This is a genomic window from Sulfuracidifex metallicus DSM 6482 = JCM 9184, assembly GCA_032834875.1.
GTDB lineage: Archaea > Thermoproteota > Thermoprotei_A > Sulfolobales > Sulfolobaceae > Sulfuracidifex > Sulfuracidifex metallicus.
Genome location: CP135238.1, coordinates 513,627 through 569,652, shown reverse-complemented (window position 1 = coordinate 569,652; position 56,026 = coordinate 513,627). Strand labels below are relative to the sequence as shown.

The window sequence follows — 56,026 nt, the reverse complement described above, 5'->3', positions numbered from 1 at the left end:
TTCTCTAGCTGAGAATATGCCAAGGAAAGAAAGGATAAATGAGATAATACAAGGTGAGAACGACTTCGGAAATATAGGATATGGCGGACCTTGTCCACCCAAATCACACCCGGCTCATAGATATTTTATACGAGTTTATGCCCTAGACGCAGAGGTGACAAGAAAGATGAGCCTAGAAGAACTACGAGAGTTCATCTCTTCTCACAAGCTAGATAGCGGGGAGATAATGGGACTATATAAGAGAAAGAGATGAATATTCCTAAAGGTAGAGGACTGTATTGAAACTTAAATTGAGCAAAAATATAAATTGAGTTTGATTAACTGATTTCTTTCTTAGTAATTTGGCTATTAAAAAGCAGATAAATGAGGGCAAGATACATTAATATTTGTTTCGATTAAAACTAATCTCATGAGTGTTCTGGAAGAGGCTTTGTGGACTGAGAAGTATAGACCGAGGACGTTAAATGATGTGGTAAATCAAAAGGAAATTGTTGAAAGATTAAAGAAGTTCATTTCTGAGAAAAATATGCCACATCTGCTTTTCGCTGGTTCACCGGGAACTGGAAAGACTACCATTGCTTTAGCCTTGGTTCATGACCTTTTTGGGGAAAACTTCAGGGACTACTTCCTTGAACTTAATGCTAGCGATGAGAGAGGAATAGACGTAATAAGGAATAAAGTAAAGGATTTCGCTCGAGCTCTGCCTGGCAAGGGCGTTCCTTTTAAAGTTATACTTCTAGATGAGGCAGACAACATGACGTCCGATGCTCAACAAGCTTTGAGAAGGACCATGGAATTATTCACTTCAACAACCAGGTTCATATTAGCCTGTAACTATCTCAGCAAGGTAATAGAGCCAATTCAATCTAGGACAGCCTTATTTAGGTTTTACCCTTTAAAGAAGGAAGACGTCGTAGCTAGACTCGAGTTCATTGCGAAACAAGAGAAGGTTTCTTACGATCAAGATGGTCTTGACGCTATATACGATGTTACAATGGGAGATATGAGGAAGTCAATTAACTTACTTCAGGCATCCTCAGCATACGGTAAAGTGAGCGTAGAATCTGTTTATAAAGTTCTAGGTTTAGCAAAACCAAAGGAAATTCTAGAGATGCTAAATGCTTCCTTACAAGGCGACTTTAACACTGCTAGAAGCAAGTTGAGGGAGTTACTTGTTACCTACGGTCTATCAGGAGAAGATATAATAAAACAAATGCATAAAGAATTAGTAGGAAATAACTTATTAAAAATACCTGAAGAGTTACGTGTTATTATAGCTGATTATTTAGGAGAGGCAGAATTCAGGCTAGTAGAAGGTGCTGACGACGATATACAATTAAGTGCAGTTATAGCTAAACTCGCCATTTTAGGTAATAAATATGATATTGGTGCCACAAAGTGAGCCATCTTCAATGGTCCATTAAGTATAGACCAAGATCGTTATCTGAAGTTGAGAATCAGGAAGAAGTAAAAGAGGAACTTAAATCCTGGTTGGAAAGTTGGATGAATGGAAAACCTAACTATAAGGCAGTTTTGCTTAATGGACCGCCTGGAGTTGGGAAGACCACCATCGCGGAGGCAATGGCTCATGATTATAACATGGAACTTCTGGAGATGAATGCCAGCGATTCAAGAAGGCTTAACGACGTAAAGAGCATAGCTGAGAAAGCATCAACCTCAAGTAGTCTCTTCGGAGAAAAGGGCAGAATAATTCTTCTAGACGAAGTAGATGGCATAAACAGCAGACAAGACGCGGGAGCCATACCTGCAATTATAGACTTAATAGAAGAGACAAAGTTCCCCATTATATTGACGGCAAATAACGTATGGGATCCGTCTTTGCGTGAGTTGAGGAATGTCGCTAAGTTGATAGATCTTAAAAGGCTAGGCAAGATTCCTATGAAGAAACTGCTGGAAAGAATATGCAAGGCGGAAAAAGTAATTTGTGATCCAAAAGGCATAGGGGCTATAGCCGATGTAAGTGAAGGCGATGCTAGATACGCTATAAACATATTGCAGAGTATAGCTGAAGTATATAGGAGAGTTACTGAGGACTTAGTGAAGGAACTTGTTAGAAAAAAGGAAAGGACGTTGGATCCTTTCGAGACATTGAGAGACATCTTTTGGGCTAAATTCTTTTGGCAAGCTAGGGCAGCAGCTACTACTTCTGAAGTGGATTATGAACTTCTAATCAGATGGATTTCAGAAAACATTCCCCTTCAATTTCAAGACATGGAAGACGTTTTCAGAGGTTTTGACGTCTTAGGTAAGGCTTCGATCTTTCTGAGAAGGGCTAAACTGGGGGATTGGGATCTGTTAAGTTACGTCTTCGATTTGATGGGTCCAGGTGTGGCATTTGCAGAATCTAGTAAGTTAAATGGAAGCTGGAAGGCTAAATGGGTTAAATATCAGTTCCCATCTTACGTACACCTCATGTCAAAGACCAAGGAAAGTAGAGATGCATTAAGGTCTGCATCTGAGAAAATAGCCAAGGCCTGCCATTGTTCCACAGACAAAGCAATAAACGAGTATTTTCCCTTTATGAGGGTTTTGCCTTTAGATGAGTTTTCCCCTCAGGAACTAAAGGTGATAAAGGGAATAGAGAGAGAAAGTGAGACTAAGAATGGAGAAAGACAACAACAAAGGAAGAACATTAGATCTAGGAAGAGGACTTAATTTTCTTAATTACTTTTATTTCCTCTATGCAAGTCTCAGGATACTGACCTTCTTGGTCCTTTTCATATTTTTTTATCATATCCCATACGTTAAGAAGTCCCACTGAAACCCCAGTTAAAGCCTCCATTTCCACCCCAGTTTTATAATGTGCTGAAACTTTACACACAACTTCAACGAAATCCTCTCCAAGGTTAACTTCCACGTCTACATGCTCTATCGGTATAGGATGACACATAGGTATCAGCTCTGGAGTCTTTTTAGTCGCAAGTATTGCCGCAGTTTTAGTTACTGCAATTACATCTCCTTTTTCAACTTCTTTCCTTTTAATCAGCTCCACAGTACTTTTTTTCAGCTTTATTCTACCTTTCGCTATAGCCTCCCTTTTTATCTCACTCTTTTCTGAGATATCTACCATTTTAGTTTCTGCCATAATTTGACATTTAGCTTTAGTATTTTTTAAAACTTTTCTAACTCAAAAATGTCTCTATTCCAGAATATCCTTGACCTCCTCTATGAGGTCCTTTAATAGTATTACCTTAGGATTGGAATAATTGATTCTTATTATCTTAGCTCTGACTCCATCTCCTGATATAACTTCCACTATTCCCCTTCTTTCAAGGAAATCCACTTCATGCTTCAGCACGTCATATCTGACGGAACATTTTTTTGCTAGCTTTGTAATATTTATATCGCCTTCTTCTAGTAACGTAACCAGTATTTTCCATCTGGTAGAATTCATCGTGATGTCATTCTACCCCTTATTTTACTATCGACGAAGTCCTCAAATTTCTGATCTAACGGTAAAGTAAACGAGATCAGCGTAGTTCTTCCTCGCATTCCCTTTCCGCTTTGCCTTGTATTAAGCACACCGTACTGTCTAAGCCTTCTTATATGTTCATATACTTGAGTGTGTTTTCTTGGCTCTTCTCCAAACTCAGAACAGAGTTTCTGATATTCGCTTTCCAAGACGCCCATCTGAACTTCTTCGCTTTTACCCCTTTTCACCAACTGTATCAATGCTTTGATCAAAAGTAGCTGATGTAAGTCTGCATCCATTAGGTTATCCAAAATTTGAGGTATCTCTGGATTTATGCTAGAGTTAGCCTCCTTAGCATGTTCCAAAGTCACCATCAAAGCTCCTTGTTTTTCAGCAATCTCTCCAGCAACAACTAACGTTTCAATTGCAGCTCTTGCATTTCCACTTCCTCCCCTTTCGTTTCCGTATATATCTGAAATGAATTTTAAAGTCTCATCCAACACTGCACCCTTCACGAAGGCCTCTTCTGCTCTAGCCTTTAATATATCAAAAAGTTCGTGAGAGCTATAAGGAGGAAATTCTATTATTCTCTGAACTATATGATCTTTTATTGATTTATCTAGTCTATAAAGGGAATACGTATCATTAACTATGAAAATGTAACTTATTCTTTTAGTAGTAGCTGAGATTTCGTCGTAGATTCTTGCAAGGAAATATAATTCATCTTGGGGAGCACTATCGATAAATTGGTTGAATTCATCCAAGGTAAGTATCAAATGTATATTTCTTTTGTCTAAGTAATCATGAATAATTTTGAATATTTCTTGAGAAGATAGTCCTCTAGTAGGTACGGGCAATTTCAGTCTATTTGCTATTTCTAGACTGATCAAATATAGCGTCCTTTGTTTATGGCAGTTGATATGAACCATTGTTACCTTAGATCCTCTTTCTTCAGCTATTTTCCTAAATTCCCTTTCAAAGGCAGACGTTGTAGCCGTCTTTCCAGTACCAGTCTTTCCTAAGGCTAAAGCCCTTATCGATCTTACGTATCCCTCCGTCAGTATATCCTTAAAAATTATTCCTAGTTCTTTTATTTTATCTTCTCTATGGGGTAGAAAACTAGGCACATAATCTAGCTCTAACTTTCTCTTATCTGAGAATATTGAGGAAGGAGAGTTTACTACGTCGTCTAATATATCCTTGGTCGATTTATTAGCGTCCTCAACCAAAAGTTTCACCCCTTCGTTAAGAGGTTACTATTTCCTCATATTTAACTTAAGAGTGGAGACTGAAAGTTTTTCTTGACCATTTTTAAATAACGAGAATCCCAAGAAACTTTTCATGATGTTGGCAAATAAGACGTAATCTGGTTCATTATAATTTACCTCAGCTTTTCCTCTCATGGAAATTCCTATGCCAATTTCCACCTCGCGACAATTTACTTCCTTCGTCCTTTGAATGCATTCTACGTAAAATTTCTTTACCTTCTTAGATAACAGTAGATCTACTCCCTTTTTAATTATAGTTTCTATTTGTAGCTCTGCCACGTCCATAAATGGGAATATCTTAAATGCAGACGAAGGAGGAGCAGAGGCTATAAGTCCGTAGATCTCCATTGGACTTAATTTTGAGTAGATAGAAAGAACGTTCTTTATTTCCTCTTTTATCTCGACGTCATTATCATAAGGTAAAAGCCTATTTATTAATTCAATTGTGGTCTTTTTTCCCTTATTGTTCCCTGTTGTTACTATCGCCTTCGGATAAGCGTTCATGGTTAATAGGTCTAAAATACAGCTTAATATTATGCTACTTACCAGGATTAATGCCATAAGGAACTCCTCTCTCAGTAACATAAGGAAGGTAATGGTGTTAGACGAGTGGAACAGGGAAACTATCCATGGCGAGGTACATCTAGCAAAAGGAAGCGAAGCAGAGTTACCTAGATGGTTAGCAGAGGAACTTCAAAAGGAAGGCATTGTAAAGATAATAGACTCATTTACCATTGATGATCTAGGTAGAATTCTTTTCCAAGAGAAGCAAAGGCCTAATGTTCCAGCTTCTATAACCAAAACTGATGATAGCCTTTATCAGAAAATGAAGGAGCTAATAATAGACTTGAGGAATAGCAACAACATTTCCTCTTTGGAACAGATGAGGAAAGCTATCTCTATAGCAGCAGAGATCTCTTCTCTTAGAATAAGAAAAGTAGTTCAGTTAAGTTTACTAGATATAAAGGATGAGAAAATTATGGATAAGATGACACAGGAGGAACGCTTAATATTTTATTCCATAAGAGAAATATTAGAATCTATTAACGGTGAGTCTTATGGAGAAACAGCTTGATGTTGAGGACCTCTTTATTGACTTTCTGTCGTCCTTTATGGACAGGAGAGGTGTTAGAAAATATAGTGAACGTATAAATAAAATGATAGGATATAGGCACAAGAGCCTAGAGGTCGACTTTAACGATTTGCTTTCATTTAACGAGGAATTAGCCAATAAGATAGTCGTAGATGCAAAAAATGTCATTCCTTTAATAGAAAGAAAACTAATGGATTACATAGTAGAAAGGGACCCAGATTACCAGTTAGAAGTCAACAGAGTTCACGTTAGAATAACTAGTGTACCTCGTATAATTCAGCTCAGGAAGATACGAAGTGACGATATTAATAAACTAATTAGCGTTGAGGGGATCCTGGTAAGGTCAACCTCAATAAAAGAGAGAATAACTAAGATATGGCTTCAACATGTGCCTCCAGGCTGTGGAGATGAATTTGAGTGGCCGGGCGAAGGAGAAGAAATTCAGGAATCCGTAGAAATGCCTGCCGTATGTCCACGTTGCGGTAAGCCAGGTCAATTTAAGTGGATAAAGGAAAAATCGGAAATAGTAGACTGGCAAAAGGTTGTAGTCCAGGAGAAACCTGAGGAGATTCCCGCAGGTCAACTGCCAAGGCAGTTGGAGGCTATCCTAGAGGACGATTTAGTTGATTCGGCAAGGCCAGGGGATAGGATAAAAATGGTTGGTATACTCGAAATAAAGGAGGACGTTCCCATAAAGAGGGGCATGAGGTCAGTCTTTGATTTCCATATGAAGGTAAACAGTGTAGAAATTTCACAGAAGGTATTAGATGAGGTTATGATATCAAAGGAAGATGAAGAAAAGATAAAAGAGCTGGCTAGGGACCCCTGGATTAAGGAGAAAATCATTTCCTCTATTTCACCTTCCATTTATGGGCATTACGAAATTAAGGAAGCAATAGCCTTAGCGTTGTTTGGTGGCGTCCCTAAGGTAATGCCTGACGGAACGAGGATAAGGGGAGACATTCATCTACTTATAATAGGCGATCCAGGTACTGCGAAGTCACAGACGTTACAGTTTGCAGCTAGAGTAGCACCTAGATCCGTCTATACAACTGGAAAGGGATCCACGGCTGCAGGTTTAACTGCCGCAGTTGTTAGGGAAAAGAATACTGGAGATTATTACCTTGAGGCTGGAGCTCTGGTCCTTGCAGATGGTGGAATAGCTGTTATAGACGAGATAGACAAAATGAGGGACGAGGATAGGGTAGCAATACATGAGGCAATGGAACAACAGACAGTGTCAATTGCTAAGGCGGGGATTGTGGCTAAGCTCAATGCGAGAGCCACTGTTATAGCCGCGGGTAACCCTAAACTTGGCCGTTATATCTCTGAAAGGAGTATCTCGGACAACATAAATTTGCAACCTACTATACTCTCTAGGTTTGATCTAATCTTCATATTGGTGGATAAACCCGGAGAGAATGATAAATTACTAGCAGAGTATATCTTAAACGTTCATAGAGGTCATGAAGTGGGAGACTTCATCGATATAGAGACACTGAAGAAGTATATAGCATATGCTAGAAAATACGTTACTCCAGTGTTAACTGATGAAGCTAAAGAACTAATACAAAACTTCTTCGTTGAAATGAGGAGGAAGAGCAGCGAAAGTCCAGACTCTCCCATATTGATTACACCTAGGCAGCTTGAAGCCCTTATAAGGATGAGCGAGGCTTACGCTAAAATATCGTTAAGAAATGAGGTGACAAGGGACGATGCTGAGAGGGCAATCAACATAATGAGAATATTCTTAGAGAACGTAGGACTTGACGTAGAGTCTGGTAAAATGGATATAGATACTATCATGACTGGCAAACCTAAGAGTGCCAGAGACAAAATGACCACGATTTTAGAAATAATAGATGACATTTCGTCCATGGAGGAGTGTGCAAAAGTGGGCAAGATAATAAAGGAGGCTGAGAAACGTTCTTTAGACAAGGATACTGTTCAAAAGGTCATACAAGATATGAGAAAAAGTGGCTTAATTTATGAAAGTAAGCCAGATTGCTATAAGAAGGTATAAAAATTGAGCAAGTATATAGCAACTATCGGCTTTATAGTTTTAAAAATAAAAAGAGTATATTAGAAGTATATTCTATTATATATTAATTAAATTTATGAAGTCAAGACTGAACGTTGTATTTGATCCATGCAAACGTTGACCTAATAATAGGAAACAATTATAATTATTTTAGAAATTAAATAATGCTAGATTATTTGAAGTTCAGAATTTCCTTAAAGATTTAAATGTGAAAAGTAAGATAGATGAATGTAAGAGGTGTGATATAATGAAAATCTGTAATGCGTGCCTTGGTGATTTAAATTTTTTATGAAAACGGGAAAGTTACAGTAGACCATTATGCATGTGATTACTATTTAGGATTATATGAGGGTATTTTAATAGCATTAAACGAGATTATGCAAAATGATGAGAAGTGGAGAAGGTTTAAGGAGACGTTAATAAAAGTACGTGAAGCGATTGAAGTTGTCTGAAACCGGCTGGAGGAGTATATTATTTACAATATCTATAATTAATTCCTTATATTTTAATATTACTTTAATTAACACATTGGAGTTATGGATTATTTCAAAAATTTCTGGTTCTAGTTTGATCACTGGAATTCTATTTTCCCTTATTTCAATACCCTTCTTTTTTAGTTACTTCACTGGAACAATAGTAGACACCATAAAAAATAAGAAGATAATATTATTAGCTTTTTCATTCTTACTTCTTGTTATCTTGTTTCTATCCCAATTAGAACTATTAGTAAATAATCTCTTTGCGCTCATTTTATTATTCTACATAATGACGTTACTGACAGGTTTTATTTTTGATATTTCAGGTGCTATTATGTCCATCTGGATTAAAGAAAATATAAATGAAGAAATTTACAAAAAAGTCTCGTCTATTAATCAAATTATCGCTAGATCGTTGGGACTTTTTGCGGGAGTCTTAGCAGGGATCTTTCTTACAGTAAATCTGAAATATTCATTGTTTGGGCCGTTATTTTTATTGGGAATAACTATCTTTCTACTTCTGCCTATAAAGATATCTAGTACTAAAGGCATTAAAAAAAGTGGTTTAAAAGAGGGGTTTATAGAGGGGTTTAACTACATAAGAAAGAATAAAGTGCTAACTCAGTTTGTTATTCTCACGATAGGGAATTTCTTCTTTAATATGCAAGGATTATTACTGTTGTTTTACGTTGAAGATTTTTTGCATAAAGGGCCAATTTTCTTTAGCATGTTGGGCGCTGTTAGTGAGATAGGAATAATCCTAGGTTCTGCTTATGCTCCTAAAATTAAAAAGGGTAAATTAGGTTTCTACCACGTACTATTCGGTACATTTATTTCAGCGTCTTTAATGTCATATATACTAATTCATAATGTCTTTCTTGCAGTAATACCTACATTTGCCGTATCCTTCTTTTCTGGAATTAATTCCGTTTTAACTTCCTCTGTGCTCTTGAGAGTTATAGACAAGGAGTACATGGGGAGAGTTAGGGGTACTATATCAGCAATATCTGAAGGCTTGGTAACGTTTTCTGGTCCTTTAGGAGGCGTTTTAATAGCTGCTATGGGAATAGGACAAACTTATCTTTTAGTGGGGCTAGTGATGCTAATATTCTTTTATCTTGAACTGGCATTTAAAGAATTTTACAACCTTAGAATTTAATTTTTATCCGCCTACTATATGTAGCTAAGCTAGTATTTCCTAATATAGATTTTATTAGCTCTAGAGAGTAAAGAGTAATACTCCTAGGGTACTCAATATTGCCATCAGAAAATAGAACATTCTATAGAGTGTGCTATAGCTAATTATCGGCTGTGAGTGAAGAGTGCTTAGAATAATAGAAATGATATATATAAGATAATATACAATTATATTTTCACCAATTCCTGCCAGGGAATTAAGGGAAATATTCAGAATATTCTGAATAATAGAACGTATCTTAGATATGTCGAACTCATCTATGTCCGTATCTAATCCACCCCTAACTCCCTTAATATCGAAACCTTCAACGAATATTTCCTATATTTCTTACCTCCTATATGGAGCCAGCCTCTAGAGATCTTCCCTTCAGATGCTAACTCTGATAGGTTCTTCAAAAGTGAATTTCTTGCTATGCTAATTGCTAACATACTGTACTAAGCTCAACATCTACGATTCTATTTGAATATAAATTGTTAAAATTTCTAATGGAATTCTAATCACTAGAATCACTATTTTTTAATTTTTTCTCTAATTCACTTAAAGTTTCTGAATCTGATACCTCTATGACAACAATTTTATAAGGAAAAGAGCATTTTATATATATCACAATAGATCTTTCCAGTTTCTTAGTAGCGAAGAAAGCTAGACCTAAGCTAGTAGTGAATCCGCCATATAGAATTTCTCCAATAGATAGTCCGCCTAGCCTCATCTTCGGATATATCTGTTCTTTCTCGGTATCATCTAAATCTTTAACGTAAGCTACTCTTCCTACGCAATTAAATGGAATCTTTAGACTTCCCTTTAGTGCTACAACTTTCTCAAAGCCTTTAAGCTTTATGATCAAATTATCTCCTTTAATACATATTTGCACCATATAACATTACCATAAGAGTGTTTCGTCTTTTAATACACGAGGTAGAAGTATTAATAAAATTAGCGCTAAAATTGCTGAAAATATTGAAGTATAGGAAGCTAACTCTATAGGATCTATCTGGGGCTCGATATTTAATACTATAAATGGTATTAGTACTGGAAGAAGTGAAATTGTTGATAATAAGTTCTGGCCTGGAGCAAGTCCAGTCCTAACGCGACCCAGAGAAGGGGATATAACTATGAGTAATAAGCTAATAAGGACTGCTGGAAAAGTAAGTGAAGGTATAAGTATTGTAACGAGCTCCAAATAGTAAATGCCAAAGCTATTAAGGTATCCCATAAGATATAGTGATAATAGTGATATTCCAGATGTGATTATTATAACTAATCCCTCAACAATTAAGGATGCTAATAATGTGTAAATTAAAAGTGAAATAATAATATCTCTATGTGACACTGGCGATGAGAGTAAAACTTCAAATACTCCCTCATTACGACCCTCACTAAATGTACCAGATATAGTGCCCGAGGCTACAAAGGCAGCTATAATAGCGGCTAAAAAAGGCGTAAAAATAGCTGCAGCTATAACTCCTAAAGCATCCTTAGGGAGGATATGGTTATGGATATTAAGCATTCTAATAGCTAAAGCTTCGAGAGCTTGACGTGTCGTAGGAGTATAGATTTCTGGAAACAAAACACCTACTATGACTGTTGACGATATTATTCCGATTCCGTATGCTAGAGATAATATGATCATATTTCTTATATTTATCTTAAGCCTAGTTACATAAGCTCTAACAATACCGCTCGTCATAATTTATCACTTAACTGCTCTAGTATATCTTCAAGTGGATTACCAATTTCCTTAACCACAAGTATAATAATATTATGTTTTGTAAGTTCTTTAACAATATTTCCAATTTCGTCTTCTGACTTGACTTCAACTATCCATAATCCGCCATCTTGATAAGTATCATAACCCATAGAGTTTAAGATAGTGACGGGATTTCCACGTACCTTTAAACCAACTTTTATTCTTCCGATAAAATGTCTTAAATCCTCAAGAGAGCCTTTAAATACTACTCTACCATGGTTTATGACAATTACGTTTTCAGCTAGTTCTAATGCCTCATAGAGATTATGCGTAGAATAAGTTACTCCTATATTTCTGCTATGGATAAGGTCTTTTATGAGACTTCGAAAATTCTTAGCCGCTAATGGATCTAAGCCATTTGAGGGTTCGTCAAGAAAAAGGAATTGAGGATCGTGAAGAAGAACTCTCATAAGTGCTACTCTTCTCCTTTGTCCATGGCTCAAGGATGCCACTGGAGAATCAAGGAGGTTCTCCATTCCGAACTCCCTGGCTAATTTCACGATCTTCGTAGCTACATCATTATTTAGGTTATAAACCATTGCATAGAACATTAAGTTCTCTCTCACTGTTAGTTCGCTCATCAGTCCATCTCTATGGGGTAAATAACCTATCATTCTCTTTATCTTAACATTTTTATATATGTCAATTCCATTAATTAATACTTCACCTTTATAAGGCTTTAATGCTCCACTACACACCCTAAATAATGTAGTTTTACCCGCACCATTAGGACCAAGGACAACATTCATACCACTGTTAAGAACTAAATTAATATCATGCAATATCACCTTACCTATGTAACCAAGTGTGACATCTCGTAATTCCATAATTATCATCTATTGACTAGTTGAATTATATCTTTTCCTTAGTTTATCCATCAACCCAATGGATCTAATTACATTTTCTAATCTTATTATATTATCGCTTAGTATTATATCATTTATAAATATCTCAAATTTATGCTTTTCTATGTATTCGTATATTCTATTTTGATATTCTTTATTTTTAGCAATGACATTACATGCATGATAAATACTTGTAAATCCACTTTCCTTAGCGCCTATTTTTTCCAGAATTTTTTTAGGACCTAAAAAATGAATCCACCAATATAATAATACACTTTGAGCTTTTTTCACCATACTTACTAGATCTTCACGCATTATATTTCCAATTAAATATAAATCATTCGGATCATCTACATATTGAAATATTGGATGCCCACAGCAAATCTTTACATCACCATTAGGCATTAATGCAAGTGTCCTTCCTATATTAGTACATCCTACGTTAAGTTTTTCGCTATTCAATTCAAATTTTTCTTTATTTTCACTATATAGTAATGTAGCTTCACCGACAGGTGTAGGTTGGTCCTCTATAAAGAAAACCTTCTTCTCTAACGTATCTACACTTAAATTAAGCTTTTTGCTTAAAACTTCCTTTACCTTTTCTAAGATGTAAAAAGATCCTTTTATTGAATTTATGCCTATAGCAACTCTTAGACCTTCATCTAAAGATGCTTTTACTAAATTAACAATATCTTTCCTTGCTAGCTATAACGATAGGCATAGCACTTTACTTTTCGATCATAAAAGGTAAGCTTATAATTTCTGGTATTTCAAGTATTTCACAAATTTACGGTTACATTATAGGAGGAATTTTAATCTTAGGCTGGGTCGAGTTTATTTACGTCAATCTTTACCATAATCTCACATTCAATTATTAAATGGTGAAAGTGTTGCAAAAATATCCTTCGCTGTTGCAAATCCCTTATCTATCTAGAGAACGTAACTCTCTTTCAATTCAAGGAAAAATTAGTGCCGCGGCCGGGATTTGAACCCGGGTCACGGGCTCGAAAGGCCCGCATACTCTCGGCGCAGGCCGTACAATGCTTGACCGGTCTATACTACCGCGGCTCCGAAGGGATTTATATTCCCAGATAGCCTTTTCTGCGATCTAATATAAAAAGTCATTTTTAGTTAGTTCATGACTTTTCTTGTACAGCCTTAGTTAGCCTCATTGATTCATGTCGACAATTGAAGAACACAATTACCTTTTCATAAACGCTCATGAAATGATTTGATAGCTTTATTTGAATGAACATAACCTCAGTTTATCAATAAAAGGAAATGCGGGGGGTGGGATTTGGACCCACGCAGGACTCCTCCAACAGGGCCTAAGCCTGTCCCCTTTGGCCTAACTCGGGCACCCCCGCTCTCCAAAAATATTTTCCCTCTCTCTATTTAAAGCTTAGTCCCTTATGGTCTCAAGGACAGACACTACGTTCCATATTGAGATCCTAGCATGCATGGGCATGTTAGGATCTTGACTTATGTCCTCCAAGATTCCAATAGCGTTTGCCGCTCTTACAGCGTGACTTATTCCATTGTCCTGTAGGTTCCTTATAGCGTCGGTTGCAGCTCTTCTTATGTTCCGTGGAACGCTCGTATCGTTCACGATTTTCTGCAGCAGTATAACTGCTTGCTTTAGCTTTGCTTCGTTATCGTAGGGGGATGCCATGTTTTCACCATACTATTTTTTATCTGCTGAGTTTTAGGTTTATTTATGTCTAGTACAGAACAAGGTGTAAAGAAAGCAGCAGATTTGTTAAGGCAAGGCGCTACAATGCTTAGCGACGCATGTCCTCAATGCGGTCTGCCTCTTTTCAGACTCAAGAACGGCAATGTGGTATGTCCTAATCACGGGAAGATATACTTAGTTAAAAGCGATGAGGAAGAAAACAAGGTAAGGAAGAATATTACCATGGATCAGGTCGAAGATATATTAATAAATAACTTGTATTATTTTTCGTCAAAGGTGAAAGAGGATCCAAACGACGTCGACTCAGTAATGCAAATTATAAGGTATCTCGACGCTATAGAGAGAATACGGAAGGTCAAGTGATCTGATCGAGAAGGTAAAACATGATTGAATTTATTACTTCCTCAAACGGCTTATCTGCATTAACAATTAGAAAATGTTCCATAGCGGCAAGCTCCAAATATTTATTTCTAACTTTTTCTAGAGTTTTCCTCTTTTCGGGGAAGTCGAATATATCTCCCTTCTTTATCCTTGAAGATGCAATCGTTGGGTCCAAGTCTAAAAGTATCACAAGATCTGGATAAGGGAACTTAGAGTTGACATTTCTGATCCACTTCTCGTCTATTCCCATAACGCTTTGATATGCTATTGTTGAATGAATGTATCTATCAGTTATTATCGCATCAACGTTCTGCTCTTCCATCCACCTAACGTGAATTCTCCTATCAGCTGCAAAGAGAAGAGTTAAAGCTATTGGGTCGTTCCAACCAACTCTCTGTATAATCCCAGTTATATCCTCCGTGAATGGCTCCTTAGTATAGGTTGCATTCTTTCCCTTTTCCTTAAGTCTTCTTACGATCTCCTTAGCGACTGTGGTCTTCCCAGATCCGTCTATTCCCTCTATAGAGATTAGAAGCAATCTAAATAGATTAAGTTAAAGGAGGCTAAAATCTTATCTATGATGTTGAACGTGCTCAGATTTAACCTCACAGACGATCGTTCAATAGGGCGTTTCATCTTTTTGTCTTGAGTTTCCTTTAGCTGCTCTTATTGCAATTACAAATGCTGCCCTAACGTCGGAGTCCTTTACTTGAATGAGGTGTGTCCTTGAGCTGGATCTATATTCATTTACTTTCCTGACATCTGGAAAACGCTCTTTAGTTAGCCTGAGCACATCATATCCAAACAAGTTTCCTATACCTATTCCTATTATGTATCTTCTGTGTGGATACATAGATATTATCCTAGAAAACAAGTCACATAGGTCATCCTTTTTTACCCTTACATAGTAATCAATTAGCTCCCCGTCAGCTACAACTGCAACAGTTAAGTTTGGGGGATTAGTATCTACGCCTATCAGTAGCTCGTTGAACTCTTCCTTGCCTCTGGTCAAGGCAGATATTTCCCCTACTATCTTATGGACCTCTTTCTCATCTCTTATCAAGAGAGTTCTTTCCTTACCCTCATCATTTCCGTCCGTTATTACAAATTTTCCGTCATGAACTAGCTTGCATCCCCTGTTCCTCAGTTCGGTTACAATCAAATGATATAGCTTAGGGTTCATCACGCTAATAGTTACTCCTTCAACCACAACTAAAATGAGGCAGTCATATTTTAAATATTTTCAGCAAGAATAATGTGAATGGTATATATTGCGGATATCGGAGTTCCTATTCTCCCATGGATCCTTAGTATCAATTTATGGAGTTGCGGGTTCTGGAAAAACCTCAATAGCAATGCAAGTTTCAAACGAGCTATCCCCATCAATTCTAATTGCAGATGAAGGAGACTTTGAAAAAAGGTCTTTCAAAAGCAGTCAGGTTTACTTTGCAGAGGTCTCCTCTACTTTTGAGATTTTTAAGGCATGTCTCAGTCTACCTCCTGGACTAAGGCTAATCTCTGTTGATCCAGTTAACGGTCATTACAGAATGGAAAGAAGTTCCTTAGACTTTCTGAAACTAATGACGTTACTGCGTTCAATTTCACAATCTGGAATTAAGGTTCTCTTGACTTGGAATATAACATGGAACGACAAAGTAAGCGGAGAAAAGTTCATGAGAAGGTTTTCAGATGACATATTTATGGTTAATGGAAAGACCTTAATAGGAAATTTAAGGGAATGTGATTTTAGGATAACTAAGGATAAAGTGATAGGATGCTTATAGAGCTTCTAGTCGGTCTGGCAATGTATCTTCCAGCTTTTGCAGCAAACGGCGGAGCTACATTCATAAGGAACGGAACTCCAATAGACTTTAGACGTAACTTCAAGGACGGCCGTCGTATTTTAGGCGATGGTAAATCATTTGAGGGATTGCTTCTCTCCTTGACTTTTGGAGTCGACGTAGGCATAATCATTTCTAGATTCTTAGGAATTGACTGGATCCTAGTAGGTCTAGTGGAGTCTCTCTTTGCAATGCTGGGAGACATGGCAGGTGCATTCATAAAACGAAGGCTTAACATTCCTAGAGGAGGAAGAGCGTGGGGCCTTGACCAACTTGACTTCATTTTAGGTTCTACCCTAGGTATATTGATTATGGGGATTAGGCCAAGTCTGTATCAATTCTTGTTCGTAGCATTGATAGCATTTTTAATGCACATGTTCACTAACTATGGAGCATATCGATTAAAAATTAAAACTGTCCCGTGGTAGATACTTTATGCCAAAACCAAGTAGGGAACAGAGCAAATATTACAGCCAAGTGTTGTCTAGTTATACTACAATAGTACTAGTATTGATCCTATTGGTAGGAATCATGGGAGTGATAGCTTTTCCCTATTATATTTCTCCTCTCTCTGGTAGCGGTGCGTTTTCCTCAGCTCAATATCTAACCGTAGGTGTTATAGTAGTTCTTACTTTTCTGACCGGAATCTTCCTCATGGAAAGGAAACAGAACGATTTGGCCTCCTTCGCAATAATAGTAGCTTTGATAATATTGACCATAATGGTATGGAACTTATACGGCGTTTCAACGGTTAATTCTATATTCCACATCTGAAAACGTTATGGTGATAGGCATGGAAAATTTCAAGGTAAAACTCTCATCTGGAAGGGAGGTCGAGGTAAACGAAGAGACTGTGACAATTTTAAATGAATATGTAAGGACACAAATAACTCTGGAAGACTTGACTAGGAAGTTAGGTTTGGCTAGTTGGGAGGAAGCCTATGAGCTCGTGAAGCAAGTTCCAGCGTGGGTAATGTGGACTCCCATTCCAATTTATAAAAGGACTTCTTAACGTAGTCGTACACTCTTACTTCTTTTACAAGATTTTTATATTTTGATTGTATTTGATTTTGTATATTTCTTCTCTTTTATACATGATTGAAAATAATGCTGATAAATTATCTCGGAAAACCTTAGTTAAGAACTTATTTTTGTCGTTCATGATCAACTTACTATTTCCTCCTAATTTAGTATTATCATTAACTATATGGACTTTTTTATAGAAAATTTATTAAGTGGTATTTCATAGTATTTTTAGGAATAGAAATGTCAACAGAAGAGATTGTGAAAGTATCTAGGAACTACCAAATAACAATCCCCGCCAGGATAAGGCAGAGGGTAGAGGTAAGAGAAGGGGATTTAGTTAAAATAGTATACGATGAGAAGAGCAACGAACTGAAATTAAATATATTAAAGATATCATAATATAATTTTTATAGGGTTAAAATCTAAGTTTTTTTTAAAAAAAGTATTTGACTCCTACCCTATATCTATAACTCTTGAACATAAGGGAGTGATATCAAAGTCGTTAGTTGTCATTATTACGGATTTACCTTTTTCTAAAAGCATCATCATGATCTCTCTTAGTTCCAGAATCGATTTACCATCTAGGCCGGAAGCTGGTTCATCCAGAGCTATTACCTTCGAATTGGAGGCTATGGCTGAGCCTATCAAAACCTTCATTTTTTCACCATGGCTTAATGTGAAAGGGCTCCTTTCTGCCTTATCCTGTAGGTCGAGCATCTTCAAGACATATTTATCCTTGACTTCCTCTTGAACAGTTTGATTGAAAAATTGTAGATCAGGATTCTGGAATATTATGTAAACTCCTTTCTTTCCAACTAAACTCTTAAGCGTTGTTGTCTTCCCTGCGCCATTTCTCCCCTTTATGCACATAACCTCTCCCTTATGAAGATGAAATGTAGAACCCTTCACCTTTATGGACAGCACTTCTTCGTTACTAGATATGGGAAACTGAATCGGCTCTAGTGGGAAACCTCTAAGGCCGTTTTCCATGAGAAAACTGTCATCCTTCAATACATCCTTGTCTATCTCAATGATCTCTCCGTTTTTTATCAAGTATTCTCTGTCAGTTACTTCAATTGCCTCTTTTACCCTATGTTCTGAGAGAAGCGTACCATTCTGTATTGCGGGTTTGAGCGTCTCTATTCCATCACGGTCTAGGTTTGCAAATGGCTCGTCCATGAGAATGTATTCAGGTCCAACAGAAAGGGTAGTAGACAGGACAAATCTCTTCTTGTATCCATCGGACAATTTGTTAAAGGGAACCTCAAAGTAACTTCCCATTAGTTTCTTTGGAACCTCATCATCAACATCATAAAACTTAGATAAAATTTCTATCTCATCCTTGCAAGTGTAGCCTATCACTTGCGTCTGCGGATTTTGAGACACCAATCCAATTTTTCTGTAATCTGGCCCAACACAGAAGTCATTACCGTCAATTGAAACTTCACCTTTGTTCATGCATAGAGCCGTCATTATGAGTGTAGTCTTTCCCGCTCCGTTCCTGCCGAAGATTCCAACTATTTCATCTTTTTCTAGTTCAATCTTTCCTCTTAGAAGTGAAGGCTCAACGACAAGCAAAGTATCACCACTCCATAAGCAATGATGATAATATCGTTTCTTCTTGGCATTATATCAAAGTTTCCTCTATATTTACCGCTAAGTTTCAGTGTCACCGTAGTATAAAGGTCCTCTGCTGTCTTCACTATTAAGACAACTATTGGCAATAGTAGTTTATCAACCCTATACAATTTTATTCCTCTGGCTCTAGCGTAAGTTGTTATTTCCAGCGTAGTTTCATAGAAGAAAGGATAATAAGCCATTGCAACTATAACTGGTGTAGCTTTTCCTTTGGTTATATCTATTATTGACTTTAAATCTGTGAGTTGGGATGACATAAAGTACAGATTTATTAGAGAAATAGCCCTTAACGTGAACGAAAAGAATGTCTCTCTATGGAAAAAAGAGAGAACCAAAAATGAGATAAATGAAACTAAAACTTCTATGATTCCAGTTCTTTTTCTTGTGAAGGGAAGGGTAGCTATAAAGGAAATTAATGGGTCATAAAGCGAAGACAAATATATCAAAACAGAGAGAAAAAAAAACATAAATAAAAGAGCCCTTCAATGGTGGGTCACTTTGCCCTCTTGTGGAGTTCTCTCCTCTTTAACTATTCCTGTCTTTACTAAATAGCTACCTACTTTGTAAGATATTATTCCCATTAAGATACTCTCTACGACCATAATAATGGAGAATACCACCCAGTCAAATAGCGGAGGCATCGGCACTGGTACCTTAACCATGAAGTACGCTAGATACGTACTTAGAATTCCTTCTCCTGTACCAGCTATTGTAGTATAAAGCGTTACAGATGAAATGCTTCTGTATCCAGTCTTTCTAGTCACCAGTTCTACTATCGCGCCTACTACGAGTAGGGAAACTGTCAGAAAGGGCAAATAAAATATAGTGTAAAGTAAAGCGCTAATTACTGCAATCAAAGCTGGACCATACTTGTCGTTGATAACTTGTATTCCAACGGAGAGTATTATCAGAGGTAAAGTAAGGTTAGCTATGGGATCGGCAAAGGCGTTTATGGCATACCCGTTAAAAGTAGACGCTATAGCTGCGGCTGCTGCAAAAGACGCTACCGAGAAAACAGCTGAATATAGAACCTTTCTCTTGGTGTTCATAATAGAGCATATTATTTCTCTCGGCTTAAAAATTATCTTTAATTTTTGTTGGGGAATGTTACTTCCTTGTAATTAACATTATTAAGCCTATATACCCAAGATATCCAAAAATACCTAAGATTATAAGGAAATTTAAAATCTTAATGAAAAATTTTCCTATATCAGTGCTCCCCACTACAATGTGGAAGTTAAGGAATATGATCGAGAAAGATAAACCTATGATAAATATTGACAATAAGAGGAGGGATATACCAAAAACCTTAATCCTTACGCTTCCTATATCCATACAGTAAATCCCTCGCGGCTAATCTTACAGTTTCCTTTGATGTAAACTTGGGTCTCCATCCCAACGATATGATTTTCATGCAATCCAAGAGCATAAATCTAACATCACCCATCCATCCCCTTCCTTCTAATTCGTCCTTGTATACATGAATAGGTTTAATTCCCATTTCTTTCTCTATAATTTCAGCTATCTCATTAACAGTTATCCAGTCCTCATTACCCACGTTGAACTCCTCATAGTTTCCGTTATAATAATCAGCCAGAAAGGTTAAAGATTTAACCGCATCCTCAATGTATATATAACTTTTTCTCTGCCTACCATTACCTAAAATTTCTAATTTTGAACTATCTCTTTTAAGCTTTTCAATGAAATCTTTCACCACTCCATGGGAAACCCTTCCCCCTGTCACGTTGGCGAACCTTACAGAGATTCCTTTTATACTATAGTTTCTAGAATAATACTTTAACATGTCCTCCCCTAAAACTTTAAATAAGCCATAGTTGGAGATAGGCTTTATTTCAGACCATTCAGGCGTAGGAATTCTTCCTTCACCGTAAACCGTGGAGGATGAAGCGAAGATTACCTTCTTTGCGTCGGTTTTCCTGGCTATTTCCAACAAGTTGAAGGTAACCTTTACGTCTCTTTCAAAATGATCTATTGAATCTATCATGGACGTTCTAACGTCAGGGTTGGCTGCCAAATGGAAAATAACGTCTACGTCGTCCACCTTCAGTTGACTTCCATCCCTTAAGTCGAACTTGATCAGCTTGGCTTTTTCGTTGATGTAATTTCCCGAAGATAAATCATCTATGACAGTTACGTCATATCCGTCCTCTATCAAGGCATCAGTTAAGTGACTTCCTATGTATCCAGCACCCCCTGTGATTAGAATCATAAGTGATTAAAGCGCAGATGTTTTTAAATTATTATCGAAATCGCAATATGTTTAGGGCTTTTTTACATTTTTTAAAACGAAAAACGAGAATGCGTTCTCCTCGCCATACCAAGTTTGGTCAAAATTATGAGACGAAAATTCTCTTTTCATTTTGCCTCTAAAAATGAAATTATCTACCACTATTAACTTACCCTCTTGTTTCAAAACTCGTTTGATCTCCTGCAGCAGAAAATCCCTTTTCTCTTTAGGCATATTGAAAAGAAACATAACCGAGTAAGCCGTGTCAAAGGTGTTATCTGGATAAGGTAGTTTATCTTCCTCGTTTATTTTCCCAAGTTCTAAGCCAGCCTTGTCAATTTCCATGTTCTCAATAGCCCTTTCCATTGACATTTCTTTCCATTGATCTACAACGATAATTTTCTTAGATGTTATTTTATTTATTAGTGTAGCTATTAGACAATTTCCACACCCTAGATCTAAGATCTTTTCGGAATCCTGTAATAACGGAGATATTCTTCTAGCAAGGTATATCATGTCATCGTGCGAGATTCCCATTCTCATCAAAGTAGGATACCTCTTTTCCAGTTCTGGTATCTCTATGCCAAGCCTTTTGAGCTCTGGATGGGTATCCTTAAAGAATTCAGTGGACATAAACTTTACTTATAAAATATAATTTTTAAAATTTTTGTTAAAACAGATAAATGAACAGGGAATAATCTGAGCTCGTCTAGCTTAGTAATTTTTGCCTTTTATAATTTTTATTATGCATATAGAACCTGAGCGGGCCCAGGGGGATTTGAACCCCCGACCTGAGGCTCCGAAGGCCCCCGCTCTGTCCTGGCTGAGCCATGGGCCCACTGAAAGCTTATAGAGTATTTCTTATAAAGATATATATTGTTGCAGATGAGCAAACAGCTTACTCTATTTGACTTAATACCTAACAATTCAAACGCTGAGAAGAAGAGTGAGGAAAAAAGGGCAGATAGCCTAGAAGCTAAAACTAGGAAGGAACTCAGAAAGGAGGAGCAAAGTAACTTGCCTAAGAGGAAGACAAAGGTATGGATGTCGGAAGCTCAGGAGGGTAAAATATACTTTCTACTACAAGTTGATTACGACGGCGACAAAGGAAAGGCAGTGTGTAGACTTTATGATAAGGACACTCAAAAGATATATTATCTCTATGACAATACGCACCACAAGTCCTATTTTCTAGTCGATTTAGACGTGGACAAGGTAAATAAAATTAACAAAATTACCAAGGACCCTTCGTTTGATCATGTAGAAACAGTTGTCAAGATCGATCCTTATACACATAAGAAAATTACACTAACTAAAATTGTAGTAAAGGATCCTCTTGCAGTTAGGAGAATGAGGGAACATGTGCCGAAAGCATATGAAGCGCACATCAAGTATTTTAACAATTACATTTATGATTTAGGCTTAATACCAGGAATGCCTTACTTAGTTAAGGGGAAGGTATTAAAAGAAGCCAAGCCTACCTTGTCTGAGGATGAAGTAAAGGAAGTAGATAAAGCGTTCTCAGATTCCGATCAGATGACCAAAGAAACCTCGAAGGAATGGATGCCAATTTTCGAGTCCGAAGCCCCAGACCTCAAGAGGGTTGCGGTAGATATAGAAGTATTCACCCCTATTGAGGGCAGAATTCCTGACCCAGTTAAGGCTGAGTTTCCTATAATAAGCATAGCCCTAGCTGGCAATGATAGTAAGAAGCTAGTTTTGGTGCTAAAGCGAGACGATGTGAATTTAGGCAGTACAAAGTTACCTGATGGTCTGGAAGTGAAGACTTTCAATACAGAAGTAGATCTTTTAACGGAATTCTTTAACATTTTGCCAGATTATCCAGTTCTTCTAACGTTCAATGGAGACGACTTCGACGTTCCATACATCTTCTTCAGGGCACTAAAGCTTGGTTTCTTTCCTGAAGAGATTCCGTTTCAGATAAATACGGATGATACAAAATACTTGGCAGGAATTCACATAGACCTTTATCGCTTTTACTTTAACAAGGCAGTCAAGACTTATGCATTTGACGGTAAATACAACGAGTATAGCCTTGATGCAGTAGCTTCAGCTATGCTAGGTTTAAGTAAAGTTAAGTTAGATAAATCCATATCAGATTTAGATATGACCAAGCTTATTGAATATAACTATAGGGATTCTGAAATAACGCTAAAACTTACAACATTCAATAATAACATTGCTATGAAACTAATTATTTTGCTTGCCAGGATGTCAAGAATGGGAATAGAGGAGCTAACGAGGACCGAAGTTTCGACGTGGATTAAGAACTTGTATTACTGGGAGCATAGGAGAAGAAATTGGCTCATTCCTCTAAAGGAAGAAATATTAGAAAGATCATCCTCAATAAAGACAGCATCTGTAATAAAAGGTAAAGGATACAAGGGCGCAGTCGTAATCGATCCACCCGCTGGAGTCTTCTTCAACGTCGTTGTGTTGGACTTCGCCTCCCTGTATCCATCCATAATTAGAACGTGGAATATAAGTTACGAGACGGTGGACTTGAATGACTGCAAAAACATAAGAGAAGTGAAGGACGAGACAGGGAATGTCCTTCATAACATATGCTTTGATAGACCCGGGATAACTGCAGTTATAACTGGATTGCTGAGAGACTTTAGGGTAAAGATATACAAAAAGAAGGCAAAGCAAGCTAAGGATGCCGAGCAGAAAACTTTCTATGATGTAGTACAACGTGCAATGAAAGTGTTCATAAATGCTACTTATGGTGTATTCGGAGCAGAAAGCTTTCCACTTTATGCACCAGCAGTCGCAGAAAGTGTGACAGCACTTGGAAGATACGTAATTACCAGCACTGTTTCACACGCTCGTTCCTTAGGAGTTAAGGTCCTTTATGGAGATACGGACTCCCTCTTCTTGTATAACCCAACCCAGGAAATAGTGGAGGGCATGATAAAGTGGGTCAAGGACCAGTTCGGTCTTGATATAGAGGTAGATAAATCATATAAGTTCGTTGCCTTCTCGGGTTTAAAGAAGAATTACTTCGGGGTTTATCCTGATGGTAAGGTAGACATAAAGGGAATGTTAGTTAAAAAGAGGAATACGCCAGAATTTCTTAAGAAATCTTTCGCTGAAGTAAAAGATATCTTGGTAAAGGTAAATTCTCCTGACGAAATGAGGAATGTGAAGAAGGAAGTAACAGACAAGGTAAGATCAATTTACACGGGTTTAAAGAACAAGGACTATAACTTGGACGAACTGGCATTCAAGATTATGCTCTCTAGAGGGGTTGAGCATTACAAGAAGACTACTCCACAACACGTTAAGGCAGCAGAACAACTAAAGGAAGCTGGTGTTCAAGTCTTACCTAGGGATATAATTATGTTTGTGAAAGTTAAAACTAAGGATGGAGTGAAACCAGTTCAGCTGGCGAAGTTAAACGAAATAGATGCTGATAAGTATCTGGACGCTGTAAGATCTACCTTCGAGCAAATTTTGAAAGCTTTAGGAGTAAGCTGGGACGAAATAGCCTCAGGCTTATCCATAGATAACTTCTTCAGTAGTTTCTAATTATGGCTATTTTTTATTAAAATATCTTCTTTCTCTTATTGTGATTATTTTTGTCTACATCGAAAACCAGTAACTACTCTCAAAAAGAATGTGAAATTATGAGCAAATTAAAATTTCATATTTTTCATTCTTCTTCCTCTTCGATTTCCCCTATGTCTTCATTGTCTTGACTTTCCCTTTCAGGAGAGGTTAACTTCATAGCGTCTTCCATTAGCTCCTGTTTAGTTTTATCATCTAAGAAATACGACACTACGTAAACTTTTCTGTCTATGGAGTCGTTCTCCATCCAAACATTATCGAAACTTATCACGTATGAGGGTATTCTGATCACTGCGGTCTTCTCTTCTTTGCTCATAGGGAACTTCTTAAGGGTCTCGTACAATTTAGGATTTAACGGAAGAGGAATTCTTACTTCGTGGAAATCCTTTATAATGATGAAGTCGGAGGAATCTTCGTTCCATTCTCCCAAAGCTTTGCTTGCAGTATCCTTAACTACCTTTCCTATTTCGCCTTCCACTGTTTCATCCGAAGTTATCTTGCCGTCTTCGCTCTTAAGTACTATAATCTTCATTTAACCACCGTTACCCTTTGTTTTCCCCAATAATATAAAGATAAATGGTATGGTTCATGTTTCCGTCTTCAACCTTTACTACTTCCTTGGGTATCCACTCTCTCATCTCAAATTCATGTGATACTATCCTGGTTCCAGGTCTGAGCTCCCTTTCCAGTTTAGGTTTCAACATTTCATTCACGTTAGGTAAAAGGAACATTGTGAGGACTGAAGCTTCTGAAAGTGGGGCTTCAAAGAAGCTTCCCTTTACAATTGATACTCTTCCAGTCACTCCATTCTTATCTATGTTTGAAGTCGTTTCCTTTATTCTCTCGTCGTTGATTTCTACGCAAACTGCCTTCTTTGCATTGAATTCCTTAACTGCAGTTATCACTATCCTACCGTCTCCACAACCCATATCATAAACTACATCATCTTCTTTGGTTTTAGCTAACTCAAGCATAGCCTTAACGACTTTCTCTGGTGTTGGTACATATGGGACCGTGCTCAACACTTATCACTTATCATAGTTATCTTTACGCGTTTTTAACTTTATTAAGAGCCTCATTTTTAGCTTTTTCTTTGTCTGGCTTCAGCGAGTCGTTAAACGGGATGGAAGTTAGTATGGGTTTAATATTTCCGTCATCTTGCAAGAAAAGTTGCGGTAACCAGGGCATTCCGAAGTCGTCCTTTTCTCCGTAGTCAGTAACGAAAGCATAATCCTCTACCTTAACTTCCTTTTCTATGCCAGTTTCTTTTGATATCTCTTCAGTTATTTCTAAAAATACTTTATGCATCGGGTGTGACTCAGTTGTTACTAAAATCAACTTTTTAGTCATTTATGGAGGAGTTGATGAAGTAACTTAAATCAGTAGTGGTTAAGTTGATTACTAGGCTTAGGAAACAATCTAAAAAGTTACTCACCCCAATTGCAAAAGCCCTATCCAGAAGCGGGGTCTCACCTAACGTTATTACATCAATAGGTCTCATACTTTCTATGATTTATGCGTTAGTAATTTACTTGACGAGGAACCCGCTTGTTGGCGTTTTAATAATAGCAATTTCGTCCTTCATGGATGCATTAGATGGTGAGGTGGCAAGAGTTTTGGGCAAAGCTTCTCCATTAGGAGCTTTTTTAGACTCAAGTTTCGACAGACTTGAGGATACGTTCTTCATTACCCCCTTAGTTTTTTTCGATTTCAGTCCATTCCTAGTGTCAATCCTGATAGGGCTATCTCTAACCATTTCTTATCTGAGAGCAAAGGCTGAGCTTGTGGGGTATAAGATGGAAGGTAGGGGAATCATAGAAAGAGGAGAAAGGATAATAGCAATTGTGATAATATTAATTGCTCTATACTTAAATAAGGAAATAAGCATAATATTATTTTACGTCCTTATTATTCTTTCTATTGTCACTGTAATTCAGAGATTTCTCGCCGTTATTCAGTCTCTTAAAGACAAGTTGTAAAGGGTTTTTAACTCCGCAATCGGAAACGCAAAGACCTTTTTCTTTCATCATACTGCACGAATAAATGATGACGTTTTCTCCATTAGTTGTTTCGCCAACGTTAGTGAGATAGACGTTGAGTACACGTTCTTCCTCCTCAGAAAGTTTGCCTTTCCCTTTGATGTTTGCTATGCAAGGAGGGTCTCGTCTTGCCTTTCCCTCCTTTATCATATCTTCTAACGTCTTAGGCAACGAGATCTTCAGCGGCTTTATCATCTCCTTAAACTTGGTCTGAAGTCTTCTTTTAAGTATTATTGATAATGAACGTTTGTTAAAGAACACCTTTCCATCTATCAAAATTTGTCTTGACAGTTTTGCCTCAGTTCCCTTTGACATCTTAATGTAATCTATAAGATCGGAACAAAGTTCTAAGTAGATAATGGTTTTGGTCTGTGTAAATGATATCTTGTCGCATTTGTTAACCTTTAATCCTAGTATTTTTGCTAGTTGAATTAGATCATCCTCATTTTCCTTTTCCATTAACTTATGGAACATATCAACCTCAGCCTTAATGTATTTTAACGTGGTATCTTCGTCGTTTAACGCAGCCAAGGTCAAAAGCGCGGTATAAAATAGAAGAACAGGCTTCTTCAGGTTTATATATGGCTTAGCCTTTCCAACCTTAAGTGTCTCGCTAATCCTTGCCTTGGCTTGATCTAACAAGTCGCTGTCAGTGGAAATCACATCGGATAGCTTAGCCGAAGGTCCGTATACGTAAGCTAGCTCATTCTCAGGCGTCTTAATGAAAGGATATTTATATTCGTCAAGCATTCTGTTGCTTTCATTTATTTTTTAATCTTTTAAAATAGTTAGCTTCCAATGAAAGTCTTTGTAGCTTCTGCATGGCCATACGTGAACGCAGTACCTCATTTAGGTAACCTTATAGGTTCCGTTCTCTCAGCAGATGTTTTTGCTAGGTATGCCAGGATGAAGTATGGCAATGAAAATGTAGTTCTCGTAAGTGGTAGTGATGAACACGGAACTCCTATAGAGGTTGAAGCTATAAAAAGGAAAGTGAGACCAAAGGAATTAACTGATCAAGCTCATGAGTACGATAAGAGACTCTTTATGGACGTTTGGGAAATAAGCTATGATAATTACACGAGAACAGAATCGGACGTTCACAAGGACTTCGTGAAGAAATTCCTTCTTTCAATTCAGAGTTACATCATCACACAAAAGGAGGTTCTTCCTTACTGCGAAAATGATAAGATATTCTTGCCAGACAGATTCGTAAAAGGTAAATGTCCTTATTGCGGATTTGAAGACGCTAGAGGAGATCAGTGTGATAACTGCGGCAGGCTTCTTACCCCTGATTTATTGATTGAGCCTAAGTGTTCAATATGCGGTAGTAAGCCGGTCATGAAGGAAACCATGCATTGGTTCTTTAACCTAGGAGAGTTTAACGATAAGTTATCCAAGTGGATAAGTGAGTCTAAGACGATGCCTGAAAACGTTAGAGCAGTAGCTATGAGCTGGATTAACGAGGGTTTGAAACCAAGGGCGATTACCAGAGATAATTCATGGGGTATTCCGGCACCATTTCATGGTGCTGAAAATAAGACCGTTTATGTATGGTTTGAAGCACTTTTAGGTTATATATCTGCTACAATAGAATATTTTAAATCAGACGCTTGGAAAGAATTTTGGTTTGGTAAAGATATAAAAAGCTATTACTTTATTGGAAAAGATAATATTCCTTTTCATGCAGTTATTTTGCCTGCGATGCTTATGGCAGCTGGAGAATACCATTTACCTGATGTAGTTGGCTCAACAGAATATTTACTTTATGAAGGACAAAAGTTCAGCAAGAGCAGGAAAATAGGCATTTGGATAGATGAGGCGGAATCAATTATGGATATTGAGTATTGGAGATACGTTTTGATCAGAATCAGACCAGAAGAAAAGGACTCCAATTTCACTTGGAGGGAAGTGATAAGGATAGTAAATACTGAACTAAACGACGATATAGGTAATTTGATAAATAGGGTGATTACAATGATAAATAGATATTTCAACGGTGAGATTCCTCAGCTTCATCATGAACTCCTCGATGATAAGGATATGGCTTTAATTTCACTAATGAAGGAAGCACCGGTAAAGATGGGAGACCTTTTCGAGAAGGGGAAGTTAAAGGCAGGAACGGATGAAATATTACAACTAGCCAGGGAAAACAACGCATATCTAAACTTGAAGGCACCATGGGATCTAATCAAAACAGATGTAAGCAAGGTTGCAAATGTACTTTCCATATCTGCTGGCGTAACATACACGTTATCTTTCATGCTGTCTCCTCTAATGCCAAAACACAGTCGGAAGATAATGGATCTAATTAACGTAAATGTAGACAAGTGGGAACCACTTCAAGATCCTTCGATTTTGAAGGGCAAAAAGGTCTCTAAAGCGGAGCCAATATTCTCCAAGCTACCAGCTGATATAGAAAAGAAAATACCGGATATCCTAAAGCAAGTTAGAGAAGAAGTAGAAAAAAAGCGACCTGTCTTACTCAAGTGAGACATAAGCCATTGCAGGCTCGAACTTCTTTCCTTTTCCCTCATAGAACTTGCTGAACATTTCGTAGAAGTGAAGCCTCATATCTTGTATGAAAACTATTAATCCTTCTAGTCCTATTGCCAATAAGTTTCCTATTACTAAAAGAATTATCCCCAGAGGATCTAGCAATATGCTTATTGTAGATGTAGTAGCTCCAATTAAAGGCTGGCTTGCGAAATATGCCATGAAGGAGAATGCGTCCAGGATATAGTAATGTGCTAAAGCGAACACTAGAATCCTAACGAAAGATATTGTGTTAGATAAAAGTAGCAAACCACCTTCAAATCCGCCATCTATGAAGCCGAATATTAATGCACTCCCTAGGGAAGCCTTCTCGTACCTCATCTGAAGCACTATCTTTGATGCCCAGTTAAATAACAAGGTTGCAGCAGTGTACCATATTATGACGTATCCTGCTAGATTAGCTGAAAATGATTTTAACAACAAGGCATTTAATACCTCTCCTAATATTGACTCATCTGCGTCGAAGAATGCTGTAGCGTTTGGTAGTTTAGGCAGACCCCATAGGAATATTACTAAAGGAACAATATAGATTAGGAATGCAGGTAATTTCTCGAAAAACAGAAATTCTCTGTCCTTCTTTCTAATGGCGTTTGTGAGTCCTAGTAACGCACTAGCAAACAAGAGTATTGCACCTAACATTATGGAAAATATTATTGCATAATCTATGCTATTAGTTGTAGCAAAGTCTCCGAATGGAAGCAGGAAGTTTATTGCCTTATCCACGGATGGAGGGACTGGCCATACGTAGTATAAAGGACCTACGCTATAGTTATTGGAACCGAAGATCTCCCTTAATCCACCAACTGGAAGTGGTCCGAAAAAGTCCCTGGCAAACAGTCCTGTTATCATTGCAACTATGCTTCCATATATTAAAACAAGTGAAAGTTTAGGAATGTTGTCACTACCCTTCCTTTTACCGTACTTGTAGAACCATATAGAGAACAAGAAAACTACAAGGGCATCGCCTAAATCTGGGAACATTAGCCCGAAGAGTATAGGGAAAGTAATTACCAAAAACACTGTAGGAGAGATCTCCCAATACGACGGCGTTCCGTATATTTCTACTATTGATTCGAGCGCTCTAATGCTCTTTGGCATCCTAATGAAAACTGGAGGTTCTTCATTCTCTCCAAACCTCTTTGGCCTTTCGCTACTTATTACGGCGTAGTCATCTAAGTCTTTTTCGTATTTCTTTAGGTCTTTCTCTGGGACATATCCTTCCATCTGTACGAAGAAGTCAGATACCTTAGCCTTAGACATTAGGGATAGTGCGCTAATTACAGTGAGCAACTTACCGTAAGTGGTTGTGAATTCCTTTTGATCTTCTCTAGCCGAACGAGAAAGTTCATCCCTCCTTTTAGATATCAACTCAGAAATGTTTTCGACCTTTTTCTTCATTTCTATGTATATCATTGCTGGGGCTTTGCCCTCCTCTAGCTCCAATTTTGAGATTCCTAGCTCCTTAGCTTTCTCCTGTATCTTATCGTCTTTGAGTCCTATAACTAGGATAGCTAAAGTTTTTTCATCTATAGGCTTTGACCAGAAGTAAACCGTTTTACCTAGCTTTTCCCTTAACGCGTTGCCTCTTTCCATGTCAGTTATTGCTATAAATATATCAAAGATTTCCATGTTGAAAACGTCGGAAAGCGGGATGTCAATATCCTTAAATGGCTCAATTTGTTTCATCTGTGCAACTAGCAGATCCATTTCAGCTCTAAGTTTGTTTATTTCTTCCAGTAAATCCTTGTATTTTTCTTCTAGTTTAGATGCAAGAATTGAGACTTCCTCCGATGCTGACATCCAACTATCTACTTTCATTGATCCTGACGGCTGAACAGTTATTTTGCTTATGTCCATGATTGATTTTATCTTGTTGAGCTGTTCTTGTAGAAGTCCCAATTTCCTCCTAGCTTCTTCTAACCTTCCCTCACCTATTGGATTCTTAGGCTCCTCTGGCTGAAACGATCCGATTTTAACTATTTTTTTAACTACTACGTCAAGCCTTTTTTTCTCTGTTATTATCTGAACCCTTAACATATTCTCTGGAAAGAGCAAAGTCTAATTCACAACATTCTTAATTACAGATACCTTATAAGTATTTAACCTCTGCAAGAGAACTACCTCCGATGGGAAAAGTAGTTGTTATAGGGGACAAATACACGGTAAATCTCTTTAAAATAATGGGGACGGAGGGACAAGTAATAGAGGATCCTCTTTCCCTGCCTAACGTGATTTTAGACATTAGAAAGAGAGACGACATAGATCTGGTGCTTTTAACTAAAGACATCTACGATCCAGTCAAAGAGAAGGTTGACGGTATAATTCTCAATCAAAAGAAACCTTTAATAACAGTTATCCCTTCACCTTTTAGCGAGGCTGAAGCATTGAACGTGAGAAAAATGATTATGTCAGCCTTAGGTTTCGGGTGAGAAAATGCAAGTGGAAGAATTATTTAACAGAGTTGTGAAAGAGGGGCTGGAAGATAAGGCTATATGCCAACTTGATAAAGCTTTAGAGCAAGCTAAAAAAATTGTAGAGAACAACCATAGGAAGATTGAAGCAGAATATCTGCAAAAGGTGGAACAGTACATAAGGAAGAACAAGGAAGAAATAGAAGGAGAAAAGGCTAAACTTGAAGTGGAAAACAAAAGGGCTATTCTTTCAGAGAAGGAGTTTTGGATTAACAAGGTGTATCAAGAAGCTCTAAATATGATTAATAAAGTCACTTCTGCTCCGCAGTATAAGGAGGCTATGAAAGGAATTTTGCAAAGGGAAGTCAAATCAGGAAATCTGGTTTACTGTTCTAAGAAAGATTTAGACTTAGTTAGATCAATTCTGAAGGAGCTTGACATGGACACTGAGGTTCAAGAAACTGAGATGCTAGGAGGTGTAAAGGTTCTAGATAGAAGAAGCGGCGAGATTAAGGATTATTCATTAAAGCTTTTCTTAGATCAAGTATTCGATAATATGAGGGGTAAACTCTCGGATGTGTTATTTGGTGATGTATAATGGATAATGGTAGGATAATTAGGGTAAATGGACCTCTAGTTGTCGCAGACAATATGAGGTCTGCGTTAATGTACGAGGTAGTACAAGTAGGAGAAGAAAAGCTAGTAGGAGAAGTGACAAGGATAGAGGGAGACAAAGCTTACATTCAAGTCTATGAGGATACTTCAGGCTTGAAGCCAGGGGAGACAGTTTACCGTACGGGTTCACCGTTATCCGTGGATCTGGCTCCTGGTCTTATGGGCAGACTCTTCGACGGATTAGAGAGACCTCTTGACACCATAGCTTCAACTAGCAATTCTCCTTTCGTAAGCAAGGGAGTTAAGATATCTCCGCTGGACGAAAATAAGAAGTGGCATTTCGTTCCGAAGATTAAGAAAGGAGACAAGATAGGAGAGGGCGACATAATAGGTACAGTTCAAGAAACTGGGTTAATAGAACATAATGTGATGGTTCCTCCAGGAATCCATGGCACGGTTAAGGAGGTTATATCGGAAGGCGATTATACAATTCAAGATAATATTGTAGTTCTTGATATGGAAGGAGACGAAAAACTTTTAACTATGAGACAGCGTTGGCCTGTGAGAATTCCTAGACCTTATAAAGAGAAATTAGAGCCAACGGAGCCTCTGTTAACTGGAGTTAGAGTTCTAGACACGATATTTCCTCTAGCTAAAGGAGGAACTGCAGCCATTCCAGGACCTTTTGGAAGCGGAAAGACTGTAACCTTGCAGAGCCTTGCCAAATGGAGCGCAGCTAAGATTGTAATTTACGTTGGATGCGGAGAAAGAGGAAACGAAATGACGGACGAATTAAGATCATTCCCCAAGTTAAAGGACCCATGGACTGGTAGGCCCTTACTTGAGAGATCTATATTGATAGCAAATACCAGCAACATGCCAGTTGCCGCTAGGGAGGCTAGCATATACGTTGGTGCTACCATAGCTGAGTATTTTAGGGATCAAGGTTATGACGTCCTCCTAGTAGCAGACTCCACTACAAGGTGGGCAGAGGCTTTAAGGGATCTTGGAGGAAGGATGGAAGAGATGCCTGCAGAGGAAGGTTTCCCGAGCTATTTACCTTCTAGACTTGCAGAGTACTATGAGAGGGCTGGAAGGGTAAAAACTATAGGTAATCCAGAAAGAGTAGGCTCCTTGTCATTAGCTTCTGCGGTATCACCGCCTGGAGGTGACTTCACAGAACCAGTTACTAGTAATACGCTAAGATTCGTTAAGGTATTCTGGCCCTTAGATGTCTCCTTAGCTCATGCTAGACATTTCCCAGCGATAAATTGGTTACAAGGATTCTCGTCTTATGTAGATCTAGTGTCGAAGTGGTGGAACTCTAACATAGATCCTAAATGGAAAGATATGAGAGAGCTGATCGTAAACGATCTAATAAGAGAGGATCAATTGAAACAAATAGTGAGATTAGTAGGCCCAGACTCTCTAGCAGAAAAAGACAAGCTAACGTTAGAGAGTGCCAGATTCATCAAGGAGGCTTTCCTGAAACAAAACGCATTTGACGACATAGATGCGTTCTCCTCGCCTCAGAAGATGGCTAAAATAATGAACGCATTAGTTCTCTTCCACAATAAAGGGTTACAACTCATTGAGAAAGGATTTTCAGTGAAGGAAATTGTTGATAAAGCTACTCCAGTTATGACTGATATTATCAAGTCTAAGGCCTTGATAAAGAACGACGAATTGCAAAAATACGATGAGTTAATAGCAAAGCTTAACTCGGTTTTTGACTCTATGGAGAAAGGTGGTAAGTCATGATGAACGTAAGGGAGTATTCCAAAATTTCAATGATAAAAGGTCCCTTAATGGCAGTGGAGGGAGTAGCTGATGCATCGTATAACGAAATTGTGGAAATAGAGACCGCAAGCGGTAAGAAGAGAGGCATAGTTGTAGATTCTCAGTTGGGAATTTCAATAGTTCAAGTCTTTGAGGGAACTACGGGAATCTCGCCTACTGGAACTAAGGTTAGAATGTTAGGTAGAGGGCTAGAGGTCAAAATATCTGAGGAAATGTTGGGAAGGATATTCAATCCTTTAGGTGACCCATTAGATAACGGACCCGAGATAATTAAGGGCGAACGTAGAGACATAAACGGAGAACCCATTAACCCAGCGATGAGAGAGTATCCGGAGGAATTCGTTCAAACGGGTATATCCGCAATAGATGGTTTGAACCCCTTAGTCAGAGGTCAAAAGTTGCCAATATTTAGCGGAAGTGGAATGCCATCGAATTTACTTGCGGCACAGATAGCTAAACAGGCAACAGTTAGAGGGGACGAGGGTAACTTTGCAGTAGTGTTCTCCGCAATAGGAGCAAGATACGACGATGCAGTGTTCTTTAGGAAGTTCTTTGAGGAAACCGGAGCAATCAACAGGGTAGCTATGGTAGTTAGCCTTGCTAATGAACCACCAGTCATGAAAACTTTAGCACCGAGAACCGCACTGACGCTAGCTGAATATTTGGCATTCGAGCAAGACATGCATGTTCTGGCCATTTTAATTGATATGACTAATTACTGCGAAGCCCTAAGGGAAATTAGTGCCTCCAAGGAAGAGGTGCCAGGCAGGGGAGGATATCCGGGCTATATGTACAGTGACCTCGCAACCATATATGAGAGGGCAGGGAAGGTAAAAGGAAAGAAAGGTTCAATAACACAAATGCCAATATTGACAATGCCTAACGATGATATGACACATCCAATACCCGACTTAACGGGTTACATAACAGAGGGGCAGATAACATTCGACAGATCATTGTATAACAAGGGAATATATCCTCCAATTAATGTGCTTATGAGTCTGTCAAGATTAGGAAAAGACGGAATAGGAGAAGGAAAGACAAGGGAAGATCATGCCAATGTTATGAATCAGCTCTTTGCGGCATATGCAAGGGCGGTTGATACTAGGGGTCTAGCAGCAATAATCGGTGAGGATTCGTTAAGTGACATGGACAAGAAGTATCTATTGTTCGGCGAGATGTTCGAAAGGAAGTTAGTCAATCAGGGGCTAAATGAGAACAGAAGTATAGAGACTACCCTAGATATTGGCTGGGATCTTTTGTCAATATTTCCAGAAAGTGAGCTTACAAATATAAAAAGCGAATATATCAAGAAGTACTTCCCACCGTACCGTGGTAAGAAATGAGCCAAAAGGTACTTCCAACTAAAATTAATTTAGTTCAGTATAAAAACCAAGTGAAGTTAGTAAGAAACATAAAGAGGTTACTTGAAAACAAGAGGGAGGTATTACTTCTTTATTTGAGGAACTACGCAGCTGAGTATGAGCGATTATATACTGAAGTAAATGAAACGCTTAAAGTGGTATATGAAAGTTACCTACAAGCGGTAAGTTCTGAGGGAATAAAAAACATTCAAACGATTGCAGACTCACAATCTCCCTCATTGTCCGTGTCTGGCTCTACAAAGGTCATATTTGGTGTAAAGATACCCATCATTCAGCTTAATGAAGCTTCAGTTCCGCCTAAGCCTTTTAGCGAAGTAGAAACTTCTCCCTACCTTTCAGAGTCATATGATAGGATGAAGGAAGCGCTAATGAAAGTTATGGAGCTAGTTGAGCTTGAATCTACAATTAGGGCATTAGTTGCTGAGCTGAAGAAGACCCAACGGTTAATTAACTCCATAGATACGTCAATTTTGCCCTTCTACAATAGGTCAATAAAGTACATCAAGCAAGTTCTAGATGACAGGGCTAGAGAGGACTTTATAAGGTTAAAGGTAATTAGAAAGATCTTGCAGAGGAAGAAGACATATGCAGGAATATGAAAATTTAAAGAAATCCTTATCCTTATCACTGGAGCAAAAGAAGAATGAAATTTTACAGAACTTGACAAAACAGTACGATGAAATTTCTTCAAAAAGAAAAGCCCAGCTAGAGGAACTAGGTAGAAAGGTTTTAAAGGAATTGTCATGATATATCGGTGGGATTGGATATGAAGAGAACAACTCTCCTGGCTTTGTTACTTCCAATATTAGTTTCGGGAGTTATAGCAGGTGCGCAAAGTAGCGGTACCACTGGCGTAGGATTCGCTGGTCTAAACGTAGGTGCAGGTCTTTCAATAGGCTTAGCTGCAATAGGAGCTGGAGTCGCAGTGGGAATGGCTGCAGCTGCTGGAATAGGCGTATTAACCGAAAGGAGGGACATGTTTGGTACCGTGCTTATATTTGTCGCTATTGGAGAAGGAATAGCTGTATATGGTATACTGTTTGCAGTCCTCATGATATTCGTAGGAAAGTAAAAAGTCAAAAGATTTTTTATTTCATATCTGTTTCGTTTCTTTCGTGAAAGTAACTAGAGATAAATGGTCTAAAAACTTCAGTGAATGGTTCGATAAAGTTCTTTATGAAGGTGAGTTTTACGACTATGGCAGATACCCTGTTAAGGGAGTGGGAGTATGGATGCCATATGGATTCAGGCTTAGGCGTAACGTAATATATTTCATAAGGGAACTATTGGACTCAACGGGTCATGAAGAGATACTTCTTCCTCTATTGATACCTCAAGAGTTACTTACGAGGGAAACTCAACACATAAAGGGTTTTGAGTCAGAGGTTTTTTGGGTTACTAAGGGTGGTTCTCAGGATTTAGATGTTAAGGTTTCTCTTAGACCAACTAGCGAGGTTGCAATCACATACATGGAATCCCTTTGGCTTAACAGCTACAAACAACTTCCTAAGAAATACTATCAAATAGTAAGCGTCTTTAGGTATGAAACCAAGGCCACGAGACCTATGATTAGGCTTAGGGAGATAACTACCTTTAAGGAAGCACACACTGTTCATGAGACTTATGATGATGCTCAGAGGCAAGTTGAGGAGGCAATATCTATTTATAGCAAATTCTTTGACGAGTTGGGCATACCTTACGTTATCTCCGAAAGACCTGAATGGGATCGTTTTGCAGGGGCTCTTCATACATTTGCCTTTGACACTGTAATGCCAGACGGAAAAGTAATCCAGATAGGTACCGCACATAATCTTGGTCAGAACTTCACTAAGGCTTTAGATTTCAAGATTCAAAGGAAGGACGGATCTCTTTGCTATCCAAACCAGACAAGTTACGGGATATCTGATAGAGTTATCGCTGTTCTAATTTCCATAAATGGGGACGACCACGGTCCAGTAATCTTTCCGAAGGTATCTCCGCTAAAAGTAGTAGTTGTTCCAATTCCGTCTAAGGACACAGAGGAAGTAACCGAGAAAGTAATGGCATACGCTAAGAAAGTTGGAAATGCACTTTCAGAAGCGGGGATAGAGAGTGTTATAGACCTAGATCCTGAAAAAACGCCTGGGGAAAAGTACTACATATGGGAGCTGAAGGGAGTTCCCTTAAGAGCGGAAGTAGGTCCTAAGGAACTTAACAATAACACAGTTCTGCTAAAGAGAAGGGATACTTTTCAGAGTAAGTTGGTTCAATTCTCCGATCTAATTAGCGCAGTGAATGAAATGCTGAACTTGATTTCCAAGGACCTTAAGTACTCTGCCCAAAAATACCTTGAAGAGCACGTGAAATACGAGAGAAGCGCTCAAGAAGCTAAATCAAGGATAAGTTCCTCGGGAGGAATTGTTGAACTACCATGGTGCGGCGACAATTCTTGCGGTATGAAACTTGAAGAAATTGTAGATGCGAGAGTACTAGGATATCCCTTGAAAGAAAAAGAGGTAAAAGATCCGTGTGCTGTCTGTGGAAAAACAGCAAAGACTGTTCTAAGAGTGGCAAAAACTTATTAGACATTATATATGTTAATGAAGTAGGGTTATAAACTTGCCAAAGAAAAGGGAGAATAGAGGTCGCAGAAAGGGCGACAAGGGTCACGTAGGTTACATATTCTGTGATAACTGTGGTGCTAGAGTTCCTGAAGATAAAGCAATATGTACCACAAGGATGTATAGCCCGGTTGAGCCAGCTTTGGCACAGGAACTGGAGAAGAAAGGAGCTATAATAACTAAGTATCCTGTAACCAAGTGTTACTGTGTTAACTGCGCTGTCCACTTTGGAATAGTAAAGATAAGGGCTGAAAACGAGCGTAAAAGTAGAGCAAGAGCTTAATAAAAGCTTAATAATTTTTGTCTATACCCAACTCTTATGAGAATTTATGAGCTCTCCTTCTCGGAGATCGAGGAATATTTCTACAAGCTCGCTGAGGTGCGAGACTCCTTAAAAGACCAAGGTCTCCTCACCGAGTTACCAGAGTTGAAGTCAAAGACCGAATTAGCAGAAGGCACAACTATGGTAAAGCATGCCTTCCCTATATTCCAAAAGGGAGGCGTAGTAATGGATGTTACCAACACTAAGCAAGCTGAAATAGCTGAGGAAGGCGGAGCTGTCTCAGTGATGGTTCTAGATAAGTTGCCCTATGATGTAAGGAAAGCAGGCGGAGTGGCAAGAATGGCAGATCCTAAGGTAATTGAGGAAGTAATGTCTACCATCACTATACCAGTGATGGCTAAGGTAAGGATAGGTCATTATTACGAGGCTAAAGTTCTGGAGGCATTAGACGTAGATATGATAGACGAGAGCGAGGTGCTGACTCCCGCAGACGAGACCCATCATATTAATAAATGGCTATTCAAGGTTCCATTCGTAAATGGAGCTAGAAATCTAGGAGAAGCGTTAAGACGTATTTCAGAAGGTGCAGCTATGATAAGGACAAAGGGAGAGCCTGGAACTGGAAACGTAAGTGAAGCAGTTAGGCATATGAAGCTTATAAACTCTGAACTAAGGAGCCTCGTTTCAATGACAGAAGAAGATCGTAACATGAAAGCGAGAGAGTATCAAGTATCATATCAATTGATAGAGTTGGTTGCTAAGCTGGGAAGACTCCCCATAGTTAATTTCGCAGCTGGAGGCATAGCTACTCCAGCTGACGCTGCCCTAATGATGTGGCTAGGTTCTGACGGACTTTTCGTTGGCTCTGGAATATTTAAGAGCGAGGATCCAGAAGTCAGAGCAAGAGCTATAGTCATGGCAACTTCCGGTTGGGAGTATCCAGAAATAGTCTTGGAAGCTCAGAAAATGATTAGCGAACAGAAGACAATGATGGGCATAGACATAAAGTCCTTACCACCAGATCAGTTACTTCAGGTGAGGGATACATGAAAATAGGCGTTCTAGCTTATCAGGGAAGTTTTGAGGAGCATGCCCTTCAGACTAAAAGGGCTGGAGGCTCAGTAGATGTTGTGCCAGTAAAGACTACAAAGGATATTGCTAAGATAGACGGTGTTATAATTCCTGGAGGAGAAAGCACAACAATTGGAATGTTAGCTTCAAAGCTAGGGCTAATGGATGAATTAAGGGATCAAATAAACTCCGGCCTTCCAGTTCTGGGCACTTGTGCAGGTGCAATAATTTTGGCAAAGGAGGCTGTTGATTCTAAGGTGAAGAAACAGCAGGAGCTGCTTAAAGCTATGGATGTATCCGTTGTTAGGAACTATTATGGTAGGCAAAGGGAAAGCTTCGAGGCTGACGTTGATCTATCTGAAATAGGCGGAGAAAAGTCTAGAGTAGTTTTCATAAGGTCTCCTGCAATAACTAAGGTATGGGGTAATGCTAAATCACTATCTAAACTTAATGGAGTTACAATAATGGCTCAAGAAGGTGGAATGTTAGCTACAACTTTCCATCCAGAGCTCTCTAATACTCTAGCGGTTCACAAGTATTTCCTCTCCCTTGTTAAGAAGTAAGTTTTTTTATTTTATATTAACGATTTATTGTAGATAACGGGGAAGCATATTTTGAAAGATTTGATGTTAGATAAAAGTTCCCTGCTTAACGGGGTTTCAAAATACCTTGAACGTAATGTAATATATGGGAACATTCTCATTCATAGGTCTCTATTAAGAGAACTGGAGGAAGAGAGTAAAGAGGGTATGGTAAGCGGTGACATAGCGTTAGACGAGATAAACAGAGTAAAGGAAATGGCTGAGAGACTTCTGATAGGTTTTGACATAGTAGGTGAAACAGCTGGCAGGGACTCTAATGTAGTTGTAAGGGATTATTGTAAGGAAAATGGATGTACAGTTGTTACGTCAGACGAGCTTCAGAGGAAAATGTGTGACTTAATTAAAGTTGACTGCGTTCTATTGCAACCACTTCCGGACGATAAAGTAGTGATTGAGAAGTTCTTTGATGAGTCTACCATGAGCGTTCATTTAAAGGAAGATTCTAGACCTAAGGCTAAGAGGGGAAAGCCAGGAGAATGGGAGTTCGTTGAACTATCGGATAAAGTCATATCCAAACCAGAAATGAAACATATAGTGTCTGACGTTGTAAACAGTGTCCGTTTCGTTAAAGGCTCCTTCATAGAAATCGAAAGGAAGGGTTCAATGATAATACAGTTAGGTACGTATAGGATTGTTGTTACAAGACCGCCGTTGAGCGACGGATGGGAGATGACGGTGACAAGACCGGTAGCCAGGAGAAAAATGGAGGATTACTCTTTGGATCCTAAGCTTCTGGACAAGTTCAAGGAACACGCTGAGGGAATTATAATAGCGGGTTCCCCTGGAATGGGAAAGACAACTTTTGCCCAAGCTCTAGCTGAATATTATATGGAACTCGGTAAGATAGTTAAGACTATTGAGAGCCCTAGAGACATGCATTTACCTTCAGATATTACACAGTACTCAAAGAACTATGCCGAGATAGGTGAACTTCATGATATACTTTTATTGAGTAGGCCTGACTATACTGTTTACGACGAGATGAGGAACGATGAGGACTTCAAACTATACACAGATCTTAGACTAGCTGGAATAGGTATGATAGGAGTAGTTCATGCAACATCTCCTATAGATGCCATCCACAGATTTGTTAATAGGTCAGATCTTGGTACAATACCTAATATTTTAGATACTGTTGTTTTTATAAAGAACGGAGGAGTTGAAAAGGTATATTCTTTAGAAATGACCGTTAAGGTTCCATCGGGACTAAAGGAGGCTGACCTAACCAGACCTGTAGTTGAGATAAAGGACTTCTTGAATGATAAGGTTGAATATGAGATGTATGTTTTCGGAGAACAGACTATGATAGTTCCAGTTAAGGCAGGATCACTTAGGGGCGATTCAATGGAAAATAGACTATCTAAGATAGTCGAGAACGTCATACCGAACGCCTCAGTTTCATATGAACAAGGAGAGTACGTGGTTAATATACCCAAGGAGGAGATAGGTAAATTTAACAGAAAGCTAACTTCGAGGCTTAGGAAACTTGAAAAGAAGCATAACATTAGAATAAGGATCAGGCTTTCAGAATGATCAACCTTTCATGAAATCGTCTAGGGATATACCTAGTTTTTTATCTACAAACCTGATAAGGTCATCGAAACTGAATCCTTCAATCTCTAAAGTCTTTTCGTCTGCAACGTAATTTCCTCCTTTGGTTTGTCTCAGCTTAGAGAAATCCAAGAATCTAAATGTTGTTGGTGTTTTTATCCCTAGGAAAAGAAATCCACCACTTTTGTCAGCAAAAACCATAGCTCCTTCTGCTTGTTCCTTACTTACGTATACCTTGCCGTCCTTAGATCTGCTCTTTAATTCTATTAGCAAAATTATGCCTTTCTTAAGGGCTATAATGTCAGGTATGGGGTCCTTTCTCTTGCTTCCACTTGCGGGAGATCTAGTTACTGCAAATCCCTTGTCTCTCAATTTTTTGAACAGAAAAAGCTCAGCAGAAGTTCCCTTTCTCTTTCTACTATTCACTTGCTAAAAAAGAAAAGATCATTTTTTAGGTTTTCCTCTCTCGATCAGTTCTCTTAGCTCATCCGCTACCTTTTGTTCTAAGCTGTTATCATTTTCTTTGAGTCCGTTAATAACAACTGGCATTCCCTTGTTGTATTCCTCAACCCATTCCGCTGCGAACTCTCCACTTCTGACTCTCTCCGCGGCTTCTCTTATCCTCTTCCTTACGTCCTCGTTAATCACTTTTTTACCTACAGTTATTCCACCGTATTTAGCCGTGTCAGATACCGCACGCAGCATTCCACTAAGTCCTTTAGAGTGAATTATGTCAACTATCATTTTCACTTCATTTATAGTCTCGAAGTAAGCAACTTCAGGTTGATACCCCATCTCAACTAACGTCTCGAAGGCAGACTTCATCAATTCCATTATGCCACCTACAAGGATCGTTTGTTCTCCTACAAGGTCAGTTTCTGTTTCCTCTTTAAATGAGCTAACTAATGCTCCTGATCTTGTTGCTCCTATACCCTTAGCTATCGCTAAGGCCTTCTCCAAAGCCTTTCCTGAGACATCTTGGTAAGTTGCCACGAGTACGGGTACTCCCCCTCCAGCTACGTAGTATTCCCTTACTGTATCTCCAGGACCTTTGGGAGCTACCATGTATACGTCCGAGTCGGTAGGAGGCTCTATCATCTTAAAGTGTATGTTGAACCCATGTGCAAATACGAGATCTGCTCCCTTCTTCATGTTTGGCCTTACTTTCTCTAACCATACCGTTCTCTGCACCATGTCAGGTATTAGAAATATTATCACATCTGCGTCCTTTACTGCATCTTCAGTCTTCACCGGCTTGAATCCATCCTTAGTTGCCTTTTCCCAAGATTTTCCTTGTCTCTCTAGACCTACTACAATGTTTAGCCCAGAGTCCTTCATATTAAGGGCCCATGCCCTTCCCTGGTTTCCGTAACCCAGTACGGCTATTTTTTTACCTTTTAAAGCGTCTAATGACGCATCTTTATCAGTGTAGATTTTTGCTATATTTATCACCCCAACTATATCCTACTACCTTAGAGAAAACTGGTAGATAAATTATGAGGTTCTCTCCATCATTCCACTCTTCCTCTCCACCTTTCCTTATAGTTCCGTCATGAGACACAACGTATGTCTCTAATTGCGCGTCCTCTAATACCTCAACTTTTTCTATTTCTACTGTCTTACTTAAGTTTGCAACGGCTATTTCGAAATTATTAGTGTAAGGTATGCCCATATATATCTCATATAGCCCTTCATCGTTTATCTTCCTGCCATAGATCCAGTCAACGTCCACCAACAACTTCCTTAGATTAGATGCTATTCTCTCTATGTAACTGGCATCGTGGTAATATCCTAATATTCTAACTACCTTTTCTTGGGTCAGTTACGATCACCTGCTTTAGTCTTCCTCCTGGTGGTAAAGTTGGCAAGGCTAACTCTTGCTTGTCTATTGGAACTCTTATTAAAGCCGGATGGTTTTCCTTTATGGCGCTCTTTATTGACTTCTCCAGTTCTTCGTAAGTGGTAGCGTTATAACCTAGCGCACCGAAGGATTCCGCAAATTTCACTAGATCTGGGGAAGGTCCATAGTCCACTCCTACAACCCTCTTGTTGAAGAACAAATCTTGAACTTGCCTTACTAACCCTAATGATCTATTATCAAACACTATAGAGATGACTGGAATGTTCTCATCTACCGCGGTGGCGAAGTTAGTTCCAGTCATCATCATCGAACCATCGCCATCTAGATCTACAACTACTTTATCCGGCCTTGCCATTTTAGCTCCGATTGCAGCAGGTAAGCCAAAGCCCATAGTTCCCATCCCAGTAGAGCTGAGGAAAGTCCTGGGCTCAAGTACCTCCCAAAATACTTCCGCCCACATTTGATGTTGACCTACTCCAGTCGTTACAATAGCGTCCCTTGGCAAGTTCTGTCTTATGGTCTTGAGAACCTTCCAAGGTCTCATTCTGGTCTTATCATCGTTGAAATAGAACTGCGAATAGTAATCTTTCAACTCTTTGACTCTTTTCATCCATGCAGATCTATCGTTCTTTTTGCCTAACTCCAATACCGCCTTATGAATTTCTCTCAATAGTATCTTAGCATCTCCATAAAGGGCTACATCCATTCTTATGGTTCTCTCTGAATCCGTAGGGTCTATATTTATCATGGCGAACTTTTTCCTGGTCTCTATCATCTCGTCATATGAAGTGAACGTTCTATCGCTTAGCCTAGCACCTACTACGAACATCATATCAGACTCTAAAGCTACCATCGAAGCTTCTGCCCTTCCATAATACCCCATTGCACCTAAGTACAATGGATGGTCATGCGGTATAGCTGATTTACCAGGTAGGGTTGACACTATTGGAGCAATTAACGTCTCTGCCAGATCCAATACTTCTTTAGAAGCATTTGACCATACTACACCAGTTCCTACCATTATAACAGGCCTTTCAGCGTTTATCAACATCTCGGCCGTTTTCTTAATTGCTATTGGATCAATTATTGTTTTGAAAGGTCTATATCCCCTTATAGTGGGTTTTTCAGGCCACTTTATGTTATCCGTTTTTTCGTAGAATATGTCTCTAGGTATATCTACCACTACTGGTCCTGGTCTTCCGGTGGTAGCCACATAGAAGGCATTTTTGATCGCTGGAGGTATTTCGTCGAATTTTCTTACCTGATATGCATATTTTACCACGTCTTCCGTGGCTCCAACTGCGTCAGCTTCCTGAAATGACATCTTTCCTATGGTAGATCGCGGAACTTGTCCAGTTATTGCTACCACAGGAGAGCTATCCCAATATGCAGTTATGAGCCCAGTAACTAGGTTAGTTGCTCCGGGACCCGACGTTGCAGTACATACTCCAGGAATTCCAGAAGCCCTAGCGTAACCATCTGCAGCATGAGCCGCTGCTTGTTCATGTCTCATTAATACATGCCTTAACTCTCCATTCATTAAATCCTCTACAAATGCATCATAAAGTTGCATGTTAGACAGTCCAGGGATTCCGAAAATTACCTTGACACCTTCTCTTTTTAGAGCATCTATAGTTAATCTAGCACCTGTTGGCATTTTGTCTCACCTTTTCTTTTGGAGAGAACCTCTCCATTCTCTCTTCTAAATTGCCCCAGTTCGGGGTTTCCTTCAGAAGGAGTTTTGGATTTAGTATCCGACTTGGAGGATACGGCCACCCATCATCCTTTTTCACTGAAAGTAGTGAAGAACAATCAGTTTTAAGCATTACTATATTATTGTATTATTATACATTCGATTATTTTAAAAATCATTCAACTGAGAACGTTCTAAAAGTTTAAACACATCTATATGATCCTGCATTTCTTTCCACATTTCTATACATTTTACTCCTGGAAGATACAGCCATACGTTTCCAAAGTGAATCCTCCTATCGTCAATGAACATGATCTCGTCCCTTTGCACGTTTACTCCGCGTTTCCTTAATTCATTAATAATTTCTGTCAGCATTAAAAATTTAAATGGAAAGGGTCTAGATATCATAATATCGAAAAGTTGGCTAAGTTCTAATGCATTAAAAACCAAGGATGCTTTTTCAGGTAAGTTCCACGTGGCTACACCTAGGATGTATCCCCGTCTCTTAAGTTCTTTAAGTGACTCCCTTACGTTAGGGAAAAGCTTTAGTTTATTTCCCGAAGAGTCCTCGATTTCGTCCTCAGAAATTTTTTTAAGTGGCTCTACGAACTCTGAGATATTATAATGATCCCACAACGTCTTATCGGCATCAAAGACAACTACTTTTATCATCAGGTCATTCTGGGGGAAGAGTATAATAAGTTATTTTTCCGTTATGGTAGTCCTTAATTACAGTTTTTGCTGCCAAATCAAGATCTGGTTCCTTGTCTTCCTTGTTTATCCAACCTCTATGCTTGGCCAAGTCTTGGAGGAACTGCATTCCGTTTAAATAATTTACCTTATAGGTAGTTTCCAGAAGTGCTGGAGATACTTGAAATACTTTTTCAAGTATAATTAATGCAGGAGGAATTGGATTTTCTAAATTATCTGGATTACTTCCCCTGATTGCCTTTTCGAACGGATTACCATGAGGTGGAATGATGCCTGGCGTATCCAACGCATATATCTTGGAATCAATCTTTATTAGCTGAATACCTTTAGTGAAACCAGTGGACATGGGCTGGGAAGAGACCGAAGCGGATTTCCTTCCCTTTAACACATTAACAATGGAAGATTTCCCTGTCTTAGGATAACCAACAAATGCCACGTTACCTTCTCCTTTTAATGCCTCCTTTATGGAGTCCCTCAAAAGCCTAGTTCCTTGTCTCATTTTAGTTGAGACGTAGACGGTCGGGAATTCCTTGGAAAGGTAATCTTTCCATCTATCTGCAACTTCTCTCGGTATCAAGTCTATTTTATTTAGAACTATTATAACTTGTCTTCCGTTCTTCACTGCATACCTTTCTATTTCCTTAGACCTAGTTAGATCAGGCTCTCTTGAATCCAAAACTTCCACTATTACATCTACCCTTCTGATGGAGGCTAAGACTTTGTTCAGCATTCATTTTATTTTGTCTACTCCAGACTTTAATATATGCCGAAAGGAGACTTACGTACATTTGATGAGGGAGACTTCGATGGTTCGCTAGAGGTTCAATCCTTCAGAGGGATTCCTTTAGATAACGTAAAGAGAAGCGTTGGCTATGCCTTTGAACTAGAAAAGAAGCCAGCGAAACTTTACATTATAGCATCAGCCGAGAGGGATTTGAAAAGCATGCCGAAGCTAAGAATGTGGGTCAATGATTTTTCTTTAAGCAAAGAATTCAAGCCAAACATAGAATTAATTGAGGACAAGAGGGCGTTATCCACAATTATCTACGACATATCGCCGTTCGGAAAGGAAGGAAAGAACGAGCTCAGTTTCGTCAAATCTTCAATGGACCCTTTGAGTTTGTTAAGCTTAGTCGTTGTGGCTTTTTATCCAGATCAAGATATAAAAACCAAGTATTCCCTGGACGCTGGGATGATGATTCTAAGGGAAAACGAGAACTTAGAGTTAGAAAGCATAGGTAGAGGAATTCTAGTCATGGGAGGAAGGAACGGGTCCGCAAGGATATTGACAGAAAGGAATAACTACTTTTCCAGCTATTACAATTATGAGTCAGATGAGGTGGAAATTCACGATGATGGCAAAGTGAACGTAATAAGTGAAAGCGAGTATATTGCGATAATTTTCTATGGAACTTTTTCCACTAAGTCTCCTGAAATAAGGCTTAATCCCCAGTTGAGTACAAAGGATGGTAATTTATTGGTTTACGTTAAGAACGAAAGTGAAGTTCCATTAGATAAAGTTATTATGAATCTAACAGTTAATGGGATTACTAAATTTTTTAAGGTTTATTCATCAGTTTCGCCCAATCAGGAATTATCGGAGAAAGTCATGCAACTAACTAACGGCGTTACTAATGTAAACTTAAGAGTAGTTGGAATAAAATCAGGTATGCGTGTTGTGATAGATAGACCTTTGGGATGAAAGGTGCACTGCCGAGAAGGAAAGCCACAATTCCAGTGAGCATTGACACCTTTAAGTAACTTCTTGCCTTTGCAGCGGATTCGATAGATGGCTTTTGGATTAATGAAAGAACTACCGATGGAATGAACGCAACCACTATAAGTAAAATATAGCTCAAATTAAAGCCGAAAAGTATGGGGAGAGGTGACACGACTATTACTAAAATCAATAAGATCTTGCTTATTCTCCATGCTGTTCCTATTCCTTTTGTCACTGCTAAAGTTGTAACAGAGTTAGCCTTGTCTCCATTGTAATCTTCAATTCCTTTCACGAATTCTCGAACCAAGGTTAGGAAGAAGGAATATAACGTAGGAAGAATGACCTTCAACAACCAGTCACCTTCCATGTAAGCCGAACCTCCATAGAATATGGACAAACCGTTGGTTAGAGCTACAGTCAAATTTCCAGGGATTCCTGTCCTTTTTAGGTCTTTAGCGTACAAATATAACATGACTATTGTAAACATAGCTATTGAAAATGGTACTATTCCTAACGGAATTGAAAATAAGACACCCGCTACGAACATGGACAGTGCTATCTTCCTGGCCTTTGATCCGCTTATCCTTCCAGACGGGATAGGTCTATCTGGTTTGTTTATTTTATCTATGTTCACGTCGAAGTAATCGTTTATGACGTAACCCCCTCCTGCAACTAGACCTACAACCAGCATTGAAAGGACCATCTGAACTAAGTTCACATGCCAGAAGGAAGACACTAGATAACCCATTAGGTCACCTAACATAGCTCCTATGACATTGTGAATCCTTATTAGTTGGAGAAAAGCCCTGGCTTCCACGAAAACGTTAAATCGCGTATAACTTAAAAGTTTGTTATGGTATTCGCAGAAAAGGAAGTTGAAATAACTAAGAAGTACTTCTCCACTTACATATCAGTAGGAGAGATAATTGCTGTGAAGGAGTTAAGAACCCAAGGCGTTAAGGAACCAGAAGAAGTCATATCTAAGTTGATTGAGGAAGGTTTTATAGAGAGAGGAGAAGGCTGTTACAATCTAGTGAGGAATCGAGGGAAGAAGTGAATGGAAGTCGAATTCCTCCTTAACGGTTATCGTCTTTCCATTAAATAGCTTAACGCTTAGTAAAGCGAGTCTCCAAGTTCTCTCTAAGAGAGAAGTGAGTTTATACTGTTTTTGCACTTCTGATGATATTTTCTTATAAGTTTCAAAGTAACCTTTAGGATCCCCAGACATGAAGTCGACCAATGGGTCTATTAACGTTGCAATTCCAAATATACCTCCACCAGTGAAAGTCTTAATGTTGCCAGTTGCGTCACCTAATGATCTAACATTAGGTTCTAAAGGTCTAACCCTCGGTATCGCGCCACCATGCATTTCAATTACACGACCTTTTACATGGGGTAAAAACTGTCTTGGGTCGGAGTAAGATAATGCACCAACTAGGGTCCCATAAGGTAAAGGAACACTCCAAGAGAAACCCGCTGGATTTCTCTTGTCTAAGTAGACATGTATCTCTTCACCTACATCAACGTCAATTAAAAGCTCTATCGCCTTTACCCATTTCGCATTTCCTTTCCATCCAGAGCAGTTAATTACGTTCCCTTCGATTTTTCTTCCATTTACTAAGACTCCGTTACTTAGAATTTCTGCGTTTCCTATTTCGACTTTTAGGTTTTTCCAAAGTTCTTGTTCTAGCCTAGCTCTGTTTAATCTTAACACGTCAGTAGATACGAAAACTTGATTTTTCTCATGATGTATAACTATTGTCTTGAACTCCCTATCAACAAATTCTTTGCTTACTTTAAGTTTGTAAAACGTATCTCTACTAATTACGCCCGTGCATTTTTTTCCAACAATTCTTCTTCTATCAAAGACTAAAGGAGAAAAACCTTTGTCTTGTAATCTTGAGGCAAGTAGTAGCCCTGCTATTCCACCACCTACTATCAGAACTCCGATGACCTATCAGCCTCCTTTATTTCGTACCTTTTGCTTTTTAGTTCTTTGGCAATATAGTAGAAAGCCTTATGAGGATCCGTATGTGCGCCACATGAGTATACGTCGACGGTTGCGAAGTTGTATTCAGGCCAAGTGTGTATAGTTATATGACTCTCCAGAATTATTGCGACTACGCTTACACCTTCTCCAATTTTCCAAGACTTTATATCAAGGAGTGTCATGTTGCCCTCCTTTGAAGCATCCTTAACGATCTCCTGTAGCTTTTCAGTATCCTTCAATATGTTAACATCGCAGTCGTACAAGCTACCGTATACTTGCTTCCCGACTACTTTTGGGAAATACCTTACCTCTGCCCCCATCATATTTATCAACCCCCCGAAGCTATCTTATAGCCTACCCCCCTTCCTATTTAAAGTTAATTCTTAATTTTCCATTTTTTATTGCCTATTTTTTAAAGTTAATTCTTGAATAAATCATTAAAAATAAGGTTACTAATCGATATGGTCTCAATGCATATGTCAATTTTGGCTAGTAATATGTTCATAATTGTGTCTTAAACTAGATAGATAAATAATATCTTTTTATATTTTATTAAGATATATATAAAAATATATTATTATTTCAATAATTATTTATAATATTAATATATTTTAAACCTGCACTAGGCGTCATAAAGCAAATAAAAGTAGAAAATTGGTAGACATTTAACTATGTTTGTACATTTAAGGGAATCATAGTCATAGTCACCAACTAACTAAATTCATGTCTCTGAATTTCTTAATAAGTCTGTATCATAAATCTATATAGTGTAAGGAAATCCAATACAAGATTAAGCTAGCTGACAAAACTTTTAACGTAATTAGGGATAATATATTACGATCTGATGAAAGTTGGCTATAAGACGACTAGTTCTTGACGTTCTAAAACCAATTAAAGGTATATCTATAGTGGAGTTAGCTGAAAAAATAGTTGAACATAAGGGCATTGAAGGAGTTAACATAAGCGTCACCGATATGGACGTTGAGACCATGGGACTTATGATAGTGGTCGAAGGTGAAAACATAGACTTTGAGAACGTTAAGAACACACTTGAAGAAGAAGGATGTGCGATTCATAGTATAGATGAAGTCGTAAGCGGTTCAAAAATGGTAGATAGCAGGAGAGGAAGGAATGACATGTGATGTATGTCATAAGAACGAGGCTATAATATTTCAGCCTCACAGTGGTCGTTCTCTATGTAAAGATTGCTTCTTCAACGATGTAAAAGAGAGAGTTAGGAAAGAAGCGGAAAAACAAGGGATATTAAATTCGAGGAAAGTTCTACTTGCAGTTTCAGGGGGAAAGGATAGTCTAGTGCTAGTTGACGCAATATCTTCCTTTATTTCAGCGTCTAGGATTGTCGCATTTAATATTGTCGAGGGCATAGGCGGATATAATAGAGCCGAACAGGCCGAAAAGTTGAGAAAATACATGGAGACTCTAGGAGTTCAACTTGTTTCTACCTCATTCAAAAGTGAAGTAGGTTATACCTTAGACGAAATGGTTAGATCATCAGAAGTCAAGGGTATGAACGTGTCTCCGTGTACTTTCTGTGGAGGATTCAGGAGGAAGTTGATAAATAACGCAGGCATTCTGTACGGAACGGATCTGGTAGCTACTGGACATAACCTTGACGATGAGGTTCAAACAATAATGATAAACTTGATTAGAGGTGACTTGAGCAGGCTGATAAGGCTTGGCGATGTACCAATAAAGGTGAGCGGTAAGTTCGTCACTAGAGTGAAACCGCTAAGGAAGATATATGAATGGGAAACAACTATGTATGCTTATCTCAAAGGTTACTCGTTCCAAGAGGTGGAGTGTCCTCACATAGTTAACAAACCAACCTTAAGAGCGAAGGTAAGGGACCTCATATATTCTTTAGAGGAAGAGAGACCTGGGTCGCTTTTAAAGATATTAGAGCAATTCGACGAAATATCTCAGAAAATTAGGTCAAACGCGTCTTTTACAGAACTGCCCCGTTGCGAAATATGTGGAGATCCAACAAGCTATGGAAGAAGAATTTGTAAAAACTGCGAACTGTTGATAAGGTCAGGGCTTTTATCTCAGGAATATCAGAAATACCTTCCAATGTCATGAATCCTTTCTGACACATTATCTCTTTTATTGCAGACTATCGCAATTGAGAAAAGTAGAGATGAAGCGCGGTTCAAGTAAACAATTATCCATTTATTGAAAGGTTCTAGTTCCTTTGAGTACTTTACTGTATTTCTTTCAACTCTCCTACATACTGCCCTTGCGATGTGCACAGATGCTCCACATTCTCCTCCTCCCGGAATTACAAATAACCTTACTGGACCACTCTCCTTTCTGTATTCTACGGTTCTTTCTTCGATCCATTTAACGAAGTTCTGATCTATTTTGTTGTTTCCAGTAGAGACATCCTCCCCTATGATAAAAATTTCATGTTGCAACCTTTCTATGTCCCTTTTTATGTCGTCCCATTTAGCTTTGAGGTAAGCCATTCCTAGAAAAGAGTTAAGTTCGTCAAGGTCTCCTAGGAAGTTTACAAGCGGAGAATCCTTTCCGACTCTCTTTCTTATTACATCCGTTTCTCCAGAGTCTCCTTTCTTGGTGAACATAATGTATTAGAAAATATAATGTTTATAATTTATTTGCATTACTTCACTATGGTGACGAGTTATCTCATCAAATGAGTTTATAAACTTCCTGAATTCGATTGCAGCAAAATGGCAGGAAGAGTGGAATAAGAGGAAAGTTTATGAGGGCAATCCTGATCCTAATAAGCCAAAGTTTTACTCAACCGCCGCATTCCCTTACCCTAATAGCCCAATGCATATAGGTCACGGTAGGTCTTATGTTACCGCTGACGTTTACTCTAGATTTAAGAGAATGATGGGTTACAATATACTTTTCCCCATGGCGTTTCACTTTACCGGAACTCCAATCATTGCAATGGCAGATGATATAGCCAAGGGGGATAAGGAACTTATTTCTATTTTTAAAGAAATTTATGATATACCTGATGAAGTCATACCTAAACTATCAGAGCCACTGTTCATGGCTACGTATTTCAAAGAAGACATAAAGAAGGCAATGAAGGAGCTAGGCTTAGGGATAGATTGGAGAAGGGAATTTACCACGATTGACTCCGAATTTTCCACCTTCGTTTTATGGCAGTTTAAAAAGTTGCATGATAGAGGCTACATTGTAAGGGATACCCATCCCGTGGGATGGTGCCCAGTTCATAACATACCCGTTGGAATGCATGACACGAAAGGAGATATGGAACCTGACATAGGAGAATATGTTCTTATATATTTCGTTATGGACGACGTAATTTTGCCAGCTGCCACGCTCAGACCGGAAACTATCTTTGGAGTAGTAGCAGTTTGGGTTAATCCAGACGAAAAATACAAAATAGTAGAGGCTTATGGTAGAAGACTTCTAGTTTCAGATAGATCGGCGCTTAAGATTTCCTTCCAGACCGATAACGTGAAAGTAGTAGGGGAAATTAAAGGAAGTGATCTGAAGGGCAAAGAGGTTCTAAATCCAGTCACTGGCAACAAGGTACCTATACTGGGCGCAGATTTCGTAGACCCTATGGTAGGAACTGGAGTTGTTATGAGCGTCCCAGCTCATGCTCCATTCGACTACTATTACATTAAGAAGCTAAAACCTGATATCAAGATAATACCCGTAGTAAAGGTTGAAGGTTTTTCAGATATACCAACTAGAGATCTAATTGATAACGCTCAAGTTAACGGTAAGGAAGACCTTCAGAAGCTGACAGAACAATTGTACAGAGCAGAGTACAATAAAGGAAAAATAAGGGGTGATGCAATAAGTCTAGCTAAGCCAGAGTATGCTGAGAGGCTCAAGACGATAAGTGGTATGAGTGTGCCTGAAGCCAGGAAAGCAATTACCGATTTCATCATTTCGGAAGGGATAGGAAGGAAAATATACGAAATTATGAATCGTCCAGTTTACTGTAGATGTGGTAATGAGGTGGTTGTGAAGATATTGAAGGATCAGTGGTTTCTTGACTATGGCAATCCAGAGTGGAAATCGCTTGCTAGAAAGTTATTGTATTCCATGAGAGTTGTTCCTGAGGAAGTTAGGAAAGAGTTTGACTATGCATTAGGCTGGTTAGAGAAGAGAGCATGTGCAAGAACCAGAGGACTTGGAACTCCGCTTCCCTGGGATAAAAAATGGATAATTGAAAGTCTGAGCGACTCCACGATTTACATGGCGTTCTATACTGTCGTACATAAGATAAGGGAATACAAGCTAATTCCATCTCAGATGACGATAGAGTTCTGGGACTATTTACTGCTTGGCATAGGTGATGCTGAGGACATATCTAAAAAGACTGGAATAAACAAGGCGATATTAAACGATCTGAAAAGCGAATTTGATTACTGGTATCCATTGGATTTCAGACACAGCGGAAGAGATCTAGTGCCTAATCACCTGAGCTTCTTTATCTTCAATCACGCTGGCATATTTCCCGAAGCGAAGTGGCCCCGTGGCGTAGCGGTTAACGGCCTTCTTTTATATGAAGGCAAGAAGATGAGTAAGAGTCTCAGAAACATAGTGCCTCTAAGAAAAAGCATCAGGATGTATAGCGCAGATCTAGTTAGGGCCGTCCTTTCTGCAACAGCAGAGATGGGTAGTGACGTTAATTTCTCAGAAAGTCTGGTAAAAAGCATAGGAGATACGTACAAGTTCTTCTATCAGCTTACAGATCAACTGAAGGAATTCAATTCGTCGGAAATCAAGTTCCCAGAAAGATGGTTATATTCTGTTTTCAATTCTATGAAAAAGAACGTAACAAATTACATGGAGAATATGGACTTTAGGGATGCGTTCAACGAGGCAGTTTTCGTTCTATCCTCTCAGGTACAAGAATACTTCGAGTTGGTTAAGAGCGAAGGAAGGACTCCTAATAAAAAGTTAATGCAGGAATTAATTAATGATTGGGTTAAAATTATTGCTCCATTTTCTCCTCACTTCGCAGAGGAGATGTGGCACAAGTTAGGTAATAACACGCTGGTTGTTACTGAAAAATGGGTAGAGGTCGATGCAAGTTCTATCAACGAGGTTGTTGAAATTGAACATAGCTATTATGAGAAACTCTTATATGACATAAAGTCCATATTAAATATCTATAAGGGTAAACCGAGCAAAGTAAAAATACTAGTAGCTGGAAATGACGCACAGGAATCTCTAAAGAAGGCAATAGAGTCAATAACTGCAGAAGAGGGAATGAAGGGTTTCATGAATAAGGTTAAGCCGACAGATAAGGAAACTGCCAAATACATGCAAAAGATATTCAACTATGCTATGTCAATGGATGAAAAAATGAAGAAGATGGCAAGTATGGCAATAGACGAAACGGAGGTAGCAAAGGAGCTTTCACCTTACCTTAAGGCTAAACTCGGTTTAGAGGTGGAAGTCAAGACGTTTGAAAAGGGGGATTCAGAGAAGTATAAAAAGGATTCTCTACCTATGAAGCCTGCTATTATTATTGAGTAAAGTCACTTTAGTTCCATTTATCTCAATCATTCCCATTGCCCTTAACTCTAGAAGTTTTCTTCTTACTTCATCTCTTCCTACTTTTTCCCGAGACGAAATTATGTCTGAAATTTCCTTCAATGTTGACTCACCAAACTCTTGTAAAAAGGAAATTATATTTTCCTCCAAGGTACTAATATGGACGTCCTCTATTTTTCCCTTGACGATTCTGAATCTGAAATTACAATTTGAAGTTGCAACATAAAGGTTCTGTCCAACCTTGTTTACGTCTACCGTTACGCTTCCTTCGTACTTCTTCTTTTTGTCGAATGTGGTTAATAAGAGGAAACTCTTTGGAACGGGAATATCCTCAGGATCATAAACCAGAACCTTTGAAGATTCCATACATTCGAAGGGGAAATCGGGCTCTAAGTATTTCATTAGTTCGTCACCGTGGATCACGCATACTTTTTCGCCTTGTGAAAAGAGCCTTCTCCCTACTTCCAGGATTATAATAGCACTCACCATTTTATAGTAAGAGTAGATCACAATTTTTTGATTCTTCAAGAGGAAGTCGATGAACTTCATGACTGAAAAATTCCTGCATTAAAGAAAAACCTTTTCTTATACTACACTTCCGCACTTCAGTAACATTTTTAAGCAAAGAGAAAGAATAGCCGTTCGGGTTCATTATTGCACCAACCGAGATAAAGAATAAAATAAAACCCTGGCTTCTCCAAGCCAAGGAATATGATTTTACAGATATAAAGGAAGGGATTAGGTTACATCTAAATGAGTCTCCTTTTAGACCACCAGAGGTGGTAATAGAGAAAGCATCGAGGGCAATGCTCAATTGCAACAGATATCAAAACCCAGAGTTGTTAGAAAGGTTTAGGGAACTAGTTGCTGAATATAACAAAGTAGACAAGGATATGGTTTACGCGTCACCAGGAGCAGATGGATCGCTTAGATCTATATTCTACAACTTTCTAAGCCCATCTTCAACTATTGTGATAAATAATCCTTCGTACAGTATGTATAAGGTATATTCCTCTACTGTTGGTCTGAAGCTTAAGGAGATCCAGCTTAAGCCTATTGGAGAGTGGTGGGTTGAAGATAA

The 56,026-nt window shown here is 38.6% G+C and carries 67 protein-coding genes, 3 tRNA genes and 1 pseudogene (2 of these 71 only partly in view); 34 read left to right on the top strand and 37 right to left on the bottom strand.

Translation table 11 applies throughout. The annotated features are described in order from the left end of the window. The 3 genes from RQ359_RS03345 to RQ359_RS03335 form a co-directional block, all read left to right on the top strand. On the top strand, positions 1-253 hold the 3' portion of the coding sequence (locus RQ359_RS03345) for a YbhB/YbcL family Raf kinase inhibitor-like protein (RefSeq protein ID WP_156016096.1). Its footprint begins 191 nt before the window's first position; 253 of the gene's 444 nt are visible here — the last part of the coding sequence; its start codon lies off the left edge, out of view; its stop codon occupies positions 251-253. A gap of 156 nt (positions 254-409) precedes the next feature. After that, complete coding sequence (locus tag RQ359_RS03340; RefSeq protein WP_156016097.1) at positions 410-1,402, top strand: replication factor C small subunit; 993 nt, start codon at positions 410-412, stop codon at positions 1,400-1,402. Beyond that, entirely contained in the window at positions 1,399-2,676 is a 1,278-nt protein-coding gene (locus tag RQ359_RS03335; protein WP_338116928.1) for a replication factor C large subunit, read from the top strand. The genes RQ359_RS03340 and RQ359_RS03335 overlap by 4 nt, the downstream gene beginning before the upstream one ends. On the opposite strand, the gene moaC is transcribed toward RQ359_RS03335, so the two are convergent. From moaC to RQ359_RS03315, 4 genes are read right to left on the bottom strand one after another with little or no spacing between them, the layout of a single operon-like run. Continuing rightward, positions 2,660-3,109 (bottom strand): cyclic pyranopterin monophosphate synthase MoaC, encoded by a 450-nt coding sequence (gene moaC, locus RQ359_RS03330; RefSeq protein WP_338117012.1) that lies wholly within the window; start codon positions 3,107-3,109, stop codon positions 2,660-2,662. The genes RQ359_RS03335 and moaC overlap by 17 nt on opposite strands. A gap of 51 nt (positions 3,110-3,160) precedes the next feature. After that, a complete protein-coding gene (locus RQ359_RS03325) occupies positions 3,161-3,415 on the bottom strand; it encodes a helix-turn-helix domain-containing protein (RefSeq protein ID WP_156016099.1) in 255 nt (84 codons plus the stop codon). Then, complete coding sequence (locus tag RQ359_RS03320) at positions 3,412-4,662, bottom strand: ORC1-type DNA replication protein (RefSeq protein ID WP_156016100.1); 1,251 nt, start codon at positions 4,660-4,662, stop codon at positions 3,412-3,414. Before RQ359_RS03320 ends, RQ359_RS03325 begins: the two co-directional genes overlap by 4 nt. A gap of 27 nt (positions 4,663-4,689) precedes the next feature. Continuing rightward, on the bottom strand, positions 4,690-5,205 hold the full coding sequence (locus RQ359_RS03315) for a THUMP domain-containing protein (RefSeq protein WP_054837753.1): 516 nt from the start codon (positions 5,203-5,205) through the stop codon (positions 4,690-4,692). A 31-nt stretch (positions 5,206-5,236) separates the two neighbouring features. Between RQ359_RS03315 and RQ359_RS03310 the strand changes: the two genes are divergently transcribed. From RQ359_RS03310 to RQ359_RS03300, 3 genes are all read left to right on the top strand, one after another. Next, positions 5,237-5,776, top strand: a complete 540-nt coding sequence (locus RQ359_RS03310) for a DNA replication complex GINS family protein (RefSeq protein WP_162199529.1) — start codon at positions 5,237-5,239, stop codon at positions 5,774-5,776. After that, positions 5,751-7,817, top strand: coding sequence for a minichromosome maintenance protein MCM (gene mcm / locus RQ359_RS03305; RefSeq protein WP_338116929.1), 2,067 nt, complete (start codon positions 5,751-5,753; stop codon positions 7,815-7,817). The genes RQ359_RS03310 and mcm overlap by 26 nt, the downstream gene beginning before the upstream one ends. 447 nt (positions 7,818-8,264) lie before the next feature. After that, positions 8,265-9,470, top strand: coding sequence for an MFS transporter (locus RQ359_RS03300; protein ID WP_457921235.1), 1,206 nt, complete (start codon positions 8,265-8,267; stop codon positions 9,468-9,470). Between the two features lie 308 nt (positions 9,471-9,778). Here RQ359_RS03300 and RQ359_RS03295 read toward each other — a convergent pair whose 3' ends face one another. From RQ359_RS03295 to RQ359_RS03260, 8 genes are all read right to left on the bottom strand, one after another. Continuing rightward, positions 9,779-9,937 (bottom strand): hypothetical protein, encoded by a 159-nt coding sequence (locus tag RQ359_RS03295; protein ID WP_240899938.1) that lies wholly within the window; start codon positions 9,935-9,937, stop codon positions 9,779-9,781. Positions 9,938-10,002: 65 nt separating this feature from the next. Beyond that, a complete protein-coding gene (locus tag RQ359_RS03290) occupies positions 10,003-10,383 on the bottom strand; it encodes a hypothetical protein (protein ID WP_156016103.1) in 381 nt (126 codons plus the stop codon). A 6-nt stretch (positions 10,384-10,389) separates the two neighbouring features. Then, on the bottom strand, positions 10,390-11,196 hold the full coding sequence (locus tag RQ359_RS03285) for a hypothetical protein (RefSeq protein ID WP_156016104.1): 807 nt from the start codon (positions 11,194-11,196) through the stop codon (positions 10,390-10,392). Then, positions 11,193-12,083 carry an ABC transporter ATP-binding protein gene (locus RQ359_RS03280; RefSeq protein WP_162308964.1) on the bottom strand — a complete coding sequence of 297 codons (891 nt, stop codon included), beginning with the start codon at positions 12,081-12,083 and terminating at the stop codon, positions 11,193-11,195. Before RQ359_RS03280 ends, RQ359_RS03285 begins: the two co-directional genes overlap by 4 nt. A gap of 9 nt (positions 12,084-12,092) precedes the next feature. Further along, positions 12,093-12,563 carry a hypothetical protein gene (locus RQ359_RS03275; RefSeq protein WP_156016106.1) on the bottom strand — a complete coding sequence of 157 codons (471 nt, stop codon included), beginning with the start codon at positions 12,561-12,563 and terminating at the stop codon, positions 12,093-12,095. A gap of 508 nt (positions 12,564-13,071) precedes the next feature. Next, a tRNA-Glu gene (locus tag RQ359_RS03270) sits at positions 13,072-13,169 on the bottom strand. A gap of 214 nt (positions 13,170-13,383) precedes the next feature. Next, positions 13,384-13,468 (bottom strand) — tRNA-Leu (locus RQ359_RS03265). A 35-nt stretch (positions 13,469-13,503) separates the two neighbouring features. Beyond that, the gene (locus RQ359_RS03260; RefSeq protein WP_054838775.1) at positions 13,504-13,773 is read right to left on the bottom strand and encodes a UPF0147 family protein; all 270 of its coding nucleotides are present in this window, start codon (positions 13,771-13,773) and stop codon (positions 13,504-13,506) included. A 45-nt stretch (positions 13,774-13,818) separates the two neighbouring features. Here RQ359_RS03260 and RQ359_RS03255 point away from each other — a divergent pair, with 45 nt between their 5' ends. Next, positions 13,819-14,157, top strand: a complete 339-nt coding sequence (locus RQ359_RS03255; protein ID WP_054838774.1) for an Sjogren's syndrome/scleroderma autoantigen 1 family protein — start codon at positions 13,819-13,821, stop codon at positions 14,155-14,157. On the opposite strand, the gene tmk is transcribed toward RQ359_RS03255, so the two are convergent. Next, positions 14,150-14,713 carry a dTMP kinase gene (tmk, locus tag RQ359_RS03250; RefSeq protein ID WP_054838773.1) on the bottom strand — a complete coding sequence of 188 codons (564 nt, stop codon included), beginning with the start codon at positions 14,711-14,713 and terminating at the stop codon, positions 14,150-14,152. The genes RQ359_RS03255 and tmk overlap by 8 nt on opposite strands. A gap of 81 nt (positions 14,714-14,794) precedes the next feature. Further along, complete coding sequence (locus tag RQ359_RS03245; RefSeq protein ID WP_054838772.1) at positions 14,795-15,385, bottom strand: hypothetical protein; 591 nt, start codon at positions 15,383-15,385, stop codon at positions 14,795-14,797. A gap of 61 nt (positions 15,386-15,446) precedes the next feature. Between RQ359_RS03245 and RQ359_RS03240 the strand changes: the two genes are divergently transcribed. The 5 genes from RQ359_RS03240 (at position 15,447) to RQ359_RS03220 (ending at position 17,441) form a co-directional block, all read left to right on the top strand. Next, positions 15,447-15,959 (top strand): P-loop NTPase family protein, encoded by a 513-nt coding sequence (locus tag RQ359_RS03240; RefSeq protein WP_156016107.1) that lies wholly within the window; start codon positions 15,447-15,449, stop codon positions 15,957-15,959. Beyond that, complete coding sequence (locus tag RQ359_RS03235; RefSeq protein WP_054838769.1) at positions 15,950-16,444, top strand: CDP-2,3-bis-(O-geranylgeranyl)-sn-glycerol synthase; 495 nt, start codon at positions 15,950-15,952, stop codon at positions 16,442-16,444. The genes RQ359_RS03240 and RQ359_RS03235 overlap by 10 nt, the downstream gene beginning before the upstream one ends. A 7-nt stretch (positions 16,445-16,451) precedes the next feature. After that, on the top strand, positions 16,452-16,790 hold the full coding sequence (locus tag RQ359_RS03230; protein ID WP_054838768.1) for a hypothetical protein: 339 nt from the start codon (positions 16,452-16,454) through the stop codon (positions 16,788-16,790). A 19-nt stretch (positions 16,791-16,809) separates the two neighbouring features. Further along, on the top strand, positions 16,810-17,028 hold the full coding sequence (locus RQ359_RS03225; protein ID WP_054838779.1) for a hypothetical protein: 219 nt from the start codon (positions 16,810-16,812) through the stop codon (positions 17,026-17,028). A 254-nt stretch (positions 17,029-17,282) separates the two neighbouring features. After that, the gene (locus RQ359_RS03220; RefSeq protein ID WP_054838767.1) at positions 17,283-17,441 is read left to right on the top strand and encodes an AbrB/MazE/SpoVT family DNA-binding domain-containing protein; all 159 of its coding nucleotides are present in this window, start codon (positions 17,283-17,285) and stop codon (positions 17,439-17,441) included. A 54-nt stretch (positions 17,442-17,495) separates the two neighbouring features. Here RQ359_RS03220 and RQ359_RS03215 read toward each other — a convergent pair whose 3' ends face one another. Next, on the bottom strand, positions 17,496-18,620 hold the full coding sequence (locus tag RQ359_RS03215) for an ATP-binding cassette domain-containing protein (protein WP_156016108.1): 1,125 nt from the start codon (positions 18,618-18,620) through the stop codon (positions 17,496-17,498). Continuing rightward, positions 18,593-18,937 carry a hypothetical protein gene (locus tag RQ359_RS03210; RefSeq protein ID WP_054838764.1) on the bottom strand — a complete coding sequence of 115 codons (345 nt, stop codon included), beginning with the start codon at positions 18,935-18,937 and terminating at the stop codon, positions 18,593-18,595. Before RQ359_RS03210 ends, RQ359_RS03215 begins: the two co-directional genes overlap by 28 nt. On the opposite strand from RQ359_RS03210, the gene RQ359_RS03205 reads away from it, so the two are divergent. Next, complete coding sequence (locus tag RQ359_RS03205) at positions 18,921-19,106, top strand: hypothetical protein (protein ID WP_156016109.1); 186 nt, start codon at positions 18,921-18,923, stop codon at positions 19,104-19,106. The genes RQ359_RS03210 and RQ359_RS03205 overlap by 17 nt on opposite strands. A 56-nt stretch (positions 19,107-19,162) precedes the next feature. Here the strand turns inward: RQ359_RS03205 and RQ359_RS03200 are convergent, their stop codons facing one another. The 4 genes from RQ359_RS03200 to RQ359_RS03185 all read right to left on the bottom strand — a co-directional run bounded on the left by RQ359_RS03200 (position 19,163) and on the right by RQ359_RS03185 (position 21,766). Then, positions 19,163-19,729 (bottom strand): hypothetical protein, encoded by a 567-nt coding sequence (locus tag RQ359_RS03200; protein ID WP_054838763.1) that lies wholly within the window; start codon positions 19,727-19,729, stop codon positions 19,163-19,165. A 260-nt stretch (positions 19,730-19,989) separates the two neighbouring features. Continuing rightward, positions 19,990-20,910 (bottom strand): NAD-dependent epimerase/dehydratase family protein, encoded by a 921-nt coding sequence (locus RQ359_RS03195; protein WP_054838762.1) that lies wholly within the window; start codon positions 20,908-20,910, stop codon positions 19,990-19,992. 51 nt (positions 20,911-20,961) lie between these two features. Then, positions 20,962-21,561 carry a class I SAM-dependent methyltransferase gene (locus RQ359_RS03190; protein ID WP_054838761.1) on the bottom strand — a complete coding sequence of 200 codons (600 nt, stop codon included), beginning with the start codon at positions 21,559-21,561 and terminating at the stop codon, positions 20,962-20,964. A 130-nt stretch (positions 21,562-21,691) separates the two neighbouring features. After that, positions 21,692-21,766, bottom strand: a tRNA-Arg gene (locus RQ359_RS03185). A gap of 47 nt (positions 21,767-21,813) precedes the next feature. On the opposite strand from RQ359_RS03185, the gene RQ359_RS03180 reads away from it, so the two are divergent. Further along, positions 21,814-24,480: a DNA-directed DNA polymerase I gene (locus RQ359_RS03180; RefSeq protein WP_054838760.1), complete on the top strand. Its 2,667-nt coding sequence runs from the start codon at positions 21,814-21,816 to the stop codon at positions 24,478-24,480. A gap of 124 nt (positions 24,481-24,604) precedes the next feature. Here the strand turns inward: RQ359_RS03180 and RQ359_RS03175 are convergent, their stop codons facing one another. From RQ359_RS03175 to RQ359_RS03165, 3 genes are all read right to left on the bottom strand, one after another. Next, positions 24,605-25,051, bottom strand: a complete 447-nt coding sequence (locus tag RQ359_RS03175; protein ID WP_054838759.1) for a DUF2286 domain-containing protein — start codon at positions 25,049-25,051, stop codon at positions 24,605-24,607. Positions 25,052-25,061: 10 nt separating this feature from the next. After that, complete coding sequence (locus RQ359_RS03170) at positions 25,062-25,493, bottom strand: protein-lysine N-methyltransferase (protein WP_054838778.1); 432 nt, start codon at positions 25,491-25,493, stop codon at positions 25,062-25,064. 73 nt (positions 25,494-25,566) lie between these two features. Continuing rightward, a complete protein-coding gene (locus RQ359_RS03165; protein WP_054838758.1) occupies positions 25,567-25,869 on the bottom strand; it encodes a hypothetical protein in 303 nt (100 codons plus the stop codon). A gap of 35 nt (positions 25,870-25,904) precedes the next feature. Between RQ359_RS03165 and pgsA the strand changes: the two genes are divergently transcribed. After that, on the top strand, positions 25,905-26,498 hold the full coding sequence (pgsA, locus tag RQ359_RS03160; RefSeq protein WP_338116930.1) for an archaetidylinositol phosphate synthase: 594 nt from the start codon (positions 25,905-25,907) through the stop codon (positions 26,496-26,498). Here the strand turns inward: pgsA and RQ359_RS03155 are convergent. Further along, a complete protein-coding gene (locus RQ359_RS03155) occupies positions 26,412-27,308 on the bottom strand; it encodes a DNA primase regulatory subunit PriL (protein ID WP_156016111.1) in 897 nt (298 codons plus the stop codon). The two genes, pgsA and RQ359_RS03155, sit on opposite strands and share 87 nt — an antisense overlap. 48 nt (positions 27,309-27,356) lie before the next feature. Here RQ359_RS03155 and metG point away from each other — a divergent pair, with 48 nt between their 5' ends. After that, on the top strand, positions 27,357-29,051 hold the full coding sequence (metG, locus tag RQ359_RS03150) for a methionine--tRNA ligase (RefSeq protein ID WP_156016112.1): 1,695 nt from the start codon (positions 27,357-27,359) through the stop codon (positions 29,049-29,051). Here the strand turns inward: metG and RQ359_RS03145 are convergent. After that, complete coding sequence (locus tag RQ359_RS03145) at positions 29,040-31,169, bottom strand: V-type ATP synthase subunit I (protein ID WP_156016113.1); 2,130 nt, start codon at positions 31,167-31,169, stop codon at positions 29,040-29,042. The two genes, metG and RQ359_RS03145, sit on opposite strands and share 12 nt — an antisense overlap. A 71-nt stretch (positions 31,170-31,240) precedes the next feature. Between RQ359_RS03145 and RQ359_RS03140 the strand changes: the two genes are divergently transcribed. The 12 genes from RQ359_RS03140 (at position 31,241) to RQ359_RS03085 (ending at position 41,414) form a co-directional block, all read left to right on the top strand. After that, positions 31,241-31,543 (top strand): V-type ATP synthase subunit F, encoded by a 303-nt coding sequence (locus RQ359_RS03140; RefSeq protein ID WP_054838756.1) that lies wholly within the window; start codon positions 31,241-31,243, stop codon positions 31,541-31,543. Positions 31,544-31,547: 4 nt separating this feature from the next. Next, on the top strand, positions 31,548-32,123 hold the full coding sequence (locus RQ359_RS03135; RefSeq protein ID WP_054838755.1) for a V-type ATP synthase subunit E: 576 nt from the start codon (positions 31,548-31,550) through the stop codon (positions 32,121-32,123). Beyond that, complete coding sequence (locus tag RQ359_RS03130; RefSeq protein ID WP_054838754.1) at positions 32,123-33,901, top strand: V-type ATP synthase subunit A; 1,779 nt, start codon at positions 32,123-32,125, stop codon at positions 33,899-33,901. The genes RQ359_RS03135 and RQ359_RS03130 overlap by 1 nt, the downstream gene beginning before the upstream one ends. Beyond that, positions 33,898-35,286, top strand: coding sequence for a V-type ATP synthase subunit B (locus RQ359_RS03125; protein ID WP_054838753.1), 1,389 nt, complete (start codon positions 33,898-33,900; stop codon positions 35,284-35,286). Before RQ359_RS03130 ends, RQ359_RS03125 begins: the two co-directional genes overlap by 4 nt. Beyond that, the gene (locus RQ359_RS03120) at positions 35,283-35,924 is read left to right on the top strand and encodes a V-type ATP synthase subunit D (protein WP_054838752.1); all 642 of its coding nucleotides are present in this window, start codon (positions 35,283-35,285) and stop codon (positions 35,922-35,924) included. The genes RQ359_RS03125 and RQ359_RS03120 overlap by 4 nt, the downstream gene beginning before the upstream one ends. Further along, positions 35,911-36,072 (top strand): ATPase, encoded by a 162-nt coding sequence (locus RQ359_RS03115; protein ID WP_156016114.1) that lies wholly within the window; start codon positions 35,911-35,913, stop codon positions 36,070-36,072. The genes RQ359_RS03120 and RQ359_RS03115 overlap by 14 nt, the downstream gene beginning before the upstream one ends. Positions 36,073-36,091: 19 nt before the next feature. Continuing rightward, on the top strand, positions 36,092-36,397 hold the full coding sequence (locus tag RQ359_RS03110; RefSeq protein WP_054838777.1) for an ATP synthase subunit c family protein: 306 nt from the start codon (positions 36,092-36,094) through the stop codon (positions 36,395-36,397). Between the two features lie 43 nt (positions 36,398-36,440). Next, on the top strand, positions 36,441-37,889 hold the full coding sequence (gene proS, locus RQ359_RS03105; protein WP_338116931.1) for a proline--tRNA ligase: 1,449 nt from the start codon (positions 36,441-36,443) through the stop codon (positions 37,887-37,889). Between the two features lie 34 nt (positions 37,890-37,923). Continuing rightward, complete coding sequence (locus tag RQ359_RS03100) at positions 37,924-38,208, top strand: 30S ribosomal protein S26e (protein WP_054838751.1); 285 nt, start codon at positions 37,924-37,926, stop codon at positions 38,206-38,208. Positions 38,209-38,244: 36 nt separating this feature from the next. Further along, positions 38,245-39,258, top strand: coding sequence for a pyridoxal 5'-phosphate synthase lyase subunit PdxS (gene pdxS, locus RQ359_RS03095; protein WP_156016115.1), 1,014 nt, complete (start codon positions 38,245-38,247; stop codon positions 39,256-39,258). Further along, positions 39,255-39,842 (top strand): pyridoxal 5'-phosphate synthase glutaminase subunit PdxT, encoded by a 588-nt coding sequence (gene pdxT / locus RQ359_RS03090; protein WP_156016116.1) that lies wholly within the window; start codon positions 39,255-39,257, stop codon positions 39,840-39,842. Before pdxS ends, pdxT begins: the two co-directional genes overlap by 4 nt. 63 nt (positions 39,843-39,905) lie before the next feature. Next, the gene (locus tag RQ359_RS03085) at positions 39,906-41,414 is read left to right on the top strand and encodes an ATPase, T2SS/T4P/T4SS family (RefSeq protein WP_054838750.1); all 1,509 of its coding nucleotides are present in this window, start codon (positions 39,906-39,908) and stop codon (positions 41,412-41,414) included. Here the strand turns inward: RQ359_RS03085 and hjc are convergent, their stop codons facing one another. The 6 genes from hjc to RQ359_RS03055 form a co-directional block, all read right to left on the bottom strand. Further along, positions 41,415-41,858, bottom strand: a complete 444-nt coding sequence (gene hjc, locus RQ359_RS03080) for a Holliday junction resolvase Hjc (RefSeq protein WP_338116932.1) — start codon at positions 41,856-41,858, stop codon at positions 41,415-41,417. 18 nt (positions 41,859-41,876) lie between these two features. Then, positions 41,877-42,875: a ketol-acid reductoisomerase gene (gene ilvC, locus RQ359_RS03075; RefSeq protein WP_420856773.1), complete on the bottom strand. Its 999-nt coding sequence runs from the start codon at positions 42,873-42,875 to the stop codon at positions 41,877-41,879. Beyond that, a complete protein-coding gene (locus tag RQ359_RS03070) occupies positions 42,856-43,254 on the bottom strand; it encodes a hypothetical protein (RefSeq protein ID WP_054838749.1) in 399 nt (132 codons plus the stop codon). The genes ilvC and RQ359_RS03070 overlap by 20 nt, the downstream gene beginning before the upstream one ends. Then, positions 43,232-44,950: an acetolactate synthase large subunit gene (locus tag RQ359_RS03065; RefSeq protein WP_156016117.1), complete on the bottom strand. Its 1,719-nt coding sequence runs from the start codon at positions 44,948-44,950 to the stop codon at positions 43,232-43,234. Before RQ359_RS03065 ends, RQ359_RS03070 begins: the two co-directional genes overlap by 23 nt. A 204-nt stretch (positions 44,951-45,154) precedes the next feature. After that, positions 45,155-45,658, bottom strand: coding sequence for a magnesium-dependent phosphatase-1 (locus RQ359_RS03060; protein ID WP_156016118.1), 504 nt, complete (start codon positions 45,656-45,658; stop codon positions 45,155-45,157). A 4-nt stretch (positions 45,659-45,662) separates the two neighbouring features. After that, the gene (locus RQ359_RS03055; protein WP_054838748.1) at positions 45,663-46,427 is read right to left on the bottom strand and encodes a GTPase; all 765 of its coding nucleotides are present in this window, start codon (positions 46,425-46,427) and stop codon (positions 45,663-45,665) included. Positions 46,428-46,460: 33 nt separating this feature from the next. On the opposite strand from RQ359_RS03055, the gene RQ359_RS03050 reads away from it, so the two are divergent. Further along, positions 46,461-47,399 (top strand): hypothetical protein, encoded by a 939-nt coding sequence (locus tag RQ359_RS03050; RefSeq protein WP_156016119.1) that lies wholly within the window; start codon positions 46,461-46,463, stop codon positions 47,397-47,399. On the opposite strand, the gene RQ359_RS03045 is transcribed toward RQ359_RS03050, so the two are convergent. Continuing rightward, entirely contained in the window at positions 47,329-48,234 is a 906-nt protein-coding gene (locus RQ359_RS03045) for a UbiA family prenyltransferase (protein WP_338116934.1), read from the bottom strand. The two genes, RQ359_RS03050 and RQ359_RS03045, sit on opposite strands and share 71 nt — an antisense overlap. A 36-nt stretch (positions 48,235-48,270) precedes the next feature. On the opposite strand from RQ359_RS03045, the gene RQ359_RS03040 reads away from it, so the two are divergent. Then, positions 48,271-48,474, top strand: a complete 204-nt coding sequence (locus RQ359_RS03040; RefSeq protein ID WP_054838745.1) for a PolB1-binding protein PBP2 family protein — start codon at positions 48,271-48,273, stop codon at positions 48,472-48,474. Here the strand turns inward: RQ359_RS03040 and RQ359_RS03035 are convergent. From RQ359_RS03035 to speD, 3 genes and pseudogenes are all read right to left on the bottom strand, one after another. Beyond that, a complete protein-coding gene (locus RQ359_RS03035) occupies positions 48,448-49,131 on the bottom strand; it encodes a geranylgeranyl reductase family protein (protein WP_240899941.1) in 684 nt (227 codons plus the stop codon). The genes RQ359_RS03040 and RQ359_RS03035 overlap by 27 nt on opposite strands. A gap of 129 nt (positions 49,132-49,260) precedes the next feature. Beyond that, positions 49,261-49,356: pseudogene (locus tag RQ359_RS03030) on the bottom strand (NAD(P)-binding protein); the annotation flags it as partial. After that, entirely contained in the window at positions 49,356-49,730 is a 375-nt protein-coding gene (gene speD, locus RQ359_RS03025; protein ID WP_156016121.1) for an adenosylmethionine decarboxylase, read from the bottom strand. The gene speD and the pseudogene RQ359_RS03030, both read right to left, overlap by 1 nt. Positions 49,731-50,258: 528 nt before the next feature. On the opposite strand from speD, the gene RQ359_RS03020 reads away from it, so the two are divergent. Together RQ359_RS03020 and RQ359_RS03015 are read left to right on the top strand one after the other, a co-directional pair. Continuing rightward, entirely contained in the window at positions 50,259-50,549 is a 291-nt protein-coding gene (locus RQ359_RS03020) for a DUF211 domain-containing protein (RefSeq protein ID WP_054838256.1), read from the top strand. Further along, the gene (locus RQ359_RS03015) at positions 50,539-51,507 is read left to right on the top strand and encodes a TIGR00269 family protein (RefSeq protein ID WP_054838255.1); all 969 of its coding nucleotides are present in this window, start codon (positions 50,539-50,541) and stop codon (positions 51,505-51,507) included. Before RQ359_RS03020 ends, RQ359_RS03015 begins: the two co-directional genes overlap by 11 nt. On the opposite strand, the gene RQ359_RS03010 is transcribed toward RQ359_RS03015, so the two are convergent. Then, a complete protein-coding gene (locus RQ359_RS03010; protein WP_156016122.1) occupies positions 51,483-52,010 on the bottom strand; it encodes a cob(I)yrinic acid a,c-diamide adenosyltransferase in 528 nt (175 codons plus the stop codon). The two genes, RQ359_RS03015 and RQ359_RS03010, sit on opposite strands and share 25 nt — an antisense overlap. Positions 52,011-52,098: 88 nt before the next feature. On the opposite strand from RQ359_RS03010, the gene leuS reads away from it, so the two are divergent. Further along, the gene (gene leuS, locus RQ359_RS03005; RefSeq protein WP_054838254.1) at positions 52,099-54,927 is read left to right on the top strand and encodes a leucine--tRNA ligase; all 2,829 of its coding nucleotides are present in this window, start codon (positions 52,099-52,101) and stop codon (positions 54,925-54,927) included. Here the strand turns inward: leuS and RQ359_RS03000 are convergent. Next, positions 54,895-55,494: a hypothetical protein gene (locus RQ359_RS03000; RefSeq protein ID WP_156016123.1), complete on the bottom strand. Its 600-nt coding sequence runs from the start codon at positions 55,492-55,494 to the stop codon at positions 54,895-54,897. The two genes, leuS and RQ359_RS03000, sit on opposite strands and share 33 nt — an antisense overlap. A 101-nt stretch (positions 55,495-55,595) precedes the next feature. Between RQ359_RS03000 and hisC the strand changes: the two genes are divergently transcribed. Further along, positions 55,596-56,026, top strand: partial view of a histidinol-phosphate transaminase gene (gene hisC / locus RQ359_RS02995; protein WP_054838251.1) — the beginning only. It continues 634 nt past the right edge of the window; the window shows 431 of its 1,065 coding nt (coding positions 1-431); its start codon is at positions 55,596-55,598; its stop codon lies off the right edge, out of view.

Bases quoted from the DNA above. Each gene is read 5' to 3' on its own strand.
- RQ359_RS03130 (WP_054838754.1), top strand. From the start codon at position 32,123: ATGGATAATGGTAGGATAATTAGGGTAAATGGACCTCTAGTTGTCGCA.
- RQ359_RS03190 (WP_054838761.1), bottom strand. From the start codon at position 21,561: ATGTCCACTGAATTCTTTAAGGATACCCATCCAGAGCTCAAAAGGCTT.
- RQ359_RS03255 (WP_054838774.1), top strand. From the start codon at position 13,819: ATGTCTAGTACAGAACAAGGTGTAAAGAAAGCAGCAGATTTGTTAAGG.
- RQ359_RS03225 (WP_054838779.1), top strand. From the start codon at position 16,810: ATGGAAAATTTCAAGGTAAAACTCTCATCTGGAAGGGAGGTCGAGGTA.
- pdxT (WP_156016116.1), top strand. From the start codon at position 39,255: ATGAAAATAGGCGTTCTAGCTTATCAGGGAAGTTTTGAGGAGCATGCC.
- RQ359_RS03200 (WP_054838763.1), bottom strand. From the start codon at position 19,729: ATGAACACCAAGAGAAAGGTTCTATATTCAGCTGTTTTCTCGGTAGCG.
- RQ359_RS03170 (WP_054838778.1), bottom strand. From the start codon at position 25,493: ATGCTTGAGTTAGCTAAAACCAAAGAAGATGATGTAGTTTATGATATG.
- RQ359_RS03165 (WP_054838758.1), bottom strand. From the start codon at position 25,869: ATGACTAAAAAGTTGATTTTAGTAACAACTGAGTCACACCCGATGCAT.
- RQ359_RS03315 (WP_054837753.1), bottom strand. From the start codon at position 5,205: ATGAACGCTTATCCGAAGGCGATAGTAACAACAGGGAACAATAAGGGA.
- RQ359_RS03085 (WP_054838750.1), top strand. From the start codon at position 39,906: ATGTTAGATAAAAGTTCCCTGCTTAACGGGGTTTCAAAATACCTTGAA.
- RQ359_RS03120 (WP_054838752.1), top strand. From the start codon at position 35,283: ATGAGCCAAAAGGTACTTCCAACTAAAATTAATTTAGTTCAGTATAAA.
- pdxS (WP_156016115.1), top strand. From the start codon at position 38,245: ATGAGAATTTATGAGCTCTCCTTCTCGGAGATCGAGGAATATTTCTAC.
- RQ359_RS03310 (WP_162199529.1), top strand. From the start codon at position 5,237: ATGCTACTTACCAGGATTAATGCCATAAGGAACTCCTCTCTCAGTAAC.
- RQ359_RS03055 (WP_054838748.1), bottom strand. From the start codon at position 46,427: ATGCTGAACAAAGTCTTAGCCTCCATCAGAAGGGTAGATGTAATAGTG.
- RQ359_RS03135 (WP_054838755.1), top strand. From the start codon at position 31,548: ATGCAAGTGGAAGAATTATTTAACAGAGTTGTGAAAGAGGGGCTGGAA.
- RQ359_RS03140 (WP_054838756.1), top strand. From the start codon at position 31,241: ATGGGAAAAGTAGTTGTTATAGGGGACAAATACACGGTAAATCTCTTT.
- RQ359_RS03175 (WP_054838759.1), bottom strand. From the start codon at position 25,051: ATGAAGATTATAGTACTTAAGAGCGAAGACGGCAAGATAACTTCGGAT.
- RQ359_RS03060 (WP_156016118.1), bottom strand. From the start codon at position 45,658: ATGATAAAAGTAGTTGTCTTTGATGCCGATAAGACGTTGTGGGATCAT.
- RQ359_RS03325 (WP_156016099.1), bottom strand. From the start codon at position 3,415: ATGAATTCTACCAGATGGAAAATACTGGTTACGTTACTAGAAGAAGGC.
- RQ359_RS03290 (WP_156016103.1), bottom strand. From the start codon at position 10,383: ATGGTGCAAATATGTATTAAAGGAGATAATTTGATCATAAAGCTTAAA.
- RQ359_RS03000 (WP_156016123.1), bottom strand. From the start codon at position 55,494: ATGAAGTTCATCGACTTCCTCTTGAAGAATCAAAAAATTGTGATCTAC.
- RQ359_RS03115 (WP_156016114.1), top strand. From the start codon at position 35,911: ATGCAGGAATATGAAAATTTAAAGAAATCCTTATCCTTATCACTGGAG.
- RQ359_RS03065 (WP_156016117.1), bottom strand. From the start codon at position 44,950: ATGCCAACAGGTGCTAGATTAACTATAGATGCTCTAAAAAGAGAAGGT.
- RQ359_RS03040 (WP_054838745.1), top strand. From the start codon at position 48,271: ATGGTATTCGCAGAAAAGGAAGTTGAAATAACTAAGAAGTACTTCTCC.
- RQ359_RS03235 (WP_054838769.1), top strand. From the start codon at position 15,950: ATGCTTATAGAGCTTCTAGTCGGTCTGGCAATGTATCTTCCAGCTTTT.
- RQ359_RS03260 (WP_054838775.1), bottom strand. From the start codon at position 13,773: ATGGCATCCCCCTACGATAACGAAGCAAAGCTAAAGCAAGCAGTTATA.
- RQ359_RS03210 (WP_054838764.1), bottom strand. From the start codon at position 18,937: ATGTCATCCCAACTCACAGATTTAAAGTCAATAATAGATATAACCAAA.
- RQ359_RS03180 (WP_054838760.1), top strand. From the start codon at position 21,814: ATGAGCAAACAGCTTACTCTATTTGACTTAATACCTAACAATTCAAAC.
- RQ359_RS03220 (WP_054838767.1), top strand. From the start codon at position 17,283: ATGTCAACAGAAGAGATTGTGAAAGTATCTAGGAACTACCAAATAACA.
- RQ359_RS03125 (WP_054838753.1), top strand. From the start codon at position 33,898: ATGATGAACGTAAGGGAGTATTCCAAAATTTCAATGATAAAAGGTCCC.
- RQ359_RS03285 (WP_156016104.1), bottom strand. From the start codon at position 11,196: ATGACGAGCGGTATTGTTAGAGCTTATGTAACTAGGCTTAAGATAAAT.
- metG (WP_156016112.1), top strand. From the start codon at position 27,357: ATGAAAGTCTTTGTAGCTTCTGCATGGCCATACGTGAACGCAGTACCT.
- RQ359_RS03295 (WP_240899938.1), bottom strand. From the start codon at position 9,937: ATGTTAGCAATTAGCATAGCAAGAAATTCACTTTTGAAGAACCTATCA.
- RQ359_RS03230 (WP_054838768.1), top strand. From the start codon at position 16,452: ATGCCAAAACCAAGTAGGGAACAGAGCAAATATTACAGCCAAGTGTTG.
- RQ359_RS03010 (WP_156016122.1), bottom strand. From the start codon at position 52,010: ATGTTCACCAAGAAAGGAGACTCTGGAGAAACGGATGTAATAAGAAAG.
- RQ359_RS03340 (WP_156016097.1), top strand. From the start codon at position 410: ATGAGTGTTCTGGAAGAGGCTTTGTGGACTGAGAAGTATAGACCGAGG.
- RQ359_RS03155 (WP_156016111.1), bottom strand. From the start codon at position 27,308: ATGCTTGACGAATATAAATATCCTTTCATTAAGACGCCTGAGAATGAG.
- RQ359_RS03050 (WP_156016119.1), top strand. From the start codon at position 46,461: ATGCCGAAAGGAGACTTACGTACATTTGATGAGGGAGACTTCGATGGT.
- speD (WP_156016121.1), bottom strand. From the start codon at position 49,730: ATGATGGGGGCAGAGGTAAGGTATTTCCCAAAAGTAGTCGGGAAGCAA.
- RQ359_RS03110 (WP_054838777.1), top strand. From the start codon at position 36,092: ATGAAGAGAACAACTCTCCTGGCTTTGTTACTTCCAATATTAGTTTCG.
- RQ359_RS03015 (WP_054838255.1), top strand. From the start codon at position 50,539: ATGACATGTGATGTATGTCATAAGAACGAGGCTATAATATTTCAGCCT.
- RQ359_RS03195 (WP_054838762.1), bottom strand. From the start codon at position 20,910: ATGATTCTAATCACAGGGGGTGCTGGATACATAGGAAGTCACTTAACT.
- RQ359_RS03280 (WP_162308964.1), bottom strand. From the start codon at position 12,083: ATGGAATTACGAGATGTCACACTTGGTTACATAGGTAAGGTGATATTG.